Origin of the sequence: Vibrio sp. 397, from assembly GCF_033339395.1 — a bacterium.
GTDB classification, from domain to species: Bacteria; Pseudomonadota; Gammaproteobacteria; order Enterobacterales; family Vibrionaceae; genus Vibrio; species Vibrio alginolyticus.
The window spans coordinates 139,133-196,803 of sequence record NZ_JAWOUN010000005.1 but is presented as its reverse complement, the minus strand read 5'-3'; the positions used below and the strand labels follow the sequence as shown (position 1 = coordinate 196,803).

The window sequence follows — 57,671 nt, the reverse complement described above, 5'->3', positions numbered from 1 at the left end:
TAAACCATAACAAGTAATAGTGACATCTTTCGCAGTCTTACTCGGGTTAGACTGTAAAAAATCAGCAATCGCAACTTTAACTTTTTCAATAACCCACTCTGGTTTGTAATCATTTACTTTACGAGCAGTGTGAATAATTTGAGCTTGATTAGGAGTTTTCGAAACAATAAACCATGGGTCAACAGCTATACAGTGACCACCGACACCAGGACCTGGTTGTAAAATGTTCACGCGCGGGTGGCGGTTAGCCAAAGCGATTAACTCCCACACATCAATATCCAACTCATCACATATAATTGAAAGTTCGTTAGCAAAAGCGATTTGAACATCACGAGAGCTGTTTTCAGTTAATTTCGCCATTTCCGCAGTTCTTGCGTTAGTAATTACGCATTCTCCCATGACGAATGTTTTATACAACTCAACAGAACGCTCTGAACAACGCTTTGTCATACCGCCGATGACACGGTCATTTTGAACCAATTCTGTAACGACTTTACCTGGTAACACTCGCTCAGGGCAGTGTGCAACGTTAATGTCGGCTATTTCACCTACTTGTTGTGGAAATGATAAGTCATCACGGTATTCTGCCAACCATCCGGACAATTGCTCAGTTGCACCCACTGGTGAGGTTGACTCTAGAATAACTAAGTCGCCCTTTTTTAACACTGGTGCAATGGCTTTAGCCGCGCTGTGGATATAACTTAAGTCCGGCTCAGGAATGTCCCCTTCGTTACATGGTTTAAATGGTGTAGGCACGGCTATTAAAAAAGCATCTGCAGACTTCGGGGCAGTAGTCGCTTCAAGATAACCCTGTTGCACAGCCGCGCTAACTAACATGTCTAAATCAGGCTCAACAATATGTATTTCGCCTTTATTAATGGTATCCACCGCATGCTGATTTACATCAACCCCTATCACTTTTTTCTTACGGGAAGCAAACATGGCCGCAGTTGGCAAACCAATATAACCAAGACCAACAACTGAAATCGTTTCAAATGACATAATTTTTCCTAAACTTAGTTTACTAATTCGTTTAAAATTCTTTCACAGGCTTTGCCATCACCGTAGGGGTTGTGCGCAAAACTCATCTCTTTGTATGCTTCTTTGTCATTTAATAGTGAATCGAGACTGGACGTGATTTTTTCTACGCTAGTACCAACTAATTTCACTGTACCTGCGGCAACAGCTTCAGGACGTTCTGTTGTATCACGCATAACTAGTACTGGTTTACCAAGAGATGGAGCTTCTTCTTGAATACCCCCAGAGTCCGTTAGGATGATATGGGAACGACTCATTAAGTAGATAAATGGAAGGTATTGTTGCGGTTCAATTAACAACACATTTTCAACATCTCCTAAAATTCGGTTAACTGGTTCGCGAACATTAGGGTTCAAATGCATTGGATAAAGAATTTGTACATTTGGGTGTTGTTTCGCCGTTTGAGCTAATGCCTCGCAAATACGTTCAAAGCCGCCACCAAAACTTTCTCTTCGATGCCCCGTTACCAATATCAATTCTTTGCTGTCATCTAAGAATGGAAATTGTGCCGCTAATGTCGCACTCAAATCGCTGTCAGATTCGATTTTGTCTTTAACCATTAGCAGCGCATCAATAACCGTATTACCCGTAACAAAAATGCCTTCTGGTGCGAAGTTCTCACGTAGAAGGTTCTCTTTTGACGTTTCTGTAGGGGCAAAATGATACTTGGTAAGTACACCAGTCAAACGACGATTGGCTTCTTCCGGCCATGGCGAGTATATGTTACCTGTGCGAAGGCCTGCTTCCACATGACCGACTTCAATTTGTTCGTAATATGCGGCTAAGCTAGCAGCAAAAGTCGTCGCCGTGTCTCCATGAACCAAAACGACATCTGGCTGAAATTCTTGAAGGATAGGCTTTAGCTCTTGTACTATTCGAGCTGTCACATCATTGAGCGTTTGACCCGCTTTCATCAAATTCAGATCATAGTCCGGCGTGATCTCGAATAGCTCGAGTACCTGGTCTAGCATTTCTCTGTGCTGAGCAGTTACGCAGCATTTTGCTTCAAAGCGATCATCTGCTGCTAATGCGTGAACAAGAGGGGCCATTTTTATAGCTTCTGGGCGAGTGCCAAAAACCGTAAGGATTTTCTTTTTAGTCATTAATATTTCCTAGACAACCTAATGCCCCTAGACATAAGGGACATATAATATGTTTACATTTATCAACACGAGACACGTACAACAAAACGTACTGGCGTTATCAAACCCAACGTTTGCAGCCAGCGTTTTTCTTGTTGATTTTTGTTGTCTGTGTTTATTACCGCATGCCCATCGTGTTAAATAGAAGCGGTTTTTCGAGAAGTGTCTGTAGAATTCTTCATCTTAAATCGTGAAGTTTTTCTACTTTTTATCTCAGTATACTTTCGATACTGAGACAACTTTTATTCATTTTGAGACAGTTAGTTTTAGCTAACTAACTATAATTGCTTGATTTGTCCTATTTTAGCTCCCTTGCCCCAATAGGCTTTTTAACTTCTACTTAGACGTAAACTGCAGTCCTAAAGTATGAAATAGCTTATTGAACCAAGAAGAAATGCGCCAAATATGGCTAATTACCGAAAAATAGCACGTAAACAAAATCAAGAAAGCAATAAACATTATTGATTCACTAATGCCAACAAAATCAGCCCACAAACCGATAGCGGCACAAGTTGATGCCAACGAACAGATGAAAATTAACGTAGCACCTGGAGAAAGCCCGATACGCTGACAAATATGATGTAGGTGCTCTCTGTCTGGTTGGAATGGTGACTGACCTTTACGAATACGACGGATCATAATGGTTGCCATGTCCATCAACGGTAAAGCTATCAACCATAGTGCTGTGACTGGCTTGAAGGCTACAGCTCCTGGTTCTTGCGTGCCGCGAATCAGCATCCAGACCACGGTAAAGCCGATAAACATACTGCCTGCATCACCCATGAAGATCTTAAAGCGGCGACCAAGTGGGAAACCTAAGTTCAGGAAGATATAAGGGAGCATCGCAGTCACGATCAATAAACAGATCGTGGCTAAGTATTCGTTTCCGTTGTAGACAAATACAACACCTAATGCTGTAAAGGTGACAGAGGCTAACCCGCCCAGCAAGCCGTCTATACCATCAACCATATTAAATGCGTTAATGGCGCCTATTACCGCAATCACGGTGATCACCGCGCCAGTAACTTCATTCAGGGCAATGGTTTCGCTTCCCATTAAGTAGCCTAAATCGTGTAAGCTGTGGCCTCCGATGTAAATCATCGCAAGGGATATTCCTGCTTGGATAATAAGGCGAATTTTGAAACTTACATCATAATAGTCATCTAATGCGCCGAGCACGATGAGTACAGCCGAACAAGATAAGTAGAGTGATAGGTTGTCATTCATTGGTAAGAACAGAAGGAACCCCACCAATATAGTAGAGAAAATGGAGATCCCTCCTACAAGTGGCACCACACCTTGGTGAAGCTTTCTTGCATTGGGTTTATCTACTAGACCTACGTGCTTAGCGACCTTGCGCATAACAAAAAGTAGAACGAACGACAAAATAAATACAAATAAATATGCATTATTCATGATAGCCAACTGTGTTATTAAATAAGTTTGAAGTAAATCTATAACGCATCCGACTGATTCCCTTTACGGATTCCATTGCATCACAGGTCCGATACTGCTGATTCTTTTTCGCTCATATCTGAATAAGCCGAACCCAAGAACAAGCAGGTGATTTTTTGGCGTGACAAAACCACATTAGACAACATGGGTTGTAACGCACAGCAAACGCTAATTTTTAATATTGATATGTAAGTAACTGAATCACTCCGATACTCGCTCATGACGGTCACGGGTTCATAGCTTTTTATAGGCAGGCCAAATACAAAGCTTGTATATGCTAACTAACGGTTTGGGCCGACAGTTAACTACTTCTACACGCTTAGTGCTTGGTTTTGATAGGTATGAGAAATGGAGATTTAAATTGTAACCTATGCCTAACCAACATTTGCTCGCCACTTTGTTAGCTTTGAGCGTCCCTCTGACAAAAGGGAATTACATAAATTTGTAATAGTTCTCGTTTTTTATAAATCAATCTTGCCAGAAATGCACTTAGGTGCTTATTGTTATTGAACATTCTTTAGTTTGACCTCTTTCTTTTATTAGGAAGGAGGCTTCACCGATGATTTGGGCACGCTACCGCCCCTAGGTCTGGCTCCTAGAAGCAAGTTTTTGCACGTAATGTGAACGGTTGCATTTCCAAACAGGAGACGAATTGTATAGTAAACACGTTGCAACTAAAAGTAGAACGTGTAAAAAGCTTACAAAAAAATGTCTTTTTTCTGACACTTATTCCGTCATAAATGTGGCGTGTTTTATAAGATTATAATTATCAGACACTCATTTACGCAGCGAGCACTAAACAGCCAGTGACGCTGATTCCAAAAGCTTAAATGAAAATAGTTGCAATAATATGAATTGCATCACAAGCGGTTGCAATGAAACGTAGTCAAATTTATGACGAATATCTAAGTCTCTCTAAACTTTCAGTTTTGCCATTTTCTTTCTCCTATTTTGCTTGCCTACAATACGCTCACTTATTCACTATCTGCCTGCTTACCCTACCTACTGAGCGATTTACCGAATCGCTGCCAAGTAGTGAGGTTTGACTATGTGTAAAATAGATACTCACAAGTGTAAGCTAGCAAAGGTAAAAGCGTCGTTTTGTTATGAAAGTACTGCACCACGGTGGGAAAAATACGGTTACTGGCTCTTGCCACGAGCTCGTGTTACAAAATGGAAGTGTGCTGATCGACTGTGGTTTGCTACAAGGCCAAGACAATACTCAGCAGCAGAGTTTGGGTATCGACTTTTCTATCGCTCATCTCAAAGCGGTAGTGCTGACTCATTCTCATATCGATCATATTGGTAGGCTGCCCTGGCTATTAGCAGCTGGCTATAAGGGCCCTATCTACTGTACGGAAGCCACCGCTGAGCTCGTGCCGCTTATGTTAGAAGATGGTTTAAAGCTCCAATTGGGTATGCGACGTCATCAAAGAGAGAAAGTGCTCGATTTTATTCGAGCGCTTATTCGTCCTTGTCCTTACTCAGTGTGGGTAGAAATAGAAGAGAGTACTTCTCTTCGCTTTCAACCTGCTGGGCACATTTTAGGCTCAGCATATGTTGAATTTCATTTATCAAACCAGGAGGCTGTTGTTTTCTCTGGGGATTTGGGACCTCGCAACACACCTCTCCTACCGGATCCCTTATCACCGGAAAAAGCTGACTACCTGTTTATCGAGTCGACTTACGGCAATAAAATTCACGAGGATGTAGAGTCTCGCAGCAGGAGATTACTTTCTATTATTGAGCACGCCCTTGGGGATGGTGGCGTAATTGTGATACCAGCTTTTAGTGTCGGGAGAACCCAAGAGTTACTTTTTGATATAGAGCAGCTTATACATGAGCACGCTTTGCAAGATTCACTGCCTATTATTCTCGACTCTCCTTTGGCTAAAAAGGTGACCAATACCTATCGCCATTTTAAAAAACTTTGGGGATCTGAAGCGAAAGAGCGACTCGATCATCATCGACACCCGCTCGCGTTTGACCAATGCATTACGATCGAAAGCCACGCAGACCATTTACAGCTCGTTAACCGTCTCGCAAGTACATCAGAAGCCGCTATCGTGGTTGCAGCCTCCGGAATGTGTGAAGGTGGCCGTGTCGTCAATTATTTGGAAGCTTTACTGCCTGATGAAAGAAATGATGTTCTATTTGCTGGCTATCAAGCGGAAGGGACTTTAGGTCGGCGTATCCAGGATGGAGAAGAAAGTGTATTGATTGAAGGTAAGCGCGTGAAAGTGAAAGCTCAAGTTCATACGATGTCAGGCTACTCTGCGCATGCCGATATGAACGACTTAATACAATTTGTAACTGCCATTCCTACTCCTCCTAAAGAGGTTCACCTTATACATGGTGAGGGAGATTCGAAAAAAGCGCTTTATCAAAAACTAATCAACCTCGGATATAACTGCGTAATATAGTGAATTAGATAATCATTTAATTTCGAGGCAACATAATATATCGCAAACATAGTTTGTCGAATTCATTGATATAGTTACGTCAAGATTCAAAAACAAGCCATAAGTAAGGACTCAGGTTCAAGAAAATTAACAAAGTTACAAGCATGTTCTGGATTAAGGGATATAATTTCTATACGAATTAAATTATAATCGCCGACTTGTAAGCAATTGGCTAGTCGAAAACAACTTATTCCATTCCTATGACAGACAGTATGAGCGACACGCTTCAAGAACGAGAAGCTTCTGAATTAACTAAAAATAATTCTATCAGCATAACATCAGCATTGGACGAGTTATCCGCAAGTGAAACAGACGCTTGCCTTTATATCTACTGTCCAAAAGAAGACGAAGCAAAGATTGCTCAAGTACTTAAGAGACACCCTGAGATTAACGCACAAGTTAATAACTATGCTCTTAGGGATTTCAAGAGTAAAACGCTTTGCCACTTCAAAAGCTCACATCTAAACCCTGAGCAGCAAGCGTTTCTTGTAGCTGCGACAGAACTAGGTGCTTGGGTTGAGCCTCTAGTTAGCTACTTTGATCGTTCACTTGGCTACACTGAAACTGAGCTCTTGCATAGCGGCTACTTCTTACACCAAAAAGCTTTTTCTATCCTCTCTAATCGTAAGAACAGCTGGCAAAAGCGCTTCATCGATCTCTTGTTTGTTTTTATGCTGTCATGGGTTGCTATCCCAGTAGGGCTTATTACGGCACTGCTCATTAAGCTTGAGTCACCAGGTCCGGTATTCTTTAAGCAGCGTCGTACTGGCCAATATAATGAAGAGTTTGAAGTGATCAAGTTTCGCTCGATGCGAAACGATGCGGAAAAGAACGGTGCCCAATGGGCGACCAAGAACGACGCTCGCGTAACGAAAGTCGGCTGTTTTATTCGTAAAACTCGCATAGATGAGCTCCCTCAGTTAATCAATGTACTAAAGGGAGAGATGTCGATGGTTGGTCCTCGTCCAGAACGCGAGGTGTTCATCTCTGAATTGGAAAAAGCCATTCCTTACTACCGCTTTCGTCACGCCGTTAAACCAGGGGTAACTGGTCTAGCTCAAGTAAAATACCCTTATGGCGCATCGGTAGAAGACGCTATCTGGAAGCATAAATACGATATCTACTACATCAAACACCAAAACTGGATGATGGAAGTGAAGATTCTTTTCCTTACGGTTAAAACAGTGTTGTTTGGGATGGGGCGCTAGAAAACGAAAACAAATAAATAAAAAAGGGCTATCAGTATAGGCCCTTTTTTGTTTATAAAAACTTAAAAAAGTTTCGCCTTACTACGTTAAGGGCATACTGCGAGAAATAGTAACTGCTCACTAAGGCATTTAGCTCTAGCTCTTCTCGATAAATTCGCCATTGCCATTTTGCTGCCCGTAGCTTATCTGAAGAAACAGAACTCGAAGATAGCCGATATCGCGCCAATGGTTCCTGAACACAGTATACGTTTCCACCTTTTTTCACCAATTCTAGCCACATAATATAATCTTCGTGACCTTGATGTTTTTGAGGCACAATACCAAGTTTATCTCTATTATAGATACCAGTAAGGTTGCCGATGCAGTTTCCTCTCAACATTTTACGAAAGTTGAACTCTTTTGGAAACTGGCGATAGGAAATCGGAGCTTCCCAATTCTCATCTACAAATACAGAGTAATTAGAGCAAACAATATTATATCCACGTTCGAGTACAGCGACTTGCAGCTCTAGCTTCTTAGGCTCCCATAGATCATCTGCATCAAGAAATGATACATATTGACCGTTGCATACAGATAACCCGAAGTTTCGGGGAGATGTTGGGCTTCCAGTGTTAGAATCCAGTTGATAGAACTTTATTCGTTCATCGTCAACACTTTTCACAACCGAATAAGTTTGGTCCTTAGAGCAATCATCCACGATAACTAGCTCCCAGTTTTCATAAGTCTGAGCCAATACTGAATTAATTGCACCAAGTATCGTTTTTTCGCCGTTGTATACAGGCATTATTATGGATACAAGCATTTCTTACCTTTACTCAATATCTGCGACTAAATCTTGTGCTAGCTTGTCCCAGTCAAAAAGAGCGGATAACTCAAACGCACTTTCTGAAAGGAGTTTATAGTCATTCGACTCTACAGCTGGCAGTGAAGCAACGGAAGCTTTCATAGTATCACGATCGGTACTTTTGATAAAAATGACTCCTCTATCCTGCATCAGTTCTTTAGTTGCTGTCAGTACACCTGATTCAAATGCCAAAACAGGAAGAGAGCAAGAAATGGCCTCGAGAATAGTCTGACCTAACGGCTCATAAGTAGAAGACATAAAGAAATAATCTGAAGATTGATAAAAGTTCTTAACATCACTACGAGCTCCAAAGAACGTTACACTTTGTTCGACACAAAGTGAACTTGCAAGCTCCTTTAAATTATCAAGCTCCGGCCCATCACCAACTATGACTAAATGACAGTGTTCATTGCTCTCCATCGCTTGCAGTGCTAACTCAAAGCCTTTCGCCTTCACGCAACGTCCCACACAAAGCAAAATTACTTTATCGTGTGGTAGGCCCAAAAATGCCTTAAGAGAATCCTTCTCTTCTCCGTAAATAGGAAAGAAAACTGATTTATCGACACCTGGTTTTGTCAGAGAAATTTTTTTAGCGATAGACCCAGAAGAAAAACTTGAAGAGACTTCCTGAGCTTGCTGCAACATATTATGAGAAAAGACACATACAGACTTACTAAACCGTAATGCAGCATAATCAAACAGCATATGTAGCTTACGTCTCAAAGTAAGCGTAAAGCCCCCATTGGTCATATTCTCTTTAGCTGACTGTCGATGGCTAAAGCCTGGGGCTAAGTAAACGTTTTTTTCAGCAAAAAGCAAATTGACGAAGAAACAAACAAATTGATTTCGACAAACAGATTTATCTATTGGATATTTGTATTTTATCAGTGCCAACGCCCAAACAAGATCCAAAATAAACAAAGGGAAAAGCATCATGTTTAGATACTTATTGACAAAGAATTTACGTCTAAAACGAACTAACGTGACGCCATCTTCCCCCCCAAATCGCTCAAACTTTTTATCAAAATAGGCAGACGCCAAAATGATCACATTGTCACCATTGCGCTTGTAGGATTTAGATAGATAACGTAATGAGTTTTCAACACCACCATAGCAGCCTTCATAGGATAGTGATGACAGTAAAATAGTTTTCAAACTGACCTCTTTACAGTTCTTTTATGAATTAACGCGTAGGTAACGCCCAAACAACCAAAGTAAATGAATGGAATTCTAGATTGATCTATTACATTGTTACCAAAACCGGCTGGTATAACAGACACAAACAGACCAAACAGCAACACCTTGTAAAGTTTTTCTAGCTCAACCTTTTGAAAAGCAAGTATAACAATAGGAAATATTATCCAGAAAAATAGAATCAGCACGGAAAGAAAGCCATACCTAAAAAGATATAGGAAGTATAGAGACTCAAACTTCAAACCAGATGCTTTGAATGAACCAAATCCCATCATCAATTCAAGCAAGTTATTTTCCAACATATCTAAAGCCACTTTAGCTTGATATATTCTTATTTGACTTGATTTATCTCCATCCCCAGAAATTATCTTAATAATTCCATTTAACAAGTATGAAAAATCATCAAAATAGAATAGCACGATAATTAGCGCGAATATTGCCACTGAAGCAGGAAAGAAAAGAAACCTAACGTGATAACCAATACTTTTTCTAATCTTATCTCGATTAACGATAAATAAAGAAGCAAACAATGCTATTGTTGTTGCAACAAGAAAACTTGCAAAGCCTGATTTACTTTGACCAAAAAGAATCGTTATAAATAAAACTGAAATGCAAACCAAACGATATACCTTACCTTCTGTTACGAACTTCATGATTAAGTACATTAATGGCAGAACAGCGACAAAAGCAAAATCATATGGGTTTTGGAACGTTCCTGTAAAACGGCGAGTAGATAACAAAGAGGCTTTTGCATAGAATGCCATCACTTCTCGCCCAAAGTGTTGGTAAAAGAGCAAACAAATGAAGCTAAAAAAGGCTGTAGCTAATATAAATCGACTAAAGAGCTTAAGTATTTTTTCTGGTATTACAATATCAAACTTAACAAGTAAATAAAAAAGCAAAAAAGATATCGTATAGTACACTGGCCTAAACAATTCGAATACATCAGAGAAAATAACTCTGTTATTAATAAAGTTACCGGAAATTGTTAGTATAAGGTACAGAAACGCAATAATTAAAAAAACATTAATTCCAAATTCAAACTCAAACCCATAATCTCTGACAATAAAACATATCGTTAGCAATGAAAGAGAAAGCATCATCAAGTTGATCATCATCACCCCCGTATCACCTGTACTTTCAAATATATTATTGAAAGTAGGAAAGAAGAAGTTTATTAATAACAATAACTTGATAATCGTTTCGTATTTTATTTTAAGAAATATCCTTTCATTATTCATATATGACTCATAAATCTTTTAACCTAATTACACTTATTCAGTAAATTATCGATATGCTCACATATGAGTTCATCACTATAGCCAAAGTAACTTTCACCTACAGAGTGGTCATAATACTTTAAGCTTTCTTTACTTCTGACCGAATTAATATCAAAGACTTGATTGATGTTGCTAAAATCCTCCTTAATTTCCACACTGATTTTATTTTTCACAAAACCATAGTAATCAAATTCAGAGTTATCTAACTTTGCATAGTACGTAGGGGTATTTAGCAACGCTGCTTCAAGCAATATATTGGAGTTGCCAGCGATTAATGACTTAGACGTTAGAATAAACTCAAATAGGTCATCTCTTTTCGGGTCATTGAAAATCACATCAAGTCCATTGAGCTTCTTTTTAATTGAATTCTGACTTCCCATTTGACCGGGGTGAAGTCTTAATCTGACAGCTTCCCCGTAAGAGTTGATTTCTTTTATCAAACGAATCAAATTAGATATCTCAAAACTAGAATTTATTGCGACAGATATAAACTCACGCGAATAATCGTCTTCTTTTATTCTTTTTACTCTATCAAGTTTTGATATTCCAACTAAGTCAACATCTTCTGATAACTCGCCAATGCTATGGTAAACATCAAGTGAAGCCTGTCCATCGAGAAGAGACTTGTCAAATTGTTCTAAAGGTGGCAATTGAGCATTGGGAGAAGCGTGCTGAACATAGATTGTTTTTATTCCTTTCTTTCTTGCTATGCTTAAAACCACTCTAATCTCAGAGTTATGATCATTGCTTAATATTATTATTTTCGGCTTAATTAATGACAAGAAAAACCAGTATACTATATATTGACCGAAGGATAATATATAACGATCTATACCATGAGCATATTTATCATAATCCTTTTTAAACAAAATAGAATATAATGACTCTACGATTGCTAAAGGAAAAAACACTAGAGAAATTAAATATGTATATAATTCAGGAAAATAATAGTTAGATTTTAACTTATTTTTTAATGAATAGCTGACACCACATTCATTACCATGCTTTTCTTTATATTTTTCTTGTATTAAATCTAATGATTTTTTTTGGTTTTCAGTACTATATATGAAAATAACATCACTTTTTTTAATTTTAAAACTAAGACGGTTTAATGACTTTATGAAATTATAAAAATAGCTCGCAATTCGATAAGTCAGACCATGCTTTCCTTGACAAAAGATTCTATACCTTAGATAGCTATCGGTTGTTGAAAAGGTAAGGTAATCGAATTGTTTAAGCTTCTTAAACATATAAACCACTTATACTTTATTTTTGTCAAGATTATAGTAATGTTTTTTATCCCTATAAGAGAATACTTTAGCAGGATGTCCACCTGCTATCGCTAAATCTGGGACATCTTTTGTCACAACTGAACCAGCCTGGATAATTACACCATCTCCTATTCGAACACCAGGTAAAATAATTACATTGAGACCTAGCCAAACATTACGACCAATCGTTATATCTTTACTTATATTCGTATGATCATATGGAAGAGCCGTTCCCATATAATTATGATTACTTGTAATCAATATACATCCATGACCAGAATGGAAATGATCTCCGATAGTAACTTGACCATCACCTTGAACTCTAAGCCCATTAAAGTGACAATCTTCACCTATTATTGTTCTTTTGTTAAATATTGTTCTATTATTAACTGTAAGGCCATCACCAAATGATTGAATATTCCTTTTGGCTAGCTTTGTAAATAGAAACTTCTTTATCTTTTTCTTCATTGCCTCTAACTCTATAATATATTTCGATTAAAACTTTCATAAGAATTAATCGCTAGACATTTCTCTTTTGATCACTAATAATTTCAATCGTAAACCAAGGCATATCAACTGCTTTATATGCCAAGAGCCAAGTAAATAAAAATTGGAATAATTTTGCCACAGTAAAAGCAATTGCTGCGCCAACAAACCCTATTATATCAACAAGGTAGACCAACAAAAGGAGGTTGATAGCACCAGAGATCAAAGTAACGATAGATAGCTTTCCCGTTTTCTTTGAAAAGAATATATAATTTGTGACCATCAAGTACATCCCTCCTAATATTTGTCCTAAACATAACCACCCAATAACTTTACCGGCCTCTTGATATTGTTCACCCGCGATGAGATTCATTAACCAAGGACCTAAAACAAAAGGTAACGGTGAGAAAGCCAATAAGAATAAGAAATATATGTACGTATACTTTACAACTAGTTTCTTTTTTTTACTATCATTTTCCTTTAATATATTAAATAACCAAGGTACATATGCTTTATTAATAGCATTAAAGATTATATTAAAAGCCATACTTATCTGCACTGCGACCATATATATGCCAGCTTGACTTAAACCCAAATTCTGATTTATTACAAATCTATCAGCCGTAGTCAAAAGAAATGCACCAAAAAAATGTGGTATCAATGGCAAACCAAAATTTAATGCTTCCCTAATATAAGTTAATCTGAACAAAGTAACATTGATTAGTTTTTCTTTAAACAAACTAATCAGCGCAACAAATGCAACAGATATCATAGCTAATGCTTGCCCATCAACTCGTCCCTGTGCTCCATATTCAAAATATAAAACAAAGATTAAAGACAGCACCATATTAAACACACCATAAAATAACTGCATTAGCCCATATTTTTTTGCATTACTCCGTATTTGCCATTGCCCTAAACGTAAATTCATGACAAAGCTTAATGCGCTATAAATTAATGCTACATACAACCAGCTTTTAGGTATGGATAAAAACTGACTCAAAGGTTCAGAGAATAAAAAACAGATAAAAAGTAATGCTATTGTACTTATAACGAGAATATGAATGCAGGCCCCATTATACTGTGCAAGTTCTTTCTCATTTGTATGATCGTAAAACTTTCTATTTGCAGCACCAACTGTGTTTAATCCAACGAATGCAACTAACCCCGCTACTAACGTTTGAAACATAGCCACTTGTCCATACTCTTCTGGAAGAAGGGCTCGCGTCAAAACAGGTAACAGTAAAAAAGGAATAGCAGCAGTTGCTATATTGGCTGATAAGTATATTATTGAATTCTTAGTTAAGGACATAACGTGTATATAAAAAGTCAGGTAAGACCAGTAAGGTACTAGCTGGCATATTAATTGATAAATCCGTTTCGATACGCGGCTCTTTGCTTCACCCTAACTCAAAGCCTCCAATAAAACATCTACAGTTGTGATCTTGCTTGCCGTAAGGAATCACAACTGTTCTCACACTGTAAAGTTTGGGTCAACGTGCTCTTTGATTAGCTCTCGTAGGCCTTCAATACTTTCCCACTCTGTATTCGTACCTGAGTTGTATTTAAAACCAAACGGTACTTTTTCAGCTTTGTGGTGTTCGAGGTATTCTTTCTCTGTATAAGTGAACGAAACAGAAGGCAGAATTGCATAGTATTTACCTAGATCGATCGTGTTTAGAGAATCAGTATCAGTGATCATCTCTTCATGGAGCTTCTCACCAGGACGAATACCAACCACTTTAGTTTCACACTCAGGAGCAATAGCTTCAGCGATATCTAAGATTTTGTAAGATGGGATTTTCGGTACAAAAATCTCACCACCTAAGTGATTTTCCAGAGCGTACATCACCATATTCACACCATCTTGCAATGAGATATTGAAACGCGTCATATCTTCATGAGTGATTGGTAGAATACCTTCTTCACGTTTGCTCAAAAAGAATGGGATCACTGAACCACGAGAGCCCATGACATTACCATAACGTACAACGCTGAAACGGATATCTTTAGAGCCTTTGATGTTATTGGCGGCAGTGAACAACTTATCAGAAGCCAGTTTCGTTGCACCATAAAGGTTTATGGGAGCGCACGCTTTGTCTGTGGAAAGAGCTACAACATCTTTTACACCGCAATGTAACGCCGCATTAATAACGTTCTCTGCGCCCGTAATATTAGTTCGTATACACTCAGTTGGGTTATATTCTGCAGTATCAACTTGCTTTATCGCCGCGGCATGGATGATGACATCAACGCCTTCACAAGCTTGAATCATACGATTTTGGTCACGCACATCACCAATGAAGAAGCGAAGTTGAGGAAAGTCTTTTGCAGGATACTTTTGTTTCAGCTCAAACTGTTTTAGTTCATCACGAGAGAAAATGATGATTTTTTTAACTTCTGGATAGCGTCCAAGAATGGTTTTAATGAACTGTTTACCGAACGAACCGGTGCCACCTGTGATAAGGGCCGTCTTATGGTTTAACATTTTCATGCCTTATAGTATATTATTTATATAATAACTTGGATGTATACTCTTCGTTTACGATTATTTTCTATTAGAGCTATATCCAACAAAGAGAAATCGAACAAAAATAATAAACACCCCTAACATAAAACCGAGCATTGTGCCCAGTACACATATAAGGGCTCTCTGCGGACTTGCTTTAATCTCAGGCACAACTGCAGGATCAATTACTTTAAAGACAAACTCATCTTGAGCTTTAGCAAGCATTAAACTTTTAGTCTGCTCTTCGATTAGTTTGTAGAACATGCTTTGCATGTCTGCCACTGCCGTTTTATTGAGCTGATTGTTTAAATACTCCAAGTTTTTAGTTGATTCTTTAATGGCTCGTTCTCGCATCACCTTGTTAATATCATCAATTAAAAGATCAACCCATTGTTTAGCAACATAAGGTGAGAAATGTGAAACTTTGATTAAATAAAAGCCGCTTTCTTTGTCCTCTTCAATACTAAATATTTCTTTTTTGAAATAACTCGATGCTTCTTGAAGCGTTGGCTCACTAGTCCTTAAACCTTCAGCTAACCTCAGCCATGATTTGGTCTTTGCATCATAAATATCACTATCAATTAATAACGTGTTTTTATCTAGATTCCAGCCCTTTGTTGCCATTAAAGGAACTAAAATCTCGTGTTCAGATATGAACTTATTTATAAATTGACGAGATTGAATTACCTGAACAGCGAGGTCTGTACGACTAGCCTCACTTCCACCTAAGTTAACTCCAGCAATCGCAGCGAGGCCACCTAGCTGTCCAGACATTTTAGATAGGGCCCCTCCATCTGAACTTTCAGTTGGTGCTAGCAGGGCATTCGCTGAGTATATATTAGGTTGTTTGATCGCAAAAAATACGGCCCCAACAGCAAAAACTGCCGTAAATATGATAATAAGCAATTTACCTTTCCAGAATGCAGAAAATAAATCTCTTAGATCTATATCTTTCTTCTCATCATCTATTTGATTTATTGACTTCTCATAACTTTGACTAGTGTCTTTTTTCTCTATCATGCTGTGTAAAGGATTCCCATTTAAGAACTTTCTATAACTTAAAGGAGGCTCAAATACCTGAGCCTCCAGTACAATATCCTTGTTACTTAAGTGCGTTTATCGCTACACCGGTTTGATATAGGATCTGTGTCGCAGCTGTCCAGGTACTTAGTGCATCTCTATAGTCAGTGTCAATTGGTACAACGATAGTATCACCAGCTTTTAACCCTTCTTTATTGTTTCCGAACCAATAACCTGATGAAGGCTTGTAAACAGAACCATCCGCACGTACTACAAAAATGCGGTCTTCGTCGGCTTGCTTTTTAGCACCACCCGCTTTGTTCAGGTAATCATCGACGTCAAGTTTGTTGTCCAACAAGTAGGTAATTGGAACCTGAACTTCACCCATTATCGAAACGGTGTTTCGGAAAGTCGGAACAAAGAGGAAGTCTCCATCTTCTAACATAAAGTCTGCTGAGCGTTCACCCTTTAAGATACGGTTTAACTGTACCACCATACGGCCAAGTGCTTTGCTGCGACTTGCTTCCTCAACAAATGCTAACGTTTTTTCTGGATCTGAAATTACAGAACCTATATTGCTATCTGCTCGGAACGTTTTCTTCGCGGTTTCTTTACGCATATCCGCTGCATATTGATTTAAGAGCTTCTGCTCTTGTAAGCGCAATGCTTCACGCGTAAATATTGCTCCTTGAGGATGAGCAAACTCGGTTAGACCGCCCGCTCGGTCCAACAACTCACTTAAGGTTTCACCTTGACGCACGGTATAGGTTCCAGGGAAACGAACTTCACCCTGTAAAGTGACTGTGCTTTGTAGCTTCACATTTGGCTTTTCTAGGATGTTCAAACGATCTCGGCCAACAATAATTGCATCGTCCGAAGCACTGCCTTGGATTGCTTTACGCAAATCAATACGTCCAACATCAATATACGCACGCTCATCCGCACTATTAATCGCGGTTCGCGCTAGTTCTGCATTAATTGTGAATGCGTTGTAAGTCAATCCACCAGCAGCTTCAATAAGCGTTGATACCGTCATTCTTGGAGTGATCGGGTAGCGTCCTGGGTGCTTCACTTCACCAAAGACTTCAGCAATTTGAGGGGCTAGCCCCAAACGAGACTGTTGCTGAAGTTGTAACAAAACTGGGGCAAGTAAAGTGCGACGAGTATTTTGCTTCAGCTTTTCAAAATCTTCCTCTGTAATCTCTTTACCACGGAAAATGATTTTAGCGGGTTTAGCCTGCTCTGTGGCGTTCTGGTTGTTAAGCATACCATTTTCTGAATGCGAAACGGCAACAGAAGAGCTCATCACTTCTTGCTCTTTCTGTTGTTCCAGCTCAGCTTGCTCTTGCGCTTGCTCCAATGTTTTTGCTTTTGAAATAGCCTCTTGTGTTACCAATGTATCCAAATCTTCGCTATTAAAGCGGTTGAAAACCAATATACGATCTCGTGATTGTAACTGGAGGTTGTCTTGGCTACCTGGTGATAGAATTGCGTTGGCTAAACTTAGTTGGAACACTTCAATATCACGCTGTGGATTAATCTCTCTTACCACAACGGCATAGTTAACATCAGCTGTAGAATTAAAAGCTGAGTCAACAGATTTGAAAAGATCGGCAACACGAAGGCCATTGCGCCATTCCACATAGCCAGGATGACGAACATCCCCCTCTATCTGCACGTAACGAGTAAGCTCTTCGCTTTTTTTCAAGATCTTGATGGCGTCGCCATTTTTAACTTTACTCTGTCGATCTTGCGTTTTATTGAAATCAAGTGTCAAAGCCTCACGAGCGCCATGTGAAGCGTAGCGTTTTATCTCCAACTGCTCGACATGAGCATTCGCAGTAAAACCACCTGCCATCTGAATAAGTTGTTGGTAAGTTTCACCGGCCTTGACTTCATAAATTGCCGGACGGTTGATCTCGCCTTCTATAGACACTGTATCGTTAACAGAACCAATTAAAACAACATCATCCGGTAGTAAGCGCACATCATTACTTGCATCACCTTTTAGTAAAAGGTCATACATATCCAACTTACGAATGATTTTACCATCACGCTTTAGCTGGATATCTCTCAGCGCCCCACTTTCACCAAAACCGCCGCTGTAATAAATAGCTTGTGAAATTGTCGTTAATGCGCTAACCGTGTAGGCACCAGGCTTATATGCATCCCCCATTACAAACACTTGCATGGTGCGTAATTCACCCAATGAGATATCGCTGCGCACACCAATCATTTGCTCTTTTACACGTTGCGTCAGAGAGTCTCGAACATCAGAAAAGTGCATGCCAGCAACATTTACCGGCCCAAGTGAGGGGAAGTTGATTGTGCCCGCACGATTTACGCGTAAACGATGCGTTTCATTCTCCTTACCAAACAACTGCACAATGATTTCATCACCAGCACCCACGGTGTAATTTGCTGGCACAGGAACATCACTGATCGGAGCAAAAGTGCTTGGAGAACCAGCAAAAAGATCTAAACCAAAACGTTTAAGATCTTCCTGCTCACCTTTTTTGAGCCATTGTTCTTCGATATTGGAAGATACAGCGCCACTAGATTCAGCTCTAGGTTTGATTACTTGCGGGTTTTCGTAAGGAGACTTGCTTGAAGATGAACTAGAAGGAATGGAGAAACCATATTTACTCGCCAAGGCCTGTTGTTGGTCGGCGGGTAGATTTTGAAACATTTTCATTTGTTCTGGAGTGGGTGTTTGTGCCATTGAATAAGACGCAAACGTACTTGCCAATATAAAAGCGGCAATAGAGAAATATCCTTTAAACATGGTATGTCACTATAATAATTGAATAAAAGACCCTAGCCCCAAGTTTGAGCTCTAGGTATTTAAATTAGAAACGGTGCTGAAAACCTAATGTAATCGAGTTAAGGCGAACTTGGTCTTCAGAGACGTTATCAACGAACTCAAATATCACCGCGCTTTGGTTATTTAAAGCGTAGTGCATACCTAACCCAAAACTAAATCCTTGTTCTTTGTGAGAACCTACATTTTGTAGATCAAGCTGAACGCTTGAATACCCAGCTAAACCATAAAGTGCAACTCGCTCTGAAACCGGCATATTCAACTTAACAAAGCCGCTCAAAGCGCTATCAACGGCAAGACCACTATCACGTTGAACTGATGTCCCATAACGTCCTTCGAGACCAATGTAGTCATTAAAGAAGTACCCTGCTTGCGCACTAAGAAGGAAAGGACTCCCCTCTTTTACGGACTCAGAAGACGAGCTTTTCAATTCTGCATTTGAGTAGCTCACTAACGCACCAGCATAAAAATCGGCTGACGCTGAAAAAGAACTCAGGCTTAAGCCCAGTGCACTAAGTATTCCTAAACAATGCTGCTTTCTTATCACGTAAAAGTCCCTAGTACTGGTAATAATATGGGCTGCCAAAGCAAAGTTAAGCGTGCTATGCAGGCCATTAAATACTGAAGAGTTGGCACGCTACCGCCCTGAGGCGTTGAGCGTAAGCCACTGTATCGCTTTCTATATGGTGTAAGTAAAAACGACCTATTGACTCCAAGCCTCTAGTGCTGGAGGAAATAGGCCGACAAATTATGCACTCTTGATAGTTTATCAGCAAGCAAGGGAGCAAGATAACCGCACAATGTCACGCTGGTGTTAGAAATGAGATCATAAGCCATGGCAAAATAAGAAACTATTTACATGCTAAGGCTTTTTTATCTAGAATATAATTTGGAGCATTTTTTATGCTACCAAACATCGATGTTTTTATACCGGATACACAAGGATTAATAATGAAGAATACAGCTCTAGCTATTCTTATGGCTCTAAGCGCATCAACTGCATTTGCAGCAGAAGAAGCAGGCTCAACAGGCGCTGCGTCTGCGTCAGCAACTGGCACTACAGCTGTAGGTGTAGGTGCAGCAGCAGCAGTAACTGTAGTAGCAGTTGCAGCGTCAGATAGCGACTCAACATCTACTTCAACATCTACTTCTACTTCTACTTCTAACTAATTTCGTTTTGTAGAACAGAAGCCAATCGCCCTGATTAAGTCAGGGCGATTTTATTTGTAAGAGGGATCAATGAATATCTTCCGAATACCTAAATGGATACGCCAACTCCTCATTCTTCCACTACTCCTTGTACTCTTTGGTTGCACACAGAAATTCAATGATGTTTCAGCAACCGTCCAAGAAGCCTACGGTAACTACATCGATGTCGAGATGACATCAGAAGAAATAAATGCCGTTCCTTATGCCAGTGCCTATTTGAAACTTGGAAATCAAAAACAGGTGTTTGTTGTTTTAGCTTTTGCGGAACGAAACCCTCTCAATGGAAAAATACAACTGAAATGGGTAAGTGCTGACAAAGCTATGATCGTTACGGAGAATGGGCATATCGTTAAAACGATAGGTCTACAAAATGGGGACTTAGCGGGTGTTTATGGTGACGTGCCAGATTTTTCTTCAGATTCAGCCTCCATGAGCTACACACTCTCATACGATTGGGTAAAACAATATCGTTATGGCTTTCCTGCAAATGTGAATCGCTTTTATGCAGGCAAAGAAACGTTGACTACACCTATTTCTAACACCATGACCGACGTATATAAAGAAGTCGTTGAGTTTAGCAGCCTTTCTCAGTCGGTCGAAAACTACTATTGGGTCAATGAACAAGGTCAGGTTGTTAAGATCTTACAACATCTAGGGCCAAATATGATTCCGGTTGAGTTAACCATTTTAAAGGGGTATAGCAAATCATGAGCAAGCGACTACTCACATTATTCGGTTTGATCATGCCATTTTTGAGCATACATAGCTTCGCTCAAACAGAAACCTCTACTACACAGTCATTAAATGTTGAGTTATTGGAGGTAGGTAAACAGCTACAATTTCAAGGGCCGGCTCGTTTAGAAAGTGTGTTAGCACTTGCTAAGGAGCAAAGCGTCTCGCTGCAATACCCTCTTGGTACTACTTTGTTTGATAAATCGGAACGAGCTAATAAGACCTCTACCGCCTTAAAGAACTCGGTGCTCAATCAAATGATTCAACACAATTTGGTTGCACATCCATTCTACAAATTCATTCAGAAGCAGAGCTTTGCACCACGATTACTGTCTGCGATCGATGTTGATAAAATTCGACTAAATAAATTCGACAACCCTCTGTTGCGCGGCAATTACCTGCTCGCAAGCCCTCTACGCGAAGAAAAAGTGTACTTCCTGGGAAACCTAAATAGCGTGTATTCCATTAAGGAGCAAGCAGGCATCCCTTTGCAGACACAAATAGAGAGTTTGAAAAGTAATATTGGTACGTTATCAACACCGCCAGTGTTGATCTACCCAGATGGTCATGTAGTTAAGCCGCATCACGGAGCTTGGTTAACAACACAATATTACTTACCACCGCTGACATTGGTATATGTCCCGTTTGGTGATCTTGAATACTCCGAAATGGACCAAGATATTGTCCGACTACTCACTCAACTGATACCAAATTCAATAAAGAGACCACAATGATGCCAATTAGAAAAAGCTTAACCCTTTCTTTAATGGGCCCAGCATTGGTTTGGGCTCAAGAAATACCCTTTGAGGCTCCCTCGTTACAGCCTTCTCAATCTGACTTTGGTGGTGTTGGCTTAATGCAGATGCCAACCGGACGTATGGCTCCTGAAGGGGAATTCAACTTTTCGGTAACAGGTAGTGATGAGTACCTTTTTTACAATGTGACTCTGCAACTCATGCCGTGGTTAGAAACAACTATCCGGTACACTCGAGTTCACGATCTGCCTTATTCGTCATCCTTCCCCGATGTTGACAATGAATATACAGACAAGGGGATAGATTTTAAATTTAGATTATGGGAAGAATCTGAATACATGCCAGAAATTGCCCTAGGAGTGAGAGACTTTGCTGGTACCGGCCTTTTTGATGCTGAGTTTATTGCAGCGACAAAACGATATTCTAATTCGAAATTAGGTGCTTTTGATTTTACTTTGGGTATGGGCTGGGGCTACCTAGGAACTAGAGATACAGTCACAAATCCTTTTTGTAAAGCATCAGACAAATTCTGTAATAGGCCTTCCGAATTTCTATCTACTGGCGGAACAACTAACTTCGATAGAGCCTTTAAAGGCCCTGCTGCCCTTTTTGGTGGTATTGAATATCAAACTCTTCATAAGCCTCTTCGCTTCAAGCTTGAATACGACGGCAACGATTACAGCACAGACTACCCTGTAGTTCAGGCCGGTGTAGATATGTCTCCCCACACGCCATGGAACTTTGGTGTGCTCTACCGTATCGGAATGGCCGACTTTCGTTTAAGTTATGAACGCGGCGACACGTTGGTCGCGGGCTTAACGCTAAACACTAATTTCAATGACATGCCATCATTCTGGCGAGACACACCAACACCAGAAATCGAAGATAGCCAGCCTGAAGAACTGTCTGATGTTGATTGGGAACGTGTAACAGAAGATTTAGACAAAATTGCGGGTTACCAAAACACTCGCATTTATGTTGATGACAACACCGTAACTGTCGTTGGTGAGCAGAAGAAATATCGTGACCGTACAGAGGCACATGAAAAAGCGGCGGCTGTACTTCATAATGGAATGCCTGAAGATATTGATACCTATGCGATCAATGAACGTAGCCGAGGCTTAGTCGGCGAACAAACGATTATTTCCAAGGAGAAATATCGCGACTTTGCCCAAGTTAATTACATCAACCCCAAAATAGAAGATGCAACCGCAAAAGCTAACAATAAGCCAAGTGGAGAATCTGTCTATGATGGTTTTGAACGTTTTGATTGGGGCTTTGCACCGAAGCTTGTTCAAACTCTCGGTAACGCAGAAGACTTCTACCTCTTTAGTGTAGGATTAAGCGGTAATGCCTCATACTGGCTGACGGACAACCTTGAAATAGGCGGCTCGTTATACTGGGATTGGTATAACAACTACGATAAGTTTAATTATGTCACTCCACCTGATGGTACTACCGTTCCCAGGGTTCGTACCATGTTCCGTGCTTACCAAAATGAGCATGCTGTAACCATGTCAAACTTACAATTGACTTGGTTCCAAGAGTATTCCGATACCATGGTTCAGCAATTCTACGCTGGCTATCTGGAAAGCATGTTTGCAGGAGTCGGTACCGAGTTTCTTTACCGACCACAAGGAGCTAACTGGGCGATTGGCGCTGACGTCAACTTAATTTCTCAACGTGATCCACAAAGTTACTTCGGTGTTTACGATGAGAAATGGCAAAACGTGCCAGAATATGGACGTCCATTCCAAGTTATTGATAAAGGATTCACTGGTTTTGTATCTGGTTACTACTACCCTCAATGGGAATTCCTGCAAGATTTGATGATCCAAGTCGATGTTGGTCAGTTCCTAGTTGGCGATGTTGGTACACAAATCAATGTTTCTAAGCAGTTCAAGAGTGGCGTAATTGCTGGCGCCTTTGCCTCATTTACAGACTTGTCTGCGGACGAATTTGGTGAAGGTAGCTTTACTAAAGGTTTCTACTTGTCGATTCCGTTTGACATCATGACCGTTAAGCCAAGTAACAATCGTGCGAACTTTAGTTGGCAGCCTCTTACTCGTGACGGAGGGCAGAAGCTCGGCCGCAAATACAGCTTAATTGAGTTAACCGACGAACGAAATCCTTGGTACCAAAGACCTAACCGTTCGGATGTGGAATAATAAAGTAATCAAGGGAGCTGCGGCTCCCTTTTCATATCCAGATACTGAGTCATAGAAGACTAAAACCTATCTTCCTGCTTCCAATAGCGCTACTTTTCGTTTCTTGCTAGAATTCCTGAGAAAATTTTAATCTATGGTGGAAGTTCTATGATCATCGTAACTGGTGGCGCTGGCATGATCGGCAGCAACATTGTTAAAGCACTAAACGAAGCTGGTATTAACGATATCCTGGTTGTCGACAACCTAAAAAATGGCAAAAAGTTTAAGAACTTAGTTGATCTGGACATCACAGATTACATGGATCGTGACGACTTTCTGACCCAAATTATGGCGGGCGATGATTTTGGTCCGATTGAGGCAATTTTCCACGAAGGTGCTTGCTCTGCAACGACTGAGTGGGATGGTAAGTACATGATGCTAAACAACTACGAGTACTCTAAAGAGCTGCTTCATTACTGTTTAGATCGCGAGATTCCATTCCTATACGCTTCTTCTGCAGCCACTTACGGCGATACCGATACTTTCGTTGAAGAACGTGAATACGAAGGCGCACTGAATGTATACGGTTACTCGAAACAGCAGTTTGATAACTACGTTCGTCGCCTATGGCAAGACGCTGAAGAACATGGTGAGACCCTTTCTCAAATCACCGGCTTCCGCTACTTCAACGTATATGGCCCACGTGAAGACCACAAAGGTAGCATGGCATCAGTTGCGTTCCACCTAAACAACCAACTTAACGCAGGTGAAAATCCTAAATTGTTCGCGGGCAGCGAATCATTCAAACGCGACTTCGTTTACGTTGGTGATGTCTGTAAAGTAAACCTGTGGTTCTTAGAAAACGGCGTATCAGGCATTTTTAACTGTGGTACTGGCCGTGCTGAATCTTTTGAAGAGGTAGCAAAAGCAGTTATCAAGCATCATGGCAAAGGCCAAATTGAAACCATCCCATTCCCTGAGCACCTAAAAGGCGCTTACCAAGAATTCACACAAGCGGATCTGACCAAACTGCGCACCGCAGGCTGTGATGTTGAATTCAAGACAGTTGCAGAAGGCGTTGCCGAATACTTGACTATCCAAAACAGTTAAGCACCACAAGGTGGTAGAACCATAACCTGCCACCTTTACTCAAATGCAATAGCCTGTATCATTCCTAACTATCTTTTTTCTCATTTAAACCACTTCGCCCGTACACGAATAGGTAACTAGACACGCCATGACCATAAAACGTGATGACTTCGACCCTAAAGCATATAACCCTGAGTTTAAGCGCCACTTTCTGTCGCCTAAGTACTGGGGCACGTGGTTAGGCATTATCTTATTTTTACCTTTATCATTAATGCCACTGGGTTTACAAAAGTGGTTGGCGAAAACCATAGCCAAAAAACTGTCGAAATCCCACAAGGGGCCAGCTCACCGAGCGAGGGTTAACTTTGAGCTGTGTTTTCCGGAAAAGTCGTTCCAAGAACGTGAAGCTTTGATAGAAAAAACACTCTACACAGCGGCCATGTTCTTTTTTCGCTTCGGGTTACTAAGTTTACGCTCACCAAAGTGGCTTCAGAACCGTTGCCAAATTCGCGGCCTAGACATTTTACGACAGCACATTGATAACAACGAAAATGTGATTTTAATGGTTCCCCACTCTTGGGCAATTGATGTGCCTGCTATCTTGCTCGCTTCAATGGGAATGCCAGTTTCTGCAATGGCGAAGAAACAAAAGAATGATGTTGCTGACTGGCTGATGCACAAGCAAAGAGTTCAATACGGTGGTCGTGTTTATGAACGCTCAGGTGGCATTAAGCCTTTTCTGAAATCCATTCGAGATGGCTATGTGGGGTATTATCTACCCGATCAAGATCACGGCCCAGAGCATAGTGTGTTCGTAGATTTCTTTGCTACACGTAAAGCAACGCTACCTGGTTTAGGCAAAATAGCGAAACTATCACGCTCAAAAGTACTGCCTCTATTTGCGTCGATGAACACTGAAGATGGTACGTTTGATATTGAGATTTTACCAGCGTTTGAGCTGGATAAAGGCGAAGAGCAAGACGCTCGTACCTGTAATGAAGCCATTGAATATTTTGTCGGTGATAAACCCGAACAATATATGTGGGTACTGCAGTTGCTGCACTCTCAAGAAGACGGCAATAACTATTACAATTTGTTTAAACCAAGATATAACAGCGACTGGAAAGTGCAGTGAAAGTATTTGTCGTAAGCTTGGCTCGATCGCTGGATCGCCGAGAACGTATTGAAGAAAAGTTAAAACAACAAGGCATTACGTTTGAATTTTTTGATGCCGTAGATGGCTCTGTTAACAGTTTTCTTCATTCAGAAAAAAGTCGTCCAACCATTACTCTACGCCGCAAAGGGTATCAATTAAAAACTAGTGAGGTCGCCTGTTTTGCAAGCCATTACGAGTTGTGGGTTCGCTGTATTGAGCTTGATGAACCGATCGTCATCTTAGAAGACAACGTCGACCCCGTAGAGGGGCTAAAGCAAGTACTCGAACATACCCTTCCATTGACTGCTAATTATGACTACATCAAGTTGTCTGCCACTCAGAAGCGTGTATTCACCCCTATCGTACCTATTGATGATAATCATATGCTAGGGGGCTACTCTGCTGGAACTTGTGGTACCACCGCTTATATCGTCACACCTAAAGCAGCCTCAAAGTTTGTTATGCATGCTCAAGAGTTTATTGAACCAGTCGATGACTACATGGAAAAACCATGGAAACATGGTGTTCAAGTTTACAGCGTGTCTCCAGATCTTTTTACTAGAGCTGAGATTGCTTCGACGATTGGTGGTAAAAGAAAAGATAAATCCAAAATGACTCTTGCGAATAAAATATACGCTGAACTTTTTAGAACTTATGAGTCAATTTTGAAATTCCTATACTGGAAAAACAAAGCATGAAGATTTTAGTCATTGGCCCTGCGTGGGTCGGCGATATGGTAATGTCGCAATCGTTATATATCGTATTAAAGCAACGTCATCCAGATAGCCAAATTGACGTTATCGCTCCAGGATGGTGTAAACCGATTCTTGAGCGTATGCCAGAAATCCACCAAGCGATTGAAATGCCTATCGGTCATGGTGAATTTAACTTATTAGGCCGCAGGGAAATTGGTAAATCATTACGTGAAAAGCAATATGACCACGCCTATATCTTGCCTAAATCAGCGAAATCAGCACTGATCCCATGGTTTGCCAACATTCCTCTTCGTACTGGCTGGAAGGGAGAAATGCGCTATGGTTTATTGAATGACTTACGCCCTAACATGAAGTCTTTTCAGTACATGGTAGAGCGCTATGTAGCGTTAGCTTATCCAAAATCAGAAATGGTGGGCTCTAACTCTCTTGGCGGGCTTGAAACCTTACCTCGCCCACGCCTTGCAATCAACGCAGCTGAGCAACAAGCCACGATCAAAAAGTTCAACTTAACGCAAGGCCAACCAACTATTGGACTGTGTCCAGGAGCAGAATTTGGTCCTGCCAAGAAATGGCCAGAAACACACTACGCTGAAGTTGCGACGCAAATGGCTCGATCTGGACATCAAATCTGGTTGTTTGGTTCTCAAAAGGACTTAGAGACTTGTAACAATATTCGCGCACTTGTTCCGACGCAATTCCATAAGCACATTCATGTTCTAGCAGGCCAAACCAGCTTAATTGAAGCGGTCGATCTACTTGCTGCATGTAAGACTGTTGTCGCGAACGACTCCGGCTTAATGCATGTGGCAGCTGCTGTTGGCTGTAATGTTGTTGCCGTGTATGGTTCAACTTCACCGAAGTACACACCTCCACTCGCAGAAAAGGTGGAGATTGTTCATACCGATATTGATTGTCGCCCTTGTTTCCAGCGCGAATGTCAATACAAACACCTTAAGTGCTTGACAGAACTTTCGCCTAAGCAAGTGCTAGATAGTATCCAAAAACTTGACGCCATTACGATAAGCTCATGTTAGTTCGTATTGTTTATACCTTACTACTCGCTCTAGCGTCACCGCTGCTTTTATTTGGTTTGTACAAGAGCAAACCAAACAAGCCTAAGTTCGGCTCTCGCTGGAAAGAGCACTTTGGCATAACTCCCAAGCTAAAAAGCAACGACAAACCTATTTGGATACATGCCGTATCTGTTGGTGAAAGCATAGCAGCAACACCTTTAATCAAAGCCCTTAAGGAACAAAACCCCGAACAATCTATTCTAGTTACTACAACAACAAGTACCGGAGCTGAACAGATTGCTAAGTTGGGTGATTTAGTTGAACACCGCTATATGCCAATTGACTTTGGGTTCGCTATCAAAGGTTTTCTTAAAGCAGTGCAACCAAAACAGATGTTGATCATTGAGACTGAACTGTGGCCAAACACGCTTCACAATGTTCACAAAGCGGGTATCCCTATAACTGTCGTGAATGCGCGCCTATCTGAAAAATCGTGTAAGAACTACGCCAAAATACAGCGGCTTTTTAACCAACTTCATCCATGCCTAACTCAAGTACTCTGCCAAACAGCTTCAGATGCCGAGCGCTTTGAACGCTTAGGCGTCGAGAAAAAGAAACTATCCGTTACCGGTTCTATTAAGTTCGATATTCAAATATCAGAACAAGTGAAACAGCAAGGACAGCAGCTTCGAGCCCAGCTTGGAGACGATCGTCCGATTTGGATTGCAGCTAGCACCCACAAAGGCGAGGACGAACAGGTATTAGATGCACATAGACAAGTTTTAAAATCTCATCCAAATGCTTTACTCGTTTTGGTTCCTCGCCATCCAGAACGATTTGATGATGTATTCACGCTTTGCCAACAGCAAGGCTTTAACACTGTGCGTCGTACTTCAAGGCATGCAGTAGAGACAAATACTCAAGTATATCTCGGCGATACTATGGGTGAGATGCTAACTTTGATGGGTGCAGCAGACATCTGCTTTATGGGTGGCAGTCTAATCGGAGATAAAGTCGGTGGTCATAATGTGCTAGAGCCTATTGCACTCTCTAAACCAACTATCAATGGACCAAGCTACTTCAACTTTATAGAAATAATAAATAGTCTTCGTGAATGTAAGGCGATCTACCTAATTAATGATTTTACATCCTTAGCAGAAACAATACTAATCATTCTATCATGTAACACAGCGTCAAAAAGTGTTCATAGAGCTAACTTGTGGCTAAAAGAAAATAAAGGCGCATTAAATAGAACTCTTAACAAAATATAAGTATCTAATATAAAAATTCAACCCCATTATTAATGAATAACTCTTTTCTAGTTTTTATCGTATTTGAGAGGCAAAATGACTAATAAAATCTTAGTCCAACTTCCAATTGGAGCTCATAGTCCAAACCTAGAAATAACGCTTAGCTATACTAATGAACTGATTAAGCAAGGTAATGATATTACGATATTAACTTGCTCGGGTTCCGATGATAGCTGCTTATACAATCCTCTAGGCCTTCCATCTACCTGCCGTTCTTGTAAACGTCGGACTCGAGAAGCGTTGTCTCACCTTATCGGTGGCTATAAACACGAGGAAACTTTAGGATTAAGAAGTTATAAATTTAACTACCATTCCACTGAAGAACTAAAAGCTATTAAATATAAAAGTACAAATGTGGGCTACTCAGCCTTATCTAGTTATGCATCTCTTACACGTAGTGTTGATATTGACTATAGTAATAAAAAAACCAGATTAATTATAGATAAATATCTGTCTACTGCCTGTAAGCTAACCGATTCTGTTGTGCAGTTACAACAACATTTTTCATTTGATAAGTTCGTATTATTTAACTCTCGTTTGAATACTTATCGTAGTTTTTTTGATTTAGCAAAAATAAAAAATATCCCCGTTACTGTTGTTGAGTTAAACTTTAGCAAAGAAAATGCAATGATTTTTGAAAATGCAATGCCTCATGATATTGCATATAATGGATATTTAGTAGAAAGCTTGTTTAAAAACCTGGGCTATGCAAAGACTGAACAAAGAGCGATAGAATTTTTCAATAATAGAGCAAAATCACTATTTAGCAATGAAGAGTCTTATACCAAACAGCAGAATAAAGACCTCTTACCTGACAACTGGGATCCAAAAAAAAAGAAGATCGCTATATTCAATAGTTCAGAAGATGAATTTATGGCCATTGGAGGAAGCTGGGAAGAAAACAGATTATTTAAAAACCAATATGAAGGCCTTACGTTTATTTCTAATTACGCGAAGGATCATAATATTATTTTCTATCTTAGGATTCACCCAAATCTTCGTGGCACTCAAAAATCTTACCTAGAAAAACTATTGGCACTAAAAAGTGATAACTTTGTTGTAATTCCACCTGAAAGTAAAATTTCAACTTATAATCTAATGTATAATTGCGATGCAATTATAACATTTGGTAGTAGTATTGGTGTAGAGGCGACATACTGGAGCAAACCATCAATCCTATTAGGTAACTGTTTCTATCGACATTTAAATATAACTTACAACCCAACATCAACCAAAGAACTAATTACCTTAATAGAAAGCGATTTGGAGCCAATAGATAATAAATTAGGTTGCCTAAAAATGGCAAGCCATATGATAAATCCAGGATTCAAGGTTCACGGATATTCGTTTAATAACAAGAAAGGCTATATAAATGGCAAAGAAATAAAAAGGAAGAAGTCTCTACTACAAAAAATAGAGAGTAAATATACAAAACATTACTTAAAATCAATAAAATCGTAGTTCTACTTTTTAACCAAACATAAGCAATGCTCAGCTAGGTATTGCTTATGTCTAGACTAGAAAATAAAAACTCATCATTAAAGCACTTAAAGCCTCTTTAATCGTCTTACCTTTCAATTTATTACTACTTTCTAAAAATCACACACTACTTTTAAAGTATAGATAGGAGTGTGTGATTTTTTACTCTCTATTAGAATATCAAAAGAGGATTGAACTTAGTTATAACCGTTAGATAAGTTCAAAAGAGACTGGAGTTCCACGACTAATATTCTTTTTTACAGTTTTTCCAATCACTTCATCATAATACTTTGGTGCTAGACCAAATCCGGGACGAATACTACGAACATGTTCTGGCGTTAATATTTCGCCCTCTTTAATATCTTTCACAATGTAAAGAGAGCGACGAAACTTCACATTACCTTTTTCCGCTTCAGTTCTTTCATAATTAACCTTACCAAGAGCTTGCCACGCTGTTTTCGTATCTTTACACAATGCCTGTAACTCTAGAGGCTCCAGTGAGAAGCTATCATCAGCGCCACCACCATTGCGATCCATTGTTACATGCTTCTCAATTAAGCAAGCACCAAGGGCGATAGATGTCACTGCTGTCGCGTTATCAATAGTGTGGTCAGATAAACCTGAAAGAACATCAAAACGCTCGGCAATATCTGCAATCGTTCTTAGATTGTATTGGTCTGCAGGTGCTGGGTAACCACTGACACAATGAAGCACCACCAACTCCTGACAACCATTATCTTTTGCTGTCTTGATCGCTTCAGCAATCTCTTCTTGATTCGCCATTCCCGTTGAAATGATCATTGGCTTGCCTGTTTGGGCAACACGTTTAATAAGAGGTAAGTCAATCACTTCAAACGAAGCAATCTTATAGGCCGGAGCATCGAGCTCTTCTAAAAGCTCTACCGCGCTAAAATCGAAAGGAGAACTAAAGATAGTGATACCTAACTCTCGAGCTTTTTCGAATAACGGCTTATGCCATTCCCATGGCATATGAGCTCCTTTATATAACTCATACAAAGTCTGCCCATCCCATAAACCACCATGAATTTGAAACTCTTCAGAGTCACAATCCATAGTAATAGTTTCATGAGTATAGGTTTGTAATTTTATCGCATCTGCGCCCGCCTTCTTCGCTTCTTCCATGATTTGGAAAGCGCGATTAATATCCCCATTATGGTTAGCGGATAATTCTGCGATGATATAAGGAGGGAAGTCAGGCCCAACTTTACGGCCGTCAATGGTAATAAATGGTCTCATTTTGCCTCAATCAATTGGTCGTCGAACGTAATTTTCTTCACCGACTTGTTGGTAGCAACATTTCTGGAAGAGTCGTTGAGATGCACTATTTGCTTGTAACACCGTAGCATGCAGAGTGACATCTGGATGAATTGAATCTACAACACTTAAAGCTTTAATTGCGATCCCTTTCCCATAGCTTTTAGGGTCTAGAAATATTGATACCAAATAATGTCCGGGTTCTATTCTATCTAAGCGCACCGCTCCAACTTTATTGTCATCCCCCCTATTAACTATCATGTAAAAGTAGTCAGAGGCTGATTTTAGTTTTTTAAACATCCAGGCCTGATGCTCATCCCATGTAGGGACCTTAGGAGTCAATGCGTACTTTCTCGTCTCTGGGTGAGACTGCCAATCATAAATCAACGCGATATCTTCTTGCGAAGCAGGCTTTAGAGATAATCCATCAACTGTTTCATCAAGTAACAACTCAACCTCATAAGAAACTCGGCGTGCGCCACGCCCATCGCACAGGGAAAGATTTGCATCTTTGAACTGGTGCCACTGCTTCGCAACGGTCAGGAGTTCACTTTGCAACCGACTAGGAATATCCTCGATATCAACCTTTAACGCCGCAGAATGTTTTACTAGCTGTTTACAGATTAGTTGCTGGTTATCTGCTAAAGGAACGATTACGCTGGGTAATCCAAGACAAGCTCTTTCCCAACTTGTGGTACCTGGAGCGCCTATAGCAATGTCATGCTCTAGCATTAAGCTTGCCATATCGGAGACAAACTCAAGGTGCGAAACGTCAGCTCTAGATGAACACCATTCTTTAACTTGGTTAAAGTGAGGCGCTCTTGGCGATAGCAATACAGTAAACTTGGCTTCTACTTTGCCGTATAAGGATTCTAATACTTTGAAAGTTGCGTTAGGAGCATCAACCCCGCCCATCGATACCAGCACTTTCAGAGGATTGTTAGAAATCTCTCTAGAAAGAGCTGATTCTCGCTTACTCGCGAAGTCTGCCCTCAATAAAGCGAATTCACTGCCCGCTAAGACTCTAGATTGAGATTCAGAGTAATCAGCTTCATCACGTCCTAGAGTTTGATCCAAGATCAAGTCAGCTTTATGGCATCGCCCGAGATCATCAATAGCAAGCATTCGGCAATCTAACGAAGCGATAACTTGCTCTTGCCATTCAATCCCGATTGCATAGTGATCAGTAACAACAAGATCTGCATAAGTGATTTCTGTTAGGAAATCTTGTACATCTTCAGATACGCTCTTTTGAAGCCAGGCTGCATAATCAGCATCGTGAAGTGGTTCAATAACGTCTCTTGGTTTGGCAAGAGTTGTCACCTGAAATCCACGTTCACGAATAAACTCGCGCATGTCTCCGTCCAATGGAGAACAAGCAAACTCGATGTTATATCCTTTGTTCGCAAATTCTTCAGCCAAGACGAGACAACGCATAACATGCCCACTACCAACCAACAGAGATGCATCTACTCGAAAAACAACCTTCATACTTCATCCTAATTGTTAATTAGTGGGCTTTAGCACAGAAAACAAGGACTCAGCAAGCTCCCAATCTTCCTGAGTATCAATATCTTGAACTCGATTACGAGGTAAAAGTACGGCTTTCGAGTGAGGAGAAAAAATAGAGTACTTTTCTAAAAATGCTCTGGTTTTCCCCCAATAAAACTGTCCCGCATCGTGATAAGCTTCTTCGAGGTCTTGAGATCTCACTTGTTCATTTTCAGGTGAAAACATCGAAACTGAACCGTCAGAATCAAGTTTAATCGCGCGTTGGATTGGGAATGGAAATGAGGTAGCACTAAAAGCAAATTGCACACCTTCGCCTTGCAAAAGTGTATAGCCTTGTTGTAAATCCTTAGGCAATACAAACGGAGCCGTCGCATATAAACAACATACAGCGTCAATATCCCAACCTTCATTTTGACACCAATGTATGGCATGAGCCATGACATCCATTGTTGTAGCATAGTCATCGGAGATATCTGCTGGACGTAGAAATGGAACATGAGCACCGTGAGCCTGAGCAACGTCTGCAATTTCCGCATCGTCAGTCGAAACGATTACTTTATCAAAGCAACCAGAGGCAATGGCAGCTTCAATAGAGTAAGCAATCATAGGTTTACCATGAAATACTTTGATATTTTTTCTCGGTATGCGCTTACTACCGCCACGTGCAGGAATAATAGCGACTTTCATTAACGCCCCTGCAATACATCAGTAAGAACTTGAACAACCGTATCTTGCTGATCTTCACTCATCGCATGGAACATGGGAAGAGAAATAGCTTCGCGGTAATAGCGCTCTGATTCCGGGAAATCACCTTCACTGAAGCCCATTTTTTCATAGTAAGGTTGAGTATGGACTGGGATGTAGTGCAGATTGACTCCAATACCTCTAACTCTCAGCGAGTCAAACACCTCTTTGTGTGTTAAAGAGATCTTGTCCAACTGCAAACGTATTACATATAGGTGAAGTCCTGAGTAGGTGTTCTCCAATTGATATGGTAATACCACTGGTAAAGACTTCAATAGCTGATTGTAACGATCTGCAAGGTGATGGCGAGCGGTAATAAAATCGTCTAAACGATTCATCTGAGATACACCCAGTGCAGCCTGAAGCTCGGTCATGCGGTAGTTAAAACCTAAATCAACCTGTTGATAATACCAACCACCATGACTTTCCCCCTCCATCTGAGCAAGGTCACGAGTAATACCGTGACTGCGAAGCAAAGTCATCTTGTCAGACAAAGCCTTCTGGTTGGTCATTACTGCACCACCTTCAGCTGTCGTTACAATTTTTACTGGGTGGAAGCTAAATACGGTCATATCAGAGTATTCGCAATTCCCTATCGGCAAGCCTTGATATTTACCGCCAATTGCATGTGAGGCATCCTCTATAACTTTGAAGTTGTACTCTTTCGCCAGTCTAGCGATCGCCACCATATCGCATGGTTGACCACATAAATGAACCGGAACAACAACTTTCGGAAGCTTACCTTCAGCTTTCGCTTTGATTAACTTTTCCTCAAGGCGTTTTGGACACATGTTGTAAGTATTAGGGTCAATATCTACGAAGTCGACCTGTGCACCACAGTACAAACCACAGTTTGCTGACGCTACGAAGGTAATAGGAGACGTCCAAAGCCAATCCCCCTCACCTAACCCCAGAGCAAGACAGGCGATATGTAATGCTGATGTAGCGCTGTTCACAGCCAACGCGTAACTTGCACCTGTATGATTGATAAGTGCTTGCTCAAATGCTGGTACTTGAGGCCCCTGAGTCAGAAAATCCGAGTTCAAAACATCAATAACACTATCAATGTCTTGTTGATTAATATCTTGCTTGCCGTAAGGAATCACAACTGTTCTCACACTGTAAAGTTTGGGTCAACGTGCTCTTTGATTAGCTCTCGTAGGCCTTCAATACTTTCCCACTCTGTATTCGTACCTGAGTTGTATTTAAAACCAAACGGTACTTTTTCAGCTTTGTGGTGTTCGAGGTATTCTTTCTCTGTATAAGTGAACGAAACAGAAGGCAGAATTGCATAGTATTTACCTAGATCGATCGTGTTTAGAGAATCAGTATCAGTGATCATCTCTTCATGGAGCTTCTCACCAGGACGAATACCAACCACTTTAGTTTCACACTCAGGAGCAATAGCTTCAGCGATATCTAAGATTTTGTAAGATGGGATTTTCGGTACAAAAATCTCACCACCTAAGTGATTTTCCAGAGCGTACATCACCATATTCACACCATCTTGCAATGAGATATTGAAACGCGTCATATCTTCATGAGTGATTGGTAGAATACCTTCTTCACGTTTGCTCAAAAAGAATGGGATCACTGAACCACGAGAGCCCATGACATTACCATAACGTACAACGCTGAAACGGATATCTTTAGAGCCTTTGATGTTATTGGCGGCAGTGAACAACTTATCAGAAGCCAGTTTCGTTGCACCATAAAGGTTTATGGGAGCGCACGCTTTGTCTGTGGAAAGAGCTACAACATCTTTTACACCGCAATGTAACGCCGCATTAATAACGTTCTCTGCGCCCGTAATATTAGTTCGTATACACTCAGTTGGGTTATATTCTGCAGTATCAACTTGCTTTATCGCCGCGGCATGGATGATGACATCAACGCCTTCACAAGCTTGAATCATACGATTTTGGTCACGCACATCACCAATGAAGAAGCGAAGTTGAGGAAAGTCTTTTGCAGGATACTTTTGTTTCAGCTCAAACTGTTTTAGTTCATCACGAGAGAAAATGATGATTTTTTTAACTTCTGGATAGCGTCCAAGAATGGTTTTAATGAACTGTTTACCGAACGAACCGGTGCCACCTGTAATTAAGACTGTTTTTGAATTCAACATAATATGCTCTTTCTTGTTCAGGTTCGAAACCTGTACCTCAAATAATTTAGAATGCTAATTGCGATATTTTAGCACTTAGACAAATGTGTTGCACTAGGTATAAACTCTCAGCAATGTCCTCACTTTACATATCCTAAAAATTCACAACGGCACTTACGAGTTCATCAAAGTCCGTTTTAGACCAAATAATATTCTTACTTTTTAATTCTTTCTCAAAAGAGCGCTTTAATCTATCTAGGTTTTGTTGCTTCCAGTCACCAGAAGTTTCAAAACGACACTTATCAAAATCGATAATCCATACCTTATCTTTGTCGTCGATCAAGATATTATGGATATTCAAGTCGGTATGGTTAACGCCAACCTGATGCATCTTGGCAATTTCTTGCCCTATTTTCTGATATATTTCTGCCGATAAGGATTGTTCTTGCAAGATGCTCACCAGATCTCTGGCATTCGGGATTCGCTCACTTAATAAATCAGCTTGATAGAAGAACCCTGACTTTACGGCTCTTGCTGCAATTGGACGAGGAACGTGCACCCCAGCCTCGATTAGCGCCAATAAAAGCTGAAACTCTTGCGCACTACGGGTGTTATCCCAGCCAGAGAACCAATAATGATCGTTAACCAACTTCCCAAACAAACCGCCACGACGGTAATGACGCAGTGCTGCTTGCATGTTCTCTAGTTGGATAAACCATGTCGTGCCTCGCCCCGTCGCACTGCCAACCACCTTGTCTAAGGACTGCCAGTATTCCGCATCAAATATCGGTTGGCTAGGGTCTGTAAGGATCTCGTCATCAAACCAGATCATTTGGTTGTTGTTTTGATACTGTTGAGTCACGCGCTTACCCCCTAGCCTAAATATCGGCTGGTTAATATATACAACCAAGTAAATCCGGCGAACGCCAATGCAACCATAACGGCAGCAGAGCCTATGTCTTTAGCTCGACCACTGAGTTCATGCCGCTCAATACCGATACGATCAACCACAGCCTCAATAGCTGAATTCACAAGCTCTACAATCAAGACTAACACCACGACCCCGATCATTAAGATACGCTCAACCATGCCGACATCCACTAGCCAAGCCAAAATCACAGCGAAACTCAACAGAGCCAACTCTTGTCGAATGGCGGCTTCATGCTTAAAAGCCGCTTTTAATCCTTGGATCGAATAACCCGTCGCTTTAACGATGCGCTTTAGCCCGGTATTACCCGGCTTGCCAGATTCTTGCGATTGATGCGGTGTTATCTTTGACATTGCAGAACACTTATCAGTACTTAGCTATATTCGAGCCGTGTATTTTACATTTATTGGGGATGTCTGCATAATTTACCTGCTTCTATTCATCGAATCAGACAATAATTATGTTCACTTCTGCCCCATCGTCATTATGCATCTTGCGTTTGTCCGCTATTGGAGACGTTTGCAATACCATCGCCACCGTTCAAGCTGTTCAGAAACACTGGCCTTCGACTCAGATTACTTGGATAACGGGTAAACTTGAAGCCCAGTTATTAGCCGCCATTGATGGCGTAGAAGTGATTGTTTTTGATAAAAAAGCGGGACTCGATGGCTACAAATCGCTTTGGCGACAGCTGAAAGGCAGAGAGTTTGATGCGCTATTGCATATGCAGTACGCGATTCGAGCGAGTGTCGCAACGTTGGGCATTAAAGCAAAATACAAACTTGGTTTCTCTTCTGATAGAAGCCAAGATTTTCAGACGCTATTTACCAATGTCAAAGTGCCTTCCCCGCAATCTTTGCATGTCGCAGATGGCTTAATGGCCTTTGCCCATCAAATTGGAGTACCAAAGGCAGAACTGGACTGGGTACTTTCTTATTCAGATCACGACCAAGCTTGGGCAGAGTCTCATATTTCTCGTAATAAACCTAACCTGCTGATTGTGCCTGGTGCGAGCAAAGCTTATAAAAACTGGAACGCGGAAGGTTATGTGGATGTGATTCATCACGCCAGAGCTAAAGGCTGGAACGTGATTCTGGCAGGTAGCCCAGCTCAAGTTGAACTGGATTTGGCTGAAGCCATTCAATCTCGCTTGGAAGAACCGTGTCTAAATTTAGTTGGACAAAGTTCAATTCTGCAAATGCTTTCGTTAATAGATAAGGTTGAAATGGTCATCGCCCCCGATACCGGACCAGCACACATGGCGAATGCCATGAAAACGCCAATCATCGGGCTCTATGCACACCATAATCCGCTGCGAGTAGGACCTTACCGTTATCTAAAATACGTTGTCTCAGTGTATGAAGAAACGATCTTTGCGGAAACAGGTAAAAACAGTCACGAGTTAAGCTGGCGAACTCGCGCTAAAGATGAAACGGCAATGAACCGCATTACCAGCACTCAAGTAATGAGCATGTTCGATCAAGTCTTAGAAGATTTGTATCCTCAATACCAGTAAACTTACTGTCTTGATTTGTTAAGAAGGAAATGACCTTGTCCAAACCAACCTTAGCCGTTGCCTTAATTGTAAAAAATGAAGAGAAGCACTTACAAGCTTGTCTAGACACAGTAAAAGATTGGGTCGATGAGATTGTCCTTCTAGACTCGGGCAGCACCGATCGCACCGAAGAAATCGCCCGACAATACACAGATAAGTTTTACACCAACCTAGATTGGCCAGGTTTCGGTAAACAACGCCAACTTGCGCAGCAATACGTTACGGCAGACTACGTTTTATGGCTTGATGCAGACGAACAAGTCACTCCAGAGCTAAAAGAAAGTATCTTACACGCGGTATCAGCCAATAAGCCGAACGTTTTATACAAACTTAATCGACTAAGCTCAGCGTTTGGTAAGTTCATCTACCATTCTGGTTGGTCTCCAGACTGGATTGTGCGCTTATATCGCACCGAATATACACAATATAATGATTCGCTCGTTCATGAAAAAGTTGATGAGAAAAACTATCAAACTGAAAAACTGGATGGTCGACTGCATCACTACACTTACGAGCACCTTCATCATTACATCAATAAAACCACTGGCTACCTCAAGGCCTGGACGGATGAACGTGAAGGTAAAAAGAAAGCGGGTTTAACGACCGCTATCGTTCACGCTCTTGCGAGCTTTTTGAAGATGTATGTTCTCAAACGAGGCTTCCTTGATGGCAAACATGGTTTCATTCTAGCTTGGCTAAGCATGCACTCTACTTTTGTAAAATATATCGACCTCTACTTACGTGAACAGGCAAAAAAATCATGAAAACGACTTTAATTATCACCACTTACAACTGGAAAGAAGCATTAAAAGCGGTGTTAGAAAGCGTGAAACGTCAAACCGTTTTGCCTGATGAAGTCATCGTTGCAGATGACGGTTCTCGAGACGATACCAAAGCAATGATCGACCAACTGCGTGACGGCTTTCCCGTACCACTTATTCATAGCTGGCACGAGGATAATGGCTTTCAGCTTTCAATGAGCCGCAACCGTGCGATCGCCAAAGCATCAGGTGACTACCTCATCATGATTGATGGAGACATGGTGCTGTCCCAAACGTTTATTGAATCACATAAGCAAGTCGCAAAACCAAATTGGTTTGTGCAGGGTGGACGTGTGTTAACGGATGAAAGCTGCAGCAAGGCCATCATGGAAAACGGCTTAGTGCCTTCCATTTTCAGCAAAGGCATTCGCAATCGTAAAAACTGCATCACCAACGCCTTGCTATCGAAATGGTTCTCTTACGAGCGTAATAACGATAAAGCCACTCGCGGCTGCAACATGGCGTTTTGGCGACAAGATGTCTTAGAGGTCAACGGCTTCAACCAAGATTTTGTTGGATGGGGACGCGAAGACAGCGAGTTTGTTCATCGCATGTTGAATGCGGGTAAGTCACGTCTTTACCTAAAATTCGCAGGTGTAGGCTACCACTTGTACCACGTAGAAAACTCTCGTGCGTCACTCGGACAAAATGACGAGATTTTAGAGAACACCATTAAAAACAAGCTTAAACGCTGTGAGAATGGTGTTGAACAATTTCTAGAAGCTTAAGATTATAAAAAAGGGGCGAAACGCCCCTTTTTTATTGTTGGTGAGATAAAGCGAAGTACTTATCGGCAACCATCAATGAGATCAAACGCTCTTTACGTTTATCTTTGAACTGCTCAACCCACTGGTGCGCATTTTCAATGATCGCTAATGCTTCTTGCTCATTCGCTAGATAATAGTCCATCTTTTCGGGCAAATCCGAATAGTCATCCTTCACTTCAACATAGTGGACACCAGCCTCTAACTTACCTTCCATAAACCAAGTCTCATATTTTGGCTTTGACATAATAACCAAGGAGTTAGACGACATAGCCCACTTAAGGTTGGTGGCCACATCATTGCCTTCTATACACAACAAGAACTTGTATTGAAGTTGCTCCTCAATGCTCATAAAGCCTTTTTCCCAAGGCTGCCCTTCTACCGGGCGGGTCTGGCCAATGTTGCATTGCGGATGGTTGTAGAACGCATGAATCACCTTTTGACGATGAGGCTGAAAACCCACACCACGCCAAGCGACCATGTCCTTTTTATCTTGATAGCGAATAGGATCATCAACAAATTTAAAATGACGAACTTGGTTGAGTTTCAATACCACTGAATTTTGGTTGCTACCAAAAATAGGGCGGCTTTTTATAAAGCTCGGTACATTGGGAATGTGTGTAACATCACCGTTGATGTAGTTAAACGCAAAACTGGAAGGGAAATAGCGTACAACTTGGCGAAGATCGAAAAAATACGTCCAACCTTTCGTTTTTTTGAATGTATCGACAGTCGCGTAACTTTGTTCTCGGCTATCGACTGAAAACGGCGTTTCACACTTGTTGTAATAGTTTACCCGCTCAAGGCAGAGTTGCTTCTCGGCTTCAGTTAAATTCGAAAGTAAACGCTTTGCTTGTGCTCGATATACAAAACGAGGGATAAGTATCGAGAGAGCGTTTGAGAAATAATAAGGGAATTTACTGTCTTTCATTCAGTTTTTCCCCAATCGCGATGGCTACTGGCTTGGGAACGAACTGATCGATACTTCCGCCATGAATGGCCACTTCTCTCACGATAGTCGACGATAGAAATGCAAACTCTTCTTCAGGTGTCAAAAATACACTTTCGATACCTGGTAATAGCTTTCGGTACATGTTGGTCAGTCCAAACTCGTATTCAAAGTCTACCGTTGTTCGCAAACCACGAATAAGAACCTTAGCTTGCTCATCTCTCGCGAAATCCACTAATAACCCAGAGAACCCCTTTACCTTCACACCAGGTAAATGCGCTACAACGTCCTGCATCAGTGCAACGCGCTCTTCCAATGAAAACATGGTGTTCTTCGATGGGCTTGCGGCTACGCCAATCACAACCTCATCAAACATTTCGTGAGTACGTTCTATTAGATTGAGGTGACCATTAGTCACTGGATCAAAAGTGCCCGGATAAATGACTTTCATATAATTTACTAAGTTATTCGAAACTGATTGAATTATTGAGGCTCTAGCGCAAGATTACAACAACTTAAGCTCGATATTAGCTCGTCTTACTTCTGACACTCACCACAAAAGAAGGTATTACGCTGCCCTATTTTTAGCTCTTGAAGTCGTTCGCCGCATTCTGGGCATGGCTCTCCGGCTTTTCCGTAAACTAATAACTCTTGTGCAAAGTAACCCGGCTTTCCATCGGCTTGCGCAAAGTCTTTCAGCGTAGTCCCACCTTGCGTAATGGCAATCTCAAGTGTCATTTTGATATTTTCAACAAGTAACCCCCACTCTTGAGAAGTTAGCTTACCTGCAGGCCTTGAAGGGTGAATTAGAGATTTAAACAACGACTCATTCGCGTAGATGTTCCCGACACCAACCACGACTTTGTTGTCCATGATGAACTGCTTGACGGCGACACGCTTATTTTTAGCTTTCTCCGCTACATATTCCGCATTGAACTCTTCAGTTAAAGGCTCAGGCCCCATGTTTGCTAGTACAGCATGTGACTCGCCAGGAGCACACCACAGCCATGCCCCAAAACGACGCGGATCGTTATAACGCAGTATTTTTCCACTGCTTAGTTTGAGATCCACATGATCGTGCTTTGCTGGCGGAAAGTCGGCATCTAGGACACGTAAAGACCCAGACATGCCCAAGTGAACAATGGCTGTACCTGTGTTTGTCTCGATCAGTAAGTATTTCGCACGACGGCTAATCGCACGGATCACCTGCCCTTCCAATTTTTTAAGCTCTATAGGAATATCCCAGCGCAATTTAGGCGTTCGAAAAGTAAACGACTGGATCGTTTGTCCAACCATGTGGGGGCTAATCCCCATACGACTGACTTCAACTTCTGGCAACTCAGGCATTAGATTCTCCAATTCACCGGCTAATAGTTCTCGCTGCTAGCATAATCGAAAAGAAAAACGATAAATAGGAAAGCTTGTTAGGGGTATAGGCGCAAAAAGGCTCTACTCTGGCATAAGGTAGTTTTCATCGACGGAGATAGCGACCCATTTGTCTTGCCAGGTTTTAAATAGCCACAAATCAGGTAAACGAAAGAAAGTCACCCGCTGCGGCTCTTCGAGATCCTGATACCAGACTTCTACCGTTTCAGGTACCGTCAGGTTAGGTTTTAAATGATCGTACTGTTCCGAGGTAAGCTCGGTCCCTTCCAATGATTGCCAACGTGATACAAGTTCACTGATCGGTGCATCGACTTTGATGTTGGATTGCCATCGTCCATCATGCAGTTCGAACTCCCAGCCACTATAGTACAAAGACTCCACCGTATAGTCGGAGCGAAGTACATTTGGGTAGGGGTCTGCTTGGTCTGTTAATAGGTAAGTTTTGATCCACATCGGCGCATTTAAGATCACTATAAACGCGATAATGCCCAGAATAAGAATATTGTTCCATCGGCGGCGACGAGCCGGACTCACACGCATAACCATCTCTACTCTCTTATAGTTATGAGTAAACTACCAAAGAGTATTGAGCTTGACTAGAACAACGGTGTGCAAGTGTGTAGAGAATTGGTGGCAAAGCGGTAGAGAGCGATAAATCAAAAATTCTAGTGTAGCGTCGGACCGATAAAATGACTTCAGCAGTGCTTTATTATCCGATAACGTACTGAACACTTTTTTCAGCACTTTTTTATTCAGGTAATAAAAAACCCAACTCGAAAGTTGGGTTTTTCAATTCATCAAAGAGACTGAAACCAATTATTTGATTTTTGCTTCTTTGTACATAACGTGCTGGCGAACTACTGGATCAAACTTTTTGATCTCAAATTTGCCTGGCATGTTACGCTTGTTCTTATCAGTTGTGTAGAAGTGGCCTGTACCTGCAGAAGATACTAGACGGATTTTCTCACGAACGCCTTTCTTTGCCATTGCTTATTTCCTCTTAAACGTTTTCGCCACGTGCACGCATGTCTGCAAGAACAGTATCAATACCTTTCTTGTCGATGATGCGCATACCTTTAGCAGATAGACGTAGTTTAACAAAACGTTTTTCGCTCTCTACCCAGAAACGATGAGTTTGTAGGTTCGGCAGAAAACGACGCTTAGTAGCATTTCGTGCGTGTGAACGGTTGTTACCCGTTACTGGACGCTTACCAGTTACTTGGCATACTCGTGACATGAATGTCTTCTCCAAAATCGTTTCAGCTCGATATCAACCTTGGTGGCCGAACCTCTCTATCTCTCGAAAAGAAGTTAGAGGTTAAGAACCGCTATGGAAAATCCATACAAGGCTATCAAAGGTCGCGCATTATACTAACTTGATATGCATTGCTCAAGACCCGAACAGATCCTTTTTACAGGTTTTCGTGATCTTTTTTTAGACAGCAGATTTTTTTAGCAGTCCAAGCTGAATTCAGTTAAAAATTTAGTGGCGTGGATGATAGCAGATTTTTAGCAACTAACAACCTAAAAAACGCACAGTTATATCCAGCCTCTTTCAGCAAAAGAGACACTTTCCCCATCTCCGATGACGAAATGGTCCAAAATACGAATATCCACCAATGCTAATGCGTCGGTGAGACGCCTTGTAATCCTTCTGTCAGCTTGGCTCGGCTCAGCAACGCCTGAAGGATGATTGTGCGCCAAAATCAAAGCCGCCGCATTATGATGCAGAGCTCGCTTGACGACTTCTCTCGGATAAACCGACGCGGCATCCAACGTTCCTTCAAATAAAATTTCATCTTTTATCACTCGGTGCTGGTTATCGAGAAAAAGAATATAAAAAGCCTCTCTTTGCCGATCCCTTAAAATAGAAGACAGATATAACTTAGTTTGGTCGGGACTGGTTAAGGCGTCACCACGCTTTAGCGTTTCCGCTAAATAGCGCTGCGTCATTTCTAGTACCGCTTGCAACTGAACATACTTGGCTTGTCCCAACCCTTTATGACGACAAAACTCTTGCTCTGATGCTGAAAATAGTTGTCTTAGCGAACCAAAGTCTTGAATAAGGAAGTCTGCAAGTTCAATTACGTTCATTCCGTGGGTGCCCGTGCGCAAGAAAATAGCCAGTAGCTCAGCATCGGTCAATGCTTGCGGTCCTCGTTGCAGCAGCTTCTCCCTGGGCATGGACTCAGTTGGCATAGCTTTCAGTATCATCTGATGTCTCTTTATATGGAAAGTGCCCCTATTCCACAAAACAAAAAGCGAAAGTCGAGTATGACTTTCGCTTTCTTCGTACCATCAGTGCTTTCAATGCAACTTAACAGTTCATCAGAGTTTAAAGTTGCCAACCAAGCCGTGAATTTCTGTTCCAGATTGTGATAGCTGCGTGCTGATTGACTCGGCATGCTGCAACGTCTCATTAATGTTGTTCACGATCTGTTGAATAGCCACTAAGTTTTGGTTGATGTCTTCTGCAACCGCACTTTGCTCTTCGGCGGCAGACGCGGTTTGAATACCCATATCTCGAATTGTTCCGATAGAATGATGAACACCAGAAAGAGATTGCTGAATGAGCGCCGATTCTTCCGCCGTTTTTACACCTCGTTTTTGGCTCACCGACATTGTACTGACCGCTCTTGATACACCATTTTGCAGCTGCTTAAGCATGTCACCAATTTCATGAGTACTATTTTGCGTACGACTGGCTAACGAGCGAACTTCATCCGCAACGACGGCAAACCCTCGGCCTTGCTCACCCGCTCTAGCCGCTTCAATCGCCGCATTTAGGGCCAACAAATTCGTTTGCTCGGCTATCTCGCCAATCACATCCAGCACTTTGGTTATTTTTTCGGTTTGTAAACTCAACTCAGAAATTGCATCTGACGTACTGTCTATCTCCCTCACTAGCTCGGTAATGCCTTCAATTGCTTGTTCCACTTCACGCTGAGCTTCGGTAACTTGACTGTTGGCATCCTCAATCGCCTGTGCAGTCGCATTGGTATTGCTGGCTACTTCTTTGGCTGTCATGCTCATTTGTGTCACCGCAGTCACGACTTTGTCCGTCTCTAAACAGTGGTCCTGCATTTGACCGCTCGCTTGGCTGGTCTGAGTGTTCAGGCTTTGAGAAACGGTCTGTACTGTCGTCGCAGAGCGGTGGATATCCTGCATCAGTGGGTGCAGCTTATCCATAAACTCATTAAACGCGGCCGCCACTTCACCGACTTCATCCTGACTTTCGACTTTTAAACGAGCCGTTAAGTCACCACCGCCTGCGGCAACATCTTTCAATGAAGCCGCGACATGTTGTAATGGCTGAATGCCTTTAGACACCACGATACTGGTGAGAACACTGGTAATGATCAATCCAATAACGGAAATCAACACGGCAGATAATGTATGCTCTTTTAGCTCTTGAGTCTTTAACTCTCTGTGCATCGCAACTTGCTGGTCGATGTCATCAATGTAAACACCAGTACCTAAAACCCAGTCCCATTTCGATAGATATTCTGCATAGCCTAGCTTAGGCGCTTGTGCGTCAATGGTCGGTTTGTGCCACGAGAAATAGAGGAACCCATCCCCTTTTTGAGAAGCATCAATCAAGCCCGCGATAACTGCGACCCCATTTTCATCTTTTAAGTCGTAAAGGTTTTTACCCTCTAAAGAAGGTTTGATGGCATGTAACGTATTCACACCTTGAGAGTCGTAGGCAAAAAAGTAACCATCGCTTTCAAAGCGCATGGCTTTCAGAATTTCTTTTGCTGCCTCTTTATTACTTCCATTTACATCCGCGTCGTATAACGGTTTTATCGCCGTCACACCCATCATCATGTAGGCTTTTAACTCTTTCTCTTTCGTTTCGATGAGCTCTTGCCTGTCTCTTGCCAGCTCCGCTTCCAAACTTTTACTGCTGTTGATGTAATACACCACTGAGATCAACGTGGTGATCAACAACAACGGAATTAGGGTTATCAGCAGCAATTTGTTTCGACTTTTCAACACCATGGTTTCCACTACCTCTTTTTCTTTTCAGACTTGCAAACTCCGCGCAACTTGTCTGTGAGGTAGGCGCGAATTTTCCCTTCCTCGGTCAGATTAATACTCTGGAGTTTGATGTGAATTATCTTCTCGTTATATATGCTCGGGCGGTCAGACTTTGAATTGTGTTAAAATCCGGTCATCAAATTGGAGATCTCACATGCAAACACTAGCAGGAAAGAAAATTCTACTCGGCATCAGTGGCGGTATTGCCGCGTATAAATGTGCGGAGCTAACCCGTCGCCTCATAGAGAGAGGAGCGCAAGTTCAAGTGGTAATGACGAAAGCAGCAAAAGAGTTCATTACCCCTTTAACCATGCAAGCCGTTTCGGGCCGCCCTGTCTCAGACAGTTTATTAGACCCAGCGGCGGAAGCCTCTATGGGCCATATTGAATTGGCCAAGTGGGCAGATTTAGTGCTATTAGCGCCCGCGACCGCGGACTTAATCGCGCGCATGTCCGCAGGCATGGGGAACGATTTACTTACTACGCTCGTGCTCGCGACGGATTCCCCTGTTGCTGTTTCTCCTGCGATGAATCAACAGATGTATCGCAATATCGCAACCCAAGAGAACATCGCTACGTTAGCGCGTCGTGGTATGCACATCTGGGGCCCTGCGGCAGGAGAGCAAGCCTGTGGTGATGTAGGACCAGGTCGAATGCTGGAACCAATGCAGCTAGTACATCTATGTGAACAGTTCTTTCAACCAAAATTGCTAGAAGGTAAGTCGATACTCATTACCGCCGGACCAACTCGCGAAGCGATTGATCCAGTGCGTTACATTACAAACCATAGCTCCGGGAAAATGGGCTATGCATTGGCGAGCGCCGCAGCGCAGATGGGAGCAAAAGTCACCCTCGTGAGCGGTCCTGTCAGTTTAAATACGCCCGTAGGTGTTGAGCGCATAAATGTTTCCAGTGCACAAGAGATGCACGAAGCCGTTATGACACATGCAAACCAGCATGATGCTTTTATTAGCTGCGCTGCCGTTGCCGACTACCGCCCACAAACGATCGCGTCTCAAAAGTTGAAAAAGACAGAAGACAACGACGAAATGGTCATTAATATGGTTAAAAATCCTGATATTGTTGCATCTGTGGCAGCAATGACGGAGAAGCGTCCGTTTACCGTCGGTTTTGCGGCTGAAACCAATGATGTAGAGACCTATGCTCGAGGCAAGTTAACAAAGAAAAACCTCGATATGATCTGTGCAAACGACGTTTCGGTTGCAGGGCAAGGATTTAACAGCAACGACAACGCAATTACCCTTTACTGGCCTGAAGGTGAACTTGCGCTCGCTTTAGAATCAAAAGAAGCATTGAGCTTTAAAATTCTCGAAAAAATGCATCAATTGATGTAACTAACGTTTGAAAACCCTGCCAATTTTTTACAAAAGCTGGCATAAATTTGGTACAAAAATGACAACTAAGGGTGTTAAATCTCCCATTCCACCCTTAGTGGTCTAGTTTGAGGCGAAATAGCGTCTTATAATCCCCTCCGCTCAACTTTGTATTTTGAAAGGAAGTAACTAATGGCCGGCAGTAAAAAATCCAACCGTCGTGAAGAGATCTTACAAGCATTGGCAGAAATGCTTGAATCAACAGATGGCGCTTCACGCATTACTACGGCAAAACTGGCCAAGCAAGTCGGCGTTTCAGAAGCCGCGCTGTATCGTCATTTCCCAAGTAAAGCGCGCATGTTCGAAGGGTTGATTGAGTTCATTGAAGAAGCCTTGATGACACGTATCAACCGTATTCTAGACGACGAAAAAGATACATTAGAGCGTATTCGTATGGTGATGCACCTTATTTTGGCGTTCTCTGAACGTAACCCAGGTCTGACACGCATTTTGTCGGGTCATGCTCTAATGTTTGAAAATGAACGTCTACGTGAACGCATCAATCAACTCTTTGAGCGTATAGAAACACAATTGCGCCAAATCCTGCGTGAACGTAAGATTCGTGAAGGGAAGTCTTTCCCTGTCGAAGAGCGCATCCTAGCCGCGCAAATTCTGGGACAAGTTGAGGGGAGCCTAAACCGCTTTGTGCGTAGCGACTTTAAATACCAGCCGACTGCAAACTTTGACGAGTACTGGGCGCTTTTGAGTGCACAAATAAAGTAAAAGACTATGAGTAAAGACAAATACACGCAGCCCGAGTTTTCTCTTTCACTTCTTCACCCTCGTAACTGGGGCGTATGGCTTGGTTTTGGTCTGTTGGCCATCCTCGTCAATATTCTTCCTTATCGGCTGCTGCTTTCATTAGGTCGTTCACTCGGTAAACTTGGCATGCGCTACGGTAAAAAGCGTGTCCACGTTGCTCAGCGTAACTTAGAATTGGCCTTTCCAGACAAAACACCTGAAGAGATTCAACATATTGTTGAAGAGAACTTCAAAAATACCGGCATGGCACTGATAGAAACCGGAATCACTTGGTTCTGGCCGACTTGGCGCTTTAAAAACCTGATCGTCGAGAAAGATCTCGGCGCACTGCGTGAAAAAGCCAAAGAAGGTAAAGGCGTCCTACTTTGTTGTGTCCATGCTCTAAATCTAGAGATCACTGCGCGTGCTTTCGCCGTGTTAGGCGTGGCCGGGTACGGCGCGTTTCGTCCACATAATAATCCTGCTTATAACTTTATCCAGTATTGGGGACGGACACATAACGGCAATAAACTGATTGATCGTAAAGATGTAAAAAAGATGATTCGTGTTTTACGCAGCGGTGAGCGTCTGTTCTATTTACCGGATCACGATTACGGTCGCAAAAAATCAGTATTTGTGCCCTTCTTTGCCGTAGACAATGCGTGTACGACAACAGGCACGAGCATTCTGGCGTATACCTCAAAATGTGCGATCATCCCAGGCTCAGGGTTTCGCAATGACGAAGGAAAATACGACATCATCGCCGATAAGTGCATTGAAGCCGATTATCCACAAAAAGACGAAGTCGCCGCTGCCGCTTATATGAACAAGTATGTGGAAGAAGTCATTCTACGCGCTCCAGAGCAATGGATGTGGCTCCATAAACGCTATAAAACCATGCAAGATGAGCATGTCGAGAAAGGCATTCGCTATAAGTAAGTGGTCAAGGCGATGAATCCAAAAACAAAAAAGGGCAGATGAATATCCATCTGCCCTTTTTACTTTTTCAGAAAAAGTAACCAATTAAATGCCGTATTCTGCGCGGTATGCTTTGACTGCTTCTAGATGCTCTTTGTCTGTGCCTTTCTCTTCAAGGAAAGTCACAAGGTCAGTCAGGCTAACGATCGAGATGATTGCACAACCAAAGTCACGCTCCACTTCTTGGATCGCAGACAATTCACCTTTGCCTTTTTCTTGGCGGTCAATCGCAACCAACACACCAGCAAGGTCTGCACCATTCGCCTTGATGATTTCCATCGATTCACGAATCGCAGTACCTGCTGTGATTACGTCATCCACTAGCATGATTCGACCTTCAAGCGCAGAGCCTACAAGGTTACCGCCTTCGCCGTGATCTTTCGCTTCTTTACGGTTGAAGCAGTAAGGCGTGTCGATATCGTGGTGATCCGCCAGCGCGACTGCTGTTGTCGTCGCGATTGGGATACCTTTGTACGCCGGGCCAAACAGTACATCAAACTCAATGCCAGAATCAGCGAGCGCGGCTGCGTAAAAACGACCAAGACGCGCTAGGTCACGACCAGTATTGAAAAGACCAGCGTTAAAGAAGTACGGGCTTTTACGGCCAGATTTCAAAGTAAACTCACCAAACTTAAGAACTTCTTTCTCAAGTGCAAACTCAATAAATTCACGCTGGTATGCTTTCATTATTTTCTCTCTATGTCCTTGGTTTCTTGTGTCTCTTCTCGACAATCATTCATTTCTCTATTGTCGAGATAAAAAAATAGCCCCCATAATGGGAGCTATCTAAATCAATTGGCTAACGCCGCCTTCTGCGCTGCGACAATTTCCGTAATGCCGACTTTCGCCGACTCGAGCAATGCCATCAGCTGTTCGTGACTGAACGGTTCACCTTCTGCGGTGCCCTGAATTTCAATCATCTTGCCTTCTTCTGTCATTACCACGTTCATGTCTGTGTCTGCCGCTGAATCTTCAACGTATTCAAGGTCACACAGAACATCATCACCTAGCAAACCAACTGAAACTGCCGCTACGTGGCCTTTCATTGGGTTTGCTTTTAGCTTGCCGCTATCTACTAGGTGTTGGAATGCATCGGCCATTGCAACACTTGCGCCGCTGATGGATGCAGTACGCGTACCACCGTCAGCTTGGATAACGTCACAGTCAACGGTGATCATGAACTCACCCATGGCTTTTAGGTCGACAACAGCGCGTAGGCTTCGCGCGATAAGACGCTGAATTTCCATCGTACGGCCGCCTTGTTTGCCACTTGCCGCTTCACGACGAGTACGCGAATGTGTTGCTCGAGGTAGCATGCCGTATTCAGCTGTAACCCAGCCTTTACCTTGACCTTTTAGCCAACGTGGCACAGATTCTTCGACGGTCGCATTACACAACACTTTGGTGTTACCGAACTCAACTAGCACTGACCCTTCAGCGTAAGCTGTGTAGTTACGAGTAATTTTGATAGGGCGAACTTGATCCGCCTTGCGATCGTTTGGACGCATGGGCATCTACCTTAAATATGAGGAGAAGACGATTTGGTTGGGCGAAGATTATAACGGAATCGATTCCGGATTCATAGGTTACGCCGCTGGCACAACATAAACAATCCATACATCCCGCGCACCTATCGACGCAGCATGATACACTCTTGAAGTAATTTTCAAAAAATGAAGACAGGAAAATTCGATGATTTACAGTATGACAGCGTATGCACGCAAAGAAGTAAAAGGCGATTGGGGCTCTGCGGTATGGGAAATCCGCAGCGTGAACCAGCGTTATTTAGAAACATACTTCCGCATGCCAGAACAATTTCGCGGGTTAGAGCCCGTTTTACGTGAGCGCTTTCGTAAGCGCTTAGCGCGAGGCAAAGTAGAATGTAATCTGCGTTTTGAAGCAAACCCTGCCGCAAAAGGTGAGCTTAGCATCAATGAAGCGCTTGCTAGCCAGGTAATTAAAGCCGCTGAACAAGTCATGCACATGACTGGTGAACTGAGCCGAATCAATCCATTTCAAGTCATGCAATGGCCGGGGGTAATGGAAACGCCAGAGCAAGACATGGATGCGGTAAATAAAGTGCTACTAGAAGCATTTGATGGCGCAATGGATGAATTTATTGAAGCGCGCGCTCGTGAAGGCGAGAACATGAAGGCGCTGATTGAGCAACGCCTCGAAGCGATCACATCAGAAGTTGTGAAAGTGCGCGCACGCATGCCAGAAATACTAGAGTGGCAACGTGAGCGTCTGTTCTCTAAATTTGAAGATGCGAAAGTAGAGCTAGACCCATCTCGCGTTGAGCAAGAGCTAATCCTTCTGGCACAGAAATCAGACGTAGCAGAAGAGCTAGACCGTCTTGATTCTCACGTAAAAGAAACCACAAACATTCTGAAAAAAGGTGGCGCAGTCGGTCGTCGTCTGGACTTCATGATGCAAGAGTTCAACCGTGAATCGAACACGCTAGCGTCGAAATCCATCAGCACCGACATCACCGCATCGGGCGTTGAACTGAAAGTTCTAATTGAACAGATGCGTGAGCAGATCCAAAACATTGAATGATCTAAAAGTCATCGAGTATTGAAACAAAAAAGCCCCGCTAATACGGGGCTTTCTTTTATTCGTCTTTTTCCAAGGTACTGTTATCAACGTAGGGCCAATAATGATGTCCAATTCTGATCAGCAAAGTAGCCGCAGCCAAAATAAACGCAGCCAGAGATAACCACACAACCAAAACTGCATCCAGCTCTTTCATTCCGAGAGTGATATAGCGGGCGATCGCCATCATCGCGATGTAGATAGGATAGCGTACCGGAATTTTACCGTTCATCACGAACTGCTGCACCATGGCGAGCACTTCCAGATAGATAAACATCAAAAGAATATCCGTGAGTAAGACACGCTTCTCTACAAATACGTGCACAAACTCTTGCATCATGGCGTACAACGTCGCCAAGGTAATAGAGACTAATAACACCGCCTCCAAAATATGGAAGATTTTCAGGAAAGGTCGACTAAAGGATTTCGGTAAATTCGACGGCATGGTCCATTATCCAAACAAAGAAAATAGGCCTTGAGTTTAGCATGCAACGATCTTCAATCAATCAGAATAAACATCAGTGCGAATCGACTCCAAGTCCTGGCATTTGCTTATAAAAACGCTCCGCTTATTTGTCGGAGCGCTTTTGTGTTATAGGACCTGTGGCATCACTTACGCCACTTGCTGCTTTTTTTCAGCTACGCGCTTTTTCTTCCGATATTTAGGGTGAGTGATCGGAATCGCAGATAGGAGTTTTTTGGTGTATTCGTTTTGCGGGTTTGCATAAATTTCTTTAGCGCTGCCTGCTTCTACCACTTTACCAAAATACATCACGGCAACTTTGTCAGAGACATGTTTCACCACAGAGAGATCGTGAGAGATAAATATGATCGCCAAGTTCATTTCTTGTTGCAGCTGTAGCAATAGGTTCAAGATTTGCGCCTGTACCGACACATCTAACGCAGATACCGATTCATCACAAATCAGTAGTTTAGGCTTCAATGCAATCGCGCGAGCAATACCGATACGCTGCCGTTGTCCACCTGAAAATTCATGTGGATAACGGTTTACTGCCGTTTCTGGTAATCCCACTTTGATTAAAAGCTCTTTTACCCATTGTTTACGCTCTGTTGGCGTGCCAATTTTATGAATAACAAACGGTTCTTCCAGAATCATACCGATGGTATGACGCTGATTGAGTGACTCCATTGGGTCTTGAAAGACGATTTGCATGTCTTTACGCAGCGAGCGCATCTCTTTAACAGACAGTTTAGTGATGTCTTTACCTTCAAAGAAAATCTTACCTTCTGTTGGCTCGTATAACTTTAAGATCGTGCGACCAAGGGTGCTTTTACCACAACCTGACTCACCAACTAGCCCCAGTGTTTCACCTTCAGAAACAGACAGTGAAACCCCGTCTACCGCTTTGATAGTGTAGCCTTTCTTGAACAGCCCTTTACCAGAAACAAAGTGCTGCTTAAGATTTTCAATTCTTAATACTTCTTTTGCCATAACATCCTCTTTTATGACTGGTTCACTTTGCTCAGTTAACTGGCAAACATACTAGCATCAATAGGCTTGATATCGATCATCTGCTTTGGCTCATTATCTAAGCTCGGCATCAACCCCATCAAACGCTCTGTATATGGGTGCTGTGGGTTATCAAACAACTCAAAAATTTCTGCTTTTTCGACAATACGCCCGCCATACATCACGGCAACATCATCACACACTTCTGCCACAACCCCGAGATCGTGAGTGATGAAGATCATCGCCATGCCCGTTTCTTCCTGAAGCTCGTTCATCAGTTCAAGGATAGACGCCTGAACCGTAACATCCAACGCTGTAGTCGGTTCATCACAAATCAGAATATCCGGCTTACAGGCCAATGCCATCGCGATCATGACACGCTGACGCATACCACCAGATAGGTTATGGGGATACTCATTCAATCGCTTCTCTGGCATTGGAATTTTTACTTTTGCCAGCATTTCAATCGAGTACGCCTCCCGCTCCTTTTTGTCGAGCTCAGGTCGATGGAGCTCAAGCACTTCACATATTTGACGACCAATGGTGTGCACTGGGTTGAGCGCCGTCATTGGGTCTTGGAAGATGATCGAAATGCGATCGCCACGCATGGCGTACATCTCTTCCGCAGGCAAATCAACTAGGTTGGTGCCGCGATAATTCACTTCACCTTTAATGATGTTGCCATATGGCTTAGGTAATAGCCCCATGATCGACATTGAGGTTACGCTCTTACCACTACCTGACTCTCCCACCAGACCGAGTGTACGTCCAGCTCTCACATCAAAGTTCACACCATGCAGAACCTTCACTGGCCCATCATCGGTGATAAATTCAACTTCGAGATCTTTAACACTTAGGATTACATCGTTTTCCATACCCAATCCTTACAGCTTATAAGTGTCATCTACGACAACAACAGGTTCAAAAGCTTTGCCTGACTTCATCGCTTGTTTCGTTTCTTTTTTGATATCACTATCAATCCAGTAAGTGCCATCGCCTATGATTGCACCACTGAACAGCGCCTCTGTCATGCGATTCATTGGCTTATCTGGAAACTTTAACCAGCGCCAGTGACCATAGCGGACATAAGGAACCATGTAGCCTGGGACGATAACGTGAGCATCAATGATGTCACGCTGAATCTCATGACCTAGCTGGATCTTTTTATCCATATCCATGCCAAAACGATACTCGATGATCTTTTCATCCAGTTCAGGCGTGCTGTAGTTTGTGAAAGAGTTAGTTTGCGGCTTGTTCGCATTGACTGAATGGAAATACTCCCAATACGTTGGGATCTCAGACGTACCCATATCTAAGAAAGCCAAATCGTGCTTTTTCTCACGTACGTATTTGAACATGGATGAGCCATCAACTAACTTGAGCTCAATATCCAGCCCTGCTAGCTTGGCTTGCTCACGCAAAAAGGCAATACGAGGAGTATGAACAGGTGTTCCGTAGGTCAGCTCGAAGCTTAAGCGCTCACCTTTATCATTGACACGAATACCATCAGAACCAATTTTGTTAAAGCCTGCGGCTTCGAATGCCTCGGCCGCTTTTGCGGGATCAAACTTCGGTGCCTTAGCATCTGGTAGGGTGTATTTACCATGACCATAACCGGTCGGGTTCGGTTTACGGGAGTAGTCGCCACGCATGACATTCTCTATCATGCCATCAAAGTCAATCGCGTAAGTAATGCCCTTGCGAATGTTTAAATCATCCAGCAAAGGCATCGCGGTGTTCATCCATACACCACCAGCCCCAACTGGAAATTGGTTGTAACCCCAGAACTTTTGAATGTATCCCTTTTGGTAAGGTTCCGTATTCGATTTATCATGCCATAAGCTTGGTAAAACAAGACCAAATGCGTCCAGCTTCCCTTTCTCAAAGTGCTTCATCGCGATATCACTGTCGCGAATCACTGTGATGCGGATTTTGTCGACATTATATCGATGTTGATAATACTTATTGCTGTAACCCCACCAGTCTTCACCGACATGTTTGAAGGTAACACTTTTACCTTTTTTAATGTCATCTAGGTAGTATGCACTGGTCGTTGGTTCACTTTTAAAATTGTAGTAGCGGACAAAGTTGTCATGTATACCGTCACCATTTTCATCTTTTGAAGGATTAGCATAAAAATGTGCGGGACGTGGGCGCAGCGCCCCCATTCGTAACAGCAATTCTTCCGGATTGAACTCTTTCGCCGCCTTAACAGCAAACGTATGAGTGTCGTACTTGATAACATCCGCAATCGTTTTGTTGTAGTAATCGTTGTACCAAGGTTCCAAGATGTCTTTGGAACGATAAAATTTCAGCATGAAAACGAAATCGTCGGCAGTCACAGGTTTGCCGTCCGACCATTTGGCTTCAGGGTTGAGTTTGAAATAGACCGTTTTGCTGTCACCTGCTAACGCCCACTCGTTAGCAAGCTCAGGGATAAACTCTAAAGTATCTGGGTGGCGGACCACCAAGCCTGGTGTTTCATCTAAGATAAAAGAACGTAGCCCTGCATTAGCATCTGGGCCAACACTACGTAACGTCTGCGGGAAACTTGACATAAAGGTGCGATAAGTCCCTCCACGTTTCGCTTCTGGCGAACCATATTGAGGCTCATCCCAGTTTGTTTGCCAGTTTAAGTCGGTCGGAAGCGTTGCTGACATTGCACCAAAACTCAGGGCGCTCAGCGTGGACGCTAAAAATAATTTCTTCATAAAACTTCCCTTTTTTATGTTTTGCTCACAATGCTCGCTTAAACATAGCGTGTGAATTTTTTCGGGTCGAAAGCCGCTCGAATGGCTTCACCAATAAAGGTCACCATTACCAGAACCAGAACAATAGAAGTCACTACTGACGCAACAATCCATGGCGAATCTAAGTTTGACTTACCTTGTTGCAGTAGTTCACCCCAACTTGGCGTTGGTGGCATCAAGCCTAATCCTAGGTAATCGAGAGCAGTCAGTGCTGTGATGTTAGCTGCAATAGTGAAAGGCGCTAGGGTTACAATCATCACCATCGTATTTGGCAAGATGTGATTAAACAAGATACGTCCGGTCGATGCCCCTAAAGCACGAGCAGCCATTACATATTCTCGTGCCGCTTCTTTATAGGTCATGGTCCGCATGTACCATGTCATACCCATCCAAGTGAAAAGCACGTTAATAGCGACAAAGAGAGCAAACGTCGGTTGAACGATTGAGACAAGAATCATAATGACGTACAAAAACGGGACCATTGACCAGATTTCGATAAGTCGCTGTACAAACAAGTCAAATTTACCGCCCCAAAAACCCATAGCACAACCGACTGCAGTACCGATCGCGTAGGAAATGGCCATCGTAAGCAACGCAAATCCCATCGCCGTTCTGAATCCGTAGACGAGTCGCGCCAAAATATCGCGACCTATCACATCTGTACCTAAATAATGCTTATTTTCGGCACTAGGTGCTGTTGGCGGGAAATCACCACTAAAATCTTGTTCATATGGGTTCCACGGCACAAGCGGCAAAATAACAAAGTTGTCGCCCCCTTCAGCCTCAAACGCTTTTTGCAGTACACGATAATCGGCTTCACTGGATGACTCTTGGCCGAATTCGCTACCTAAACGTACGTCACTGACAACAGGAAAATAGTAGCTACCATCGTACTTGACGACTAGCGCTTTACTGTTGATCAAAAGTTCGGCGAATAGAGAAAGGATCAACATGATAGAAAGAGCAACAAACGACCAATAGCCTCGTTTGATCTCTTTAAAGTGACGAATTTTCTTTTGAGTTAATGGACTAACTTTAATCATGTTACGCTCCAAACTTCACACGTGGGTCGACTAAAGCAACACAAATATCTGAAATGATGTTACCAATGAGCAGTAACAACGCATTAATGGCGACAATACCCATAACAACAGGGTAATCACGCTCCATGATTGATTCGTAACCCAATAAGCCAATACCATCAATATTGAAGATAACTTCAATCAGGAAAGCACCGGTCATGAAGAACAACAAAGAGTTACCAAAGTGACTCGCGATTGGAATTAAGCTGTTACGCAACGCGTGCTTACGAACTGCTTTTTTGA

General features: G+C 42.1%; 55 protein-coding genes (2 of these 55 running past the window's edge). 19 read left to right on the top strand and 36 right to left on the bottom strand.

From position 1 onward, the window contains the following. The 3 genes from wecC to wecA all read right to left on the bottom strand — a co-directional run. Positions 1 to 1,002, bottom strand: the 5' portion of a protein-coding gene (gene wecC / locus R7P36_RS10535; RefSeq protein WP_164666542.1) for a UDP-N-acetyl-D-mannosamine dehydrogenase. 258 nt of this gene lie to the left of the window's left edge; only the first 1,002 of its 1,260 coding nucleotides appear in the window; it begins with the start codon at positions 1,000 to 1,002; its stop codon lies off the left edge, out of view. Positions 1,003 to 1,016: 14 nt separating this feature from the next. Then, the gene (gene wecB, locus R7P36_RS10530) at positions 1,017 to 2,141 is read right to left on the bottom strand and encodes a non-hydrolyzing UDP-N-acetylglucosamine 2-epimerase (protein ID WP_318122127.1); all 1,125 of its coding nucleotides are present in this window, start codon (positions 2,139 to 2,141) and stop codon (positions 1,017 to 1,019) included. 375 nt (positions 2,142 to 2,516) lie between these two features. After that, positions 2,517 to 3,596, bottom strand: coding sequence for a UDP-N-acetylglucosamine--undecaprenyl-phosphate N-acetylglucosaminephosphotransferase (wecA, locus tag R7P36_RS10525; protein ID WP_065274082.1), 1,080 nt, complete (start codon positions 3,594 to 3,596; stop codon positions 2,517 to 2,519). 1,145 nt (positions 3,597 to 4,741) lie between these two features. On the opposite strand from wecA, the gene R7P36_RS10520 reads away from it, so the two are divergent. Together R7P36_RS10520 and R7P36_RS10515 are read left to right on the top strand one after the other, a co-directional pair. After that, on the top strand, positions 4,742 to 6,058 hold the full coding sequence (locus R7P36_RS10520) for an MBL fold metallo-hydrolase (RefSeq protein ID WP_318072727.1): 1,317 nt from the start codon (positions 4,742 to 4,744) through the stop codon (positions 6,056 to 6,058). Positions 6,059 to 6,297: 239 nt separating this feature from the next. Further along, the gene (locus R7P36_RS10515; protein ID WP_048626565.1) at positions 6,298 to 7,305 is read left to right on the top strand and encodes a sugar transferase; all 1,008 of its coding nucleotides are present in this window, start codon (positions 6,298 to 6,300) and stop codon (positions 7,303 to 7,305) included. A 52-nt stretch (positions 7,306 to 7,357) separates the two neighbouring features. Here R7P36_RS10515 and R7P36_RS10510 read toward each other — a convergent pair whose 3' ends face one another. From R7P36_RS10510 to R7P36_RS10465, 10 genes are all read right to left on the bottom strand, one after another. After that, positions 7,358 to 8,107, bottom strand: a complete 750-nt coding sequence (locus tag R7P36_RS10510) for a glycosyltransferase family 2 protein (RefSeq protein WP_082240133.1) — start codon at positions 8,105 to 8,107, stop codon at positions 7,358 to 7,360. Between the two features lie 9 nt (positions 8,108 to 8,116). Further along, on the bottom strand, positions 8,117 to 9,304 hold the full coding sequence (locus tag R7P36_RS10505; RefSeq protein WP_065275044.1) for a glycosyltransferase family 4 protein: 1,188 nt from the start codon (positions 9,302 to 9,304) through the stop codon (positions 8,117 to 8,119). Then, on the bottom strand, positions 9,301 to 10,584 hold the full coding sequence (locus tag R7P36_RS10500; RefSeq protein ID WP_065275043.1) for a hypothetical protein: 1,284 nt from the start codon (positions 10,582 to 10,584) through the stop codon (positions 9,301 to 9,303). Before R7P36_RS10500 ends, R7P36_RS10505 begins: the two co-directional genes overlap by 4 nt. A gap of 23 nt (positions 10,585 to 10,607) precedes the next feature. Next, positions 10,608 to 11,873 carry a hypothetical protein gene (locus tag R7P36_RS10495; protein ID WP_065275042.1) on the bottom strand — a complete coding sequence of 422 codons (1,266 nt, stop codon included), beginning with the start codon at positions 11,871 to 11,873 and terminating at the stop codon, positions 10,608 to 10,610. A 9-nt stretch (positions 11,874 to 11,882) separates the two neighbouring features. Further along, entirely contained in the window at positions 11,883 to 12,362 is a 480-nt protein-coding gene (locus R7P36_RS10490; protein ID WP_065275041.1) for an acyltransferase, read from the bottom strand. Between the two features lie 52 nt (positions 12,363 to 12,414). Further along, complete coding sequence (locus tag R7P36_RS10485) at positions 12,415 to 13,692, bottom strand: lipopolysaccharide biosynthesis protein (RefSeq protein WP_065275040.1); 1,278 nt, start codon at positions 13,690 to 13,692, stop codon at positions 12,415 to 12,417. A 162-nt stretch (positions 13,693 to 13,854) separates the two neighbouring features. Next, positions 13,855 to 14,868, bottom strand: coding sequence for a UDP-N-acetylglucosamine 4,6-dehydratase (inverting) (pseB, locus tag R7P36_RS10480; protein WP_065275039.1), 1,014 nt, complete (start codon positions 14,866 to 14,868; stop codon positions 13,855 to 13,857). 60 nt (positions 14,869 to 14,928) lie between these two features. Then, positions 14,929 to 15,909, bottom strand: coding sequence for a Wzz/FepE/Etk N-terminal domain-containing protein (locus R7P36_RS10475; RefSeq protein WP_065275038.1), 981 nt, complete (start codon positions 15,907 to 15,909; stop codon positions 14,929 to 14,931). Between the two features lie 82 nt (positions 15,910 to 15,991). Next, on the bottom strand, positions 15,992 to 18,694 hold the full coding sequence (locus tag R7P36_RS10470; protein WP_065275037.1) for an SLBB domain-containing protein: 2,703 nt from the start codon (positions 18,692 to 18,694) through the stop codon (positions 15,992 to 15,994). A 64-nt stretch (positions 18,695 to 18,758) separates the two neighbouring features. Further along, complete coding sequence (locus R7P36_RS10465) at positions 18,759 to 19,277, bottom strand: outer membrane beta-barrel protein (RefSeq protein ID WP_025795463.1); 519 nt, start codon at positions 19,275 to 19,277, stop codon at positions 18,759 to 18,761. 404 nt (positions 19,278 to 19,681) lie between these two features. On the opposite strand from R7P36_RS10465, the gene R7P36_RS10460 reads away from it, so the two are divergent. From R7P36_RS10460 to R7P36_RS10415, 10 genes are all read left to right on the top strand, one after another. Continuing rightward, the gene (locus tag R7P36_RS10460) at positions 19,682 to 19,900 is read left to right on the top strand and encodes a hypothetical protein (protein WP_005395817.1); all 219 of its coding nucleotides are present in this window, start codon (positions 19,682 to 19,684) and stop codon (positions 19,898 to 19,900) included. 69 nt (positions 19,901 to 19,969) lie between these two features. Further along, complete coding sequence (locus R7P36_RS10455) at positions 19,970 to 20,650, top strand: YjbF family lipoprotein (protein ID WP_005395815.1); 681 nt, start codon at positions 19,970 to 19,972, stop codon at positions 20,648 to 20,650. Beyond that, positions 20,647 to 21,405 (top strand): capsule biosynthesis GfcC family protein, encoded by a 759-nt coding sequence (locus tag R7P36_RS10450; protein ID WP_065275036.1) that lies wholly within the window; start codon positions 20,647 to 20,649, stop codon positions 21,403 to 21,405. The genes R7P36_RS10455 and R7P36_RS10450 overlap by 4 nt, the downstream gene beginning before the upstream one ends. Continuing rightward, entirely contained in the window at positions 21,402 to 23,594 is a 2,193-nt protein-coding gene (locus R7P36_RS10445) for a YjbH domain-containing protein (protein WP_213896819.1), read from the top strand. The genes R7P36_RS10450 and R7P36_RS10445 overlap by 4 nt, the downstream gene beginning before the upstream one ends. Positions 23,595 to 23,741: 147 nt before the next feature. Then, positions 23,742 to 24,683 carry an ADP-glyceromanno-heptose 6-epimerase gene (rfaD, locus tag R7P36_RS10440; RefSeq protein ID WP_017634969.1) on the top strand — a complete coding sequence of 314 codons (942 nt, stop codon included), beginning with the start codon at positions 23,742 to 23,744 and terminating at the stop codon, positions 24,681 to 24,683. A 127-nt stretch (positions 24,684 to 24,810) separates the two neighbouring features. Then, positions 24,811 to 25,797 (top strand): lauroyl-Kdo(2)-lipid IV(A) myristoyltransferase, encoded by a 987-nt coding sequence (gene lpxM / locus R7P36_RS10435; RefSeq protein WP_213896818.1) that lies wholly within the window; start codon positions 24,811 to 24,813, stop codon positions 25,795 to 25,797. Next, positions 25,794 to 26,516 (top strand): glycosyltransferase family 25 protein, encoded by a 723-nt coding sequence (locus tag R7P36_RS10430; protein ID WP_164666560.1) that lies wholly within the window; start codon positions 25,794 to 25,796, stop codon positions 26,514 to 26,516. Before lpxM ends, R7P36_RS10430 begins: the two co-directional genes overlap by 4 nt. Continuing rightward, positions 26,513 to 27,568 carry a lipopolysaccharide heptosyltransferase II gene (gene waaF, locus R7P36_RS10425; RefSeq protein WP_213896817.1) on the top strand — a complete coding sequence of 352 codons (1,056 nt, stop codon included), beginning with the start codon at positions 26,513 to 26,515 and terminating at the stop codon, positions 27,566 to 27,568. The genes R7P36_RS10430 and waaF overlap by 4 nt, the downstream gene beginning before the upstream one ends. Beyond that, positions 27,562 to 28,818: a lipid IV(A) 3-deoxy-D-manno-octulosonic acid transferase gene (gene waaA / locus R7P36_RS10420; RefSeq protein ID WP_213896816.1), complete on the top strand. Its 1,257-nt coding sequence runs from the start codon at positions 27,562 to 27,564 to the stop codon at positions 28,816 to 28,818. The genes waaF and waaA overlap by 7 nt, the downstream gene beginning before the upstream one ends. A gap of 75 nt (positions 28,819 to 28,893) precedes the next feature. After that, positions 28,894 to 30,318, top strand: a complete 1,425-nt coding sequence (locus tag R7P36_RS10415; protein ID WP_318122125.1) for a hypothetical protein — start codon at positions 28,894 to 28,896, stop codon at positions 30,316 to 30,318. A 228-nt stretch (positions 30,319 to 30,546) separates the two neighbouring features. Here the strand turns inward: R7P36_RS10415 and pseI are convergent, their stop codons facing one another. The 7 genes from pseI to R7P36_RS10380 form a co-directional block, all read right to left on the bottom strand. Further along, a complete protein-coding gene (pseI, locus tag R7P36_RS10410; protein WP_213896814.1) occupies positions 30,547 to 31,593 on the bottom strand; it encodes a pseudaminic acid synthase in 1,047 nt (348 codons plus the stop codon). A gap of 6 nt (positions 31,594 to 31,599) precedes the next feature. Beyond that, positions 31,600 to 33,102 carry a UDP-2,4-diacetamido-2,4,6-trideoxy-beta-L-altropyranose hydrolase gene (gene pseG, locus R7P36_RS10405; RefSeq protein WP_318122124.1) on the bottom strand — a complete coding sequence of 501 codons (1,503 nt, stop codon included), beginning with the start codon at positions 33,100 to 33,102 and terminating at the stop codon, positions 31,600 to 31,602. A gap of 15 nt (positions 33,103 to 33,117) precedes the next feature. Further along, positions 33,118 to 33,810 (bottom strand): pseudaminic acid cytidylyltransferase, encoded by a 693-nt coding sequence (gene pseF / locus R7P36_RS10400; protein ID WP_213896812.1) that lies wholly within the window; start codon positions 33,808 to 33,810, stop codon positions 33,118 to 33,120. Next, positions 33,810 to 34,985, bottom strand: a complete 1,176-nt coding sequence (pseC, locus tag R7P36_RS10395) for a UDP-4-amino-4,6-dideoxy-N-acetyl-beta-L-altrosamine transaminase (protein WP_213896811.1) — start codon at positions 34,983 to 34,985, stop codon at positions 33,810 to 33,812. The genes pseF and pseC overlap by 1 nt, the downstream gene beginning before the upstream one ends. Further along, complete coding sequence (pseB, locus tag R7P36_RS10390; RefSeq protein ID WP_213896810.1) at positions 34,982 to 35,995, bottom strand: UDP-N-acetylglucosamine 4,6-dehydratase (inverting); 1,014 nt, start codon at positions 35,993 to 35,995, stop codon at positions 34,982 to 34,984. Before pseB (R7P36_RS10390) ends, pseC begins: the two co-directional genes overlap by 4 nt. Positions 35,996 to 36,128: 133 nt before the next feature. Beyond that, positions 36,129 to 36,836 (bottom strand): 3-deoxy-D-manno-octulosonic acid kinase, encoded by a 708-nt coding sequence (locus R7P36_RS10385; RefSeq protein WP_213896809.1) that lies wholly within the window; start codon positions 36,834 to 36,836, stop codon positions 36,129 to 36,131. Positions 36,837 to 36,847: 11 nt separating this feature from the next. Beyond that, entirely contained in the window at positions 36,848 to 37,255 is a 408-nt protein-coding gene (locus tag R7P36_RS10380; protein WP_074191922.1) for a diacylglycerol kinase, read from the bottom strand. A gap of 107 nt (positions 37,256 to 37,362) precedes the next feature. On the opposite strand from R7P36_RS10380, the gene R7P36_RS10375 reads away from it, so the two are divergent. From R7P36_RS10375 to R7P36_RS10365, 3 genes are read left to right on the top strand one after another with little or no spacing between them, the layout of a single operon-like run. Beyond that, positions 37,363 to 38,418, top strand: a complete 1,056-nt coding sequence (locus R7P36_RS10375) for a glycosyltransferase family 9 protein (protein WP_318122122.1) — start codon at positions 37,363 to 37,365, stop codon at positions 38,416 to 38,418. 35 nt (positions 38,419 to 38,453) lie between these two features. Next, positions 38,454 to 39,221 (top strand): glycosyltransferase family 2 protein, encoded by a 768-nt coding sequence (locus R7P36_RS10370; RefSeq protein ID WP_005395793.1) that lies wholly within the window; start codon positions 38,454 to 38,456, stop codon positions 39,219 to 39,221. Continuing rightward, positions 39,218 to 40,006, top strand: a complete 789-nt coding sequence (locus R7P36_RS10365) for a glycosyltransferase family 2 protein (protein ID WP_318122121.1) — start codon at positions 39,218 to 39,220, stop codon at positions 40,004 to 40,006. The genes R7P36_RS10370 and R7P36_RS10365 overlap by 4 nt, the downstream gene beginning before the upstream one ends. Before the next feature lie 31 nt (positions 40,007 to 40,037). Here R7P36_RS10365 and R7P36_RS10360 read toward each other — a convergent pair whose 3' ends face one another. The 8 genes from R7P36_RS10360 to R7P36_RS10325 form a co-directional block, all read right to left on the bottom strand. After that, entirely contained in the window at positions 40,038 to 40,973 is a 936-nt protein-coding gene (locus tag R7P36_RS10360) for a glycosyl transferase family 90 (RefSeq protein WP_318122119.1), read from the bottom strand. Continuing rightward, entirely contained in the window at positions 40,960 to 41,442 is a 483-nt protein-coding gene (gene coaD / locus R7P36_RS10355) for a pantetheine-phosphate adenylyltransferase (protein ID WP_318122118.1), read from the bottom strand. The genes R7P36_RS10360 and coaD overlap by 14 nt, the downstream gene beginning before the upstream one ends. 86 nt (positions 41,443 to 41,528) lie before the next feature. Next, positions 41,529 to 42,338 (bottom strand): bifunctional DNA-formamidopyrimidine glycosylase/DNA-(apurinic or apyrimidinic site) lyase, encoded by an 810-nt coding sequence (gene mutM / locus R7P36_RS10350; RefSeq protein WP_237312131.1) that lies wholly within the window; start codon positions 42,336 to 42,338, stop codon positions 41,529 to 41,531. Positions 42,339 to 42,440: 102 nt separating this feature from the next. Continuing rightward, positions 42,441 to 42,917, bottom strand: coding sequence for a hypothetical protein (locus tag R7P36_RS10345; RefSeq protein ID WP_318122115.1), 477 nt, complete (start codon positions 42,915 to 42,917; stop codon positions 42,441 to 42,443). A 276-nt stretch (positions 42,918 to 43,193) separates the two neighbouring features. After that, the gene (gene rpmG / locus R7P36_RS10340; RefSeq protein ID WP_004410866.1) at positions 43,194 to 43,364 is read right to left on the bottom strand and encodes a 50S ribosomal protein L33; all 171 of its coding nucleotides are present in this window, start codon (positions 43,362 to 43,364) and stop codon (positions 43,194 to 43,196) included. Positions 43,365 to 43,377: 13 nt separating this feature from the next. Continuing rightward, positions 43,378 to 43,614, bottom strand: a complete 237-nt coding sequence (gene rpmB, locus R7P36_RS10335) for a 50S ribosomal protein L28 (protein WP_005384783.1) — start codon at positions 43,612 to 43,614, stop codon at positions 43,378 to 43,380. Positions 43,615 to 43,916: 302 nt separating this feature from the next. After that, positions 43,917 to 44,591 (bottom strand): RadC family protein, encoded by a 675-nt coding sequence (radC, locus tag R7P36_RS10330; RefSeq protein ID WP_047009421.1) that lies wholly within the window; start codon positions 44,589 to 44,591, stop codon positions 43,917 to 43,919. 114 nt (positions 44,592 to 44,705) lie between these two features. Next, complete coding sequence (locus R7P36_RS10325) at positions 44,706 to 46,379, bottom strand: methyl-accepting chemotaxis protein (protein ID WP_318122114.1); 1,674 nt, start codon at positions 46,377 to 46,379, stop codon at positions 44,706 to 44,708. 193 nt (positions 46,380 to 46,572) lie between these two features. On the opposite strand from R7P36_RS10325, the gene coaBC reads away from it, so the two are divergent. The 3 genes from coaBC (at position 46,573) to R7P36_RS10310 (ending at position 49,491) form a co-directional block, all read left to right on the top strand. Then, a complete protein-coding gene (gene coaBC / locus R7P36_RS10320) occupies positions 46,573 to 47,772 on the top strand; it encodes a bifunctional phosphopantothenoylcysteine decarboxylase/phosphopantothenate--cysteine ligase CoaBC (protein ID WP_017820705.1) in 1,200 nt (399 codons plus the stop codon). 171 nt (positions 47,773 to 47,943) lie between these two features. Further along, positions 47,944 to 48,534, top strand: coding sequence for a nucleoid occlusion factor SlmA (gene slmA / locus R7P36_RS10315; RefSeq protein ID WP_005379386.1), 591 nt, complete (start codon positions 47,944 to 47,946; stop codon positions 48,532 to 48,534). Between the two features lie 6 nt (positions 48,535 to 48,540). Beyond that, positions 48,541 to 49,491, top strand: coding sequence for a Kdo(2)-lipid IV(A) acyltransferase (locus R7P36_RS10310; RefSeq protein WP_017634992.1), 951 nt, complete (start codon positions 48,541 to 48,543; stop codon positions 49,489 to 49,491). Positions 49,492 to 49,575: 84 nt separating this feature from the next. Here R7P36_RS10310 and pyrE read toward each other — a convergent pair whose 3' ends face one another. Continuing rightward, a complete protein-coding gene (pyrE, locus tag R7P36_RS10305; RefSeq protein ID WP_017634993.1) occupies positions 49,576 to 50,217 on the bottom strand; it encodes an orotate phosphoribosyltransferase in 642 nt (213 codons plus the stop codon). 104 nt (positions 50,218 to 50,321) lie between these two features. Then, positions 50,322 to 51,038, bottom strand: coding sequence for a ribonuclease PH (gene rph, locus R7P36_RS10300; protein WP_017634994.1), 717 nt, complete (start codon positions 51,036 to 51,038; stop codon positions 50,322 to 50,324). 184 nt (positions 51,039 to 51,222) lie between these two features. Here rph and R7P36_RS10295 point away from each other — a divergent pair, with 184 nt between their 5' ends. Next, the gene (locus R7P36_RS10295) at positions 51,223 to 52,089 is read left to right on the top strand and encodes a YicC/YloC family endoribonuclease (protein WP_005384776.1); all 867 of its coding nucleotides are present in this window, start codon (positions 51,223 to 51,225) and stop codon (positions 52,087 to 52,089) included. A 55-nt stretch (positions 52,090 to 52,144) separates the two neighbouring features. Here the strand turns inward: R7P36_RS10295 and R7P36_RS10290 are convergent, their stop codons facing one another. The 6 genes from R7P36_RS10290 to R7P36_RS10265 all read right to left on the bottom strand — a co-directional run. After that, the gene (locus R7P36_RS10290; RefSeq protein WP_025768316.1) at positions 52,145 to 52,570 is read right to left on the bottom strand and encodes a phosphate-starvation-inducible protein PsiE; all 426 of its coding nucleotides are present in this window, start codon (positions 52,568 to 52,570) and stop codon (positions 52,145 to 52,147) included. A 168-nt stretch (positions 52,571 to 52,738) separates the two neighbouring features. Then, a complete protein-coding gene (locus R7P36_RS10285) occupies positions 52,739 to 53,578 on the bottom strand; it encodes an ABC transporter ATP-binding protein (RefSeq protein WP_005379372.1) in 840 nt (279 codons plus the stop codon). Positions 53,579 to 53,613: 35 nt separating this feature from the next. Then, positions 53,614 to 54,471, bottom strand: coding sequence for an ABC transporter ATP-binding protein (locus R7P36_RS10280; RefSeq protein ID WP_213899397.1), 858 nt, complete (start codon positions 54,469 to 54,471; stop codon positions 53,614 to 53,616). 9 nt (positions 54,472 to 54,480) lie between these two features. Beyond that, complete coding sequence (locus tag R7P36_RS10275; RefSeq protein WP_213899396.1) at positions 54,481 to 56,307, bottom strand: extracellular solute-binding protein; 1,827 nt, start codon at positions 56,305 to 56,307, stop codon at positions 54,481 to 54,483. A gap of 38 nt (positions 56,308 to 56,345) precedes the next feature. After that, positions 56,346 to 57,389: an ABC transporter permease gene (locus tag R7P36_RS10270; RefSeq protein WP_005379369.1), complete on the bottom strand. Its 1,044-nt coding sequence runs from the start codon at positions 57,387 to 57,389 to the stop codon at positions 56,346 to 56,348. A gap of 1 nt (position 57,390) precedes the next feature. After that, positions 57,391 to 57,671 carry the final stretch of an ABC transporter permease subunit gene (locus R7P36_RS10265; RefSeq protein ID WP_005384771.1) on the bottom strand. It continues 745 nt past the right edge of the window, so the window shows 281 of its 1,026 coding nt (coding positions 746-1,026); the start codon falls outside the window, past its right edge; it ends in the stop codon at positions 57,391 to 57,393.

What these genes read in the sequence shown, in the direction of transcription:
- R7P36_RS10345 (WP_318122115.1), bottom strand. Translation starts at nt 42,917, where the DNA reads ATGCGTGTGAGTCCGGCTCGTCGCCGCCGATGGAACAATATTCTTATT.
- R7P36_RS10360 (WP_318122119.1), bottom strand. Translation starts at nt 40,973, where the DNA reads ATGAAAGACAGTAAATTCCCTTATTATTTCTCAAACGCTCTCTCGATA.
- coaBC (WP_017820705.1), top strand. Translation starts at nt 46,573, where the DNA reads ATGCAAACACTAGCAGGAAAGAAAATTCTACTCGGCATCAGTGGCGGT.
- R7P36_RS10515 (WP_048626565.1), top strand. Translation starts at nt 6,298, where the DNA reads ATGACAGACAGTATGAGCGACACGCTTCAAGAACGAGAAGCTTCTGAA.
- R7P36_RS10270 (WP_005379369.1), bottom strand. Translation starts at nt 57,389, where the DNA reads ATGATTAAAGTTAGTCCATTAACTCAAAAGAAAATTCGTCACTTTAAA.
- R7P36_RS10510 (WP_082240133.1), bottom strand. Translation starts at nt 8,107, where the DNA reads ATGCTTGTATCCATAATAATGCCTGTATACAACGGCGAAAAAACGATA.
- waaF (WP_213896817.1), top strand. Translation starts at nt 26,513, where the DNA reads ATGAAGATTTTAGTCATTGGCCCTGCGTGGGTCGGCGATATGGTAATG.
- R7P36_RS10445 (WP_213896819.1), top strand. Translation starts at nt 21,402, where the DNA reads ATGATGCCAATTAGAAAAAGCTTAACCCTTTCTTTAATGGGCCCAGCA.
- rfaD (WP_017634969.1), top strand. Translation starts at nt 23,742, where the DNA reads ATGATCATCGTAACTGGTGGCGCTGGCATGATCGGCAGCAACATTGTT.
- R7P36_RS10310 (WP_017634992.1), top strand. Translation starts at nt 48,541, where the DNA reads ATGAGTAAAGACAAATACACGCAGCCCGAGTTTTCTCTTTCACTTCTT.
- rpmG (WP_004410866.1), bottom strand. Translation starts at nt 43,364, where the DNA reads ATGGCAAAGAAAGGCGTTCGTGAGAAAATCCGTCTAGTATCTTCTGCA.
- R7P36_RS10415 (WP_318122125.1), top strand. Translation starts at nt 28,894, where the DNA reads ATGACTAATAAAATCTTAGTCCAACTTCCAATTGGAGCTCATAGTCCA.
- R7P36_RS10470 (WP_065275037.1), bottom strand. Translation starts at nt 18,694, where the DNA reads ATGTTTAAAGGATATTTCTCTATTGCCGCTTTTATATTGGCAAGTACG.
- pseI (WP_213896814.1), bottom strand. Translation starts at nt 31,593, where the DNA reads ATGAGACCATTTATTACCATTGACGGCCGTAAAGTTGGGCCTGACTTC.
- slmA (WP_005379386.1), top strand. Translation starts at nt 47,944, where the DNA reads ATGGCCGGCAGTAAAAAATCCAACCGTCGTGAAGAGATCTTACAAGCA.
- wecA (WP_065274082.1), bottom strand. Translation starts at nt 3,596, where the DNA reads ATGAATAATGCATATTTATTTGTATTTATTTTGTCGTTCGTTCTACTT.
- rpmB (WP_005384783.1), bottom strand. Translation starts at nt 43,614, where the DNA reads ATGTCACGAGTATGCCAAGTAACTGGTAAGCGTCCAGTAACGGGTAAC.
- R7P36_RS10490 (WP_065275041.1), bottom strand. Translation starts at nt 12,362, where the DNA reads ATGAAGAAAAAGATAAAGAAGTTTCTATTTACAAAGCTAGCCAAAAGG.
- R7P36_RS10295 (WP_005384776.1), top strand. Translation starts at nt 51,223, where the DNA reads ATGATTTACAGTATGACAGCGTATGCACGCAAAGAAGTAAAAGGCGAT.
- R7P36_RS10280 (WP_213899397.1), bottom strand. Translation starts at nt 54,471, where the DNA reads ATGGAAAACGATGTAATCCTAAGTGTTAAAGATCTCGAAGTTGAATTT.
- R7P36_RS10455 (WP_005395815.1), top strand. Translation starts at nt 19,970, where the DNA reads ATGAATATCTTCCGAATACCTAAATGGATACGCCAACTCCTCATTCTT.
- waaA (WP_213896816.1), top strand. Translation starts at nt 27,562, where the DNA reads ATGTTAGTTCGTATTGTTTATACCTTACTACTCGCTCTAGCGTCACCG.
- pseB (WP_065275039.1), bottom strand. Translation starts at nt 14,868, where the DNA reads ATGTTAAACCATAAGACGGCCCTTATCACAGGTGGCACCGGTTCGTTC.
- R7P36_RS10380 (WP_074191922.1), bottom strand. Translation starts at nt 37,255, where the DNA reads ATGTCAAAGATAACACCGCATCAATCGCAAGAATCTGGCAAGCCGGGT.
- R7P36_RS10500 (WP_065275043.1), bottom strand. Translation starts at nt 10,584, where the DNA reads ATGAATAATGAAAGGATATTTCTTAAAATAAAATACGAAACGATTATC.
- wecB (WP_318122127.1), bottom strand. Translation starts at nt 2,141, where the DNA reads ATGACTAAAAAGAAAATCCTTACGGTTTTTGGCACTCGCCCAGAAGCT.
- pyrE (WP_017634993.1), bottom strand. Translation starts at nt 50,217, where the DNA reads ATGAAAGCATACCAGCGTGAATTTATTGAGTTTGCACTTGAGAAAGAA.
- R7P36_RS10520 (WP_318072727.1), top strand. Translation starts at nt 4,742, where the DNA reads ATGAAAGTACTGCACCACGGTGGGAAAAATACGGTTACTGGCTCTTGC.
- lpxM (WP_213896818.1), top strand. Translation starts at nt 24,811, where the DNA reads ATGACCATAAAACGTGATGACTTCGACCCTAAAGCATATAACCCTGAG.
- R7P36_RS10475 (WP_065275038.1), bottom strand. Translation starts at nt 15,909, where the DNA reads ATGATAGAGAAAAAAGACACTAGTCAAAGTTATGAGAAGTCAATAAAT.
- R7P36_RS10460 (WP_005395817.1), top strand. Translation starts at nt 19,682, where the DNA reads ATGAAGAATACAGCTCTAGCTATTCTTATGGCTCTAAGCGCATCAACT.
- pseB (WP_213896810.1), bottom strand. Translation starts at nt 35,995, where the DNA reads ATGTTGAATTCAAAAACAGTCTTAATTACAGGTGGCACCGGTTCGTTC.
- pseG (WP_318122124.1), bottom strand. Translation starts at nt 33,102, where the DNA reads ATGAAGGTTGTTTTTCGAGTAGATGCATCTCTGTTGGTTGGTAGTGGG.
- R7P36_RS10450 (WP_065275036.1), top strand. Translation starts at nt 20,647, where the DNA reads ATGAGCAAGCGACTACTCACATTATTCGGTTTGATCATGCCATTTTTG.
- R7P36_RS10485 (WP_065275040.1), bottom strand. Translation starts at nt 13,692, where the DNA reads ATGTCCTTAACTAAGAATTCAATAATATACTTATCAGCCAATATAGCA.
- R7P36_RS10375 (WP_318122122.1), top strand. Translation starts at nt 37,363, where the DNA reads ATGTTCACTTCTGCCCCATCGTCATTATGCATCTTGCGTTTGTCCGCT.
- R7P36_RS10495 (WP_065275042.1), bottom strand. Translation starts at nt 11,873, where the DNA reads ATGTTTAAGAAGCTTAAACAATTCGATTACCTTACCTTTTCAACAACC.
- mutM (WP_237312131.1), bottom strand. Translation starts at nt 42,338, where the DNA reads ATGCCTGAGTTGCCAGAAGTTGAAGTCAGTCGTATGGGGATTAGCCCC.
- pseF (WP_213896812.1), bottom strand. Translation starts at nt 33,810, where the DNA reads ATGAAAGTCGCTATTATTCCTGCACGTGGCGGTAGTAAGCGCATACCG.
- coaD (WP_318122118.1), bottom strand. Translation starts at nt 41,442, where the DNA reads ATGAAAGTCATTTATCCGGGCACTTTTGATCCAGTGACTAATGGTCAC.
- R7P36_RS10365 (WP_318122121.1), top strand. Translation starts at nt 39,218, where the DNA reads ATGAAAACGACTTTAATTATCACCACTTACAACTGGAAAGAAGCATTA.
- R7P36_RS10290 (WP_025768316.1), bottom strand. Translation starts at nt 52,570, where the DNA reads ATGCCGTCGAATTTACCGAAATCCTTTAGTCGACCTTTCCTGAAAATC.
- rph (WP_017634994.1), bottom strand. Translation starts at nt 51,038, where the DNA reads ATGCGTCCAAACGATCGCAAGGCGGATCAAGTTCGCCCTATCAAAATT.
- R7P36_RS10275 (WP_213899396.1), bottom strand. Translation starts at nt 56,307, where the DNA reads ATGAAGAAATTATTTTTAGCGTCCACGCTGAGCGCCCTGAGTTTTGGT.
- R7P36_RS10285 (WP_005379372.1), bottom strand. Translation starts at nt 53,578, where the DNA reads ATGGCAAAAGAAGTATTAAGAATTGAAAATCTTAAGCAGCACTTTGTT.
- R7P36_RS10325 (WP_318122114.1), bottom strand. Translation starts at nt 46,379, where the DNA reads ATGGTGTTGAAAAGTCGAAACAAATTGCTGCTGATAACCCTAATTCCG.
- radC (WP_047009421.1), bottom strand. Translation starts at nt 44,591, where the DNA reads ATGATACTGAAAGCTATGCCAACTGAGTCCATGCCCAGGGAGAAGCTG.